Below are 56,253 nucleotides of genomic sequence, written 5' to 3' on the forward strand. Positions count from 1 at the left end.
TATGGATAATCTTACCAATGATCATAGGGAGCTTTTTTACTCTCTATAGTATGGTCAAGATATGGAGTGGGGTTTTCTGGGGTGAAGAACAAGAGTCAATTGATACTCTTTCAAGATCATCAATTATACGATCTTATATTTCTTGTTTTTTACTTTGTTTATTCACTTTAGTCTTAAGTTTTAATCCTCTTCTAATTTTTCGCTTAGCAAGAGATGTCGCAAGACTAGGACTAGGCTATTAACGGGGTATTTATGAAGTTATGGTATATATTACAATTCGTTGTACTCTATCTTTGGGACTTGTCTTTAGGAGCATTAAGAGTAGCTCAGGACGTCATTACGCCTAAAGACTTATCTTCACCTGGGATAATAAAGTTTCCTTTAGAGGTTAAGACTGATTTTGAAATAGCGTTGCTATCAAATCTTATTACATTCTCACCGGGAACAATGGTTATTGATTTGGCTCCAGATAATTCATATTTATATATTCACATGATGTTTTTAGAAAATGAAGAAGATGCCATTAAAGAGTTTAAAGAACAAATTGAAAGTCGAGTTCTAAGGATTTTACGATGAGTATACTAATGATGATCTCAACAGGTATTATCATTCTAACCTGCTTATTGCTTGTTTTTGAAGCTGTAAAAGAAAGGGATGTGCTTGTTAAAGTATTAGCTTTTGACTTGATTGGTGTAACCGGTGTTAGTCTTTTTCTTATGCTTTATACAACTAATAGAAATCCTTTCTTCTTAAATATTGCCCAGTTAATAGCAATTGTTGGATTTGTGACTGCACTTGTTTTTGCATTTTACTTATCTGAAATGAGTAAGGAGGATAAATGATACAGCTTATAGGAGAAATTTTAATATTTTTAGGCTCTATATTTGTATTCCTTGCAGTAGTGGGATTTATTAAGATGCCAGATTTTTATATGAAGTTACAAGCTGCTAGTAAAGCGTCTGCTTTTGGTGCTGCTCTTGTTCTGATTGGTTCAAGTTTAATTATTCCAGACTTAAATTTTGTAATTACAAATTTTACACTCTTTATTTTCTTATTAATTACAACGCCAATTGCTACACATGCCTTGGCGTATGCGAAGAAAAAAAGAATGAGTAATGGAGAAAGCGAGGCTTGGCCTCGCTCTTAGTATGACTCTTTAACGAATCTTTTGAATACTTCTTTGTGTTTTGCGAGATTAAAGTCTGCTGCTACAGATACTCGTACAATATAGTCTTTGTCACTTTCCTTAGTTGTTCCTTGAGTTGATGTGGCAGGAACAGTCCAGTAACAACCTTTTAGTTGTCCATAACTCACACAGTGCTTGCTTTCTTCCGGAATAGCGTCAATCATCATACGGATTAACTTGTGATTTAGTTCTCGTTTATGCTCTTCGCTCTGCGCTGGTAGATCGAGAGAGAAGACAGAGGGAGTAAAAGTTGCATCTGCTAATTCATGTGAAACAAAGTTGATCTTTGCTTTTGGTAGTATCTCTTGAATATAGTCTACAAAGCCACGAGTGTTGGCATATGCCTTTGCAATTCTTTCATTCATACTAGGCATTTCACGAGTTAAAATTTGAAGTTGCAAATCAGTTGCTTCGTTGTCACATAATCGTAGATGATTTTCAACGTAACTCATATACTCTGCAGCACTGTCACTTGCAACAGCATATCCTGCAGTACAAAGACCTCCACTTGGAAACTTTGATCCACTAACATATGAAATTACTTTTACATCATTTAGATAGCCGTGATCACCAAAGAATTTAACATTTGGACAAAATGTTTGGTCGAGATTAAAAACAGCGCCAACTGCAGTGGCCCCATCATTAGTGAACCTTGGCTTCTTTAAAGTTTCTCGAAGTTTTATTAAATCAGGTATTTCAACTCGAGGGTTTGTGGGAATTTCCCCAATAATAAAAGGGACAGCATCAGCGTGTGCTACATCTGTTAAAATTCTCTCAAGCTCAGTAACCATATCTTTTCCACTATCTACAGGAAGATCAATGATTTCAACATTGTCGATACAAGCAGCAACACGTCTTGCTTGATCATTGGTACCTCCGTAACAATTTGGAGGAACGATAAACTTGATGTCTTTTCCAGGGTGTTTATCATTAGCAAAGTGGACTTGTCCCATCATGATGGCATATTGAGCTGATAGGCCACAATTACTAAAGGCCACTTGTGTATTTGAACTTGTAATTTCTTGTATTGTTTTTGTAAGCTCTGACGTGTCTGTTTTTGTTATGCCGCGGCCAGCTTCACCTAAAATACCTTTAATTGCTGTTAGGCAATTTTGCGGAGTCATAGCAATTGATTCTCGACGTCTTACATGTTGAATCTCTTTAATATAATCAATATTATTATCATTTACTAAAATGACACTTCCGAGGTTATCAAAAAGCGTTACATTTATATCGGCCTTTTCACTACCATTGATCACTATAGTAGTACCATCAAAGTCTTTTTCAAGTTCTTGTGTTTGAATAAAGTCATATTGATAAACACTACTGAAAAGTTCTGAAATAGGCTTTTCACTTACGATTTGGGTTTTCTTTCCTAAAAATTTATTTGCTCTCAGTACTGCAAGGATTGGCATGCTTTGAGAAGAGAATGAAATAACACTTTCTGGATTTAAATTCGATGCCTTGGCGATGGCCCATTCGAGAATACATGAAAGAGGATGGCCTAAGCGAATATAGTCGTAAGCTGTTGGTAATTTCTCTAACTCTTGATTTTCAAAGTTTGTAATCTCTTCAAGCTTTTGAAGAAACTCAACCTTTGCTAGTGACTCATTGTAAATATCGAGTCTATGTGTTGTTAAGCGTAGCCAATCTGAAGGCATATTTTCGATAATTTGCGCTAATTTATCCTTGATTGTCTTATCCATGAGTATGACTCCTTAATTTATATCAACTTTGATGGACCAGTTTACGTTAAAAATATCGATATGTCGGCCTTGTGAAGAAGATTTTATGTATCTTAAAGGGTTAGTGGGATTCGTTGCGTTAGCTAAGATTATTATAGTTCATAATTATAATGGACTTAGTTAATTTTCTTACTTATTTGTTCTGTGATTTCAACGTTTTAGGTGACTTTTATGATACTTGAGTCATGTTATAATGAATTTAAATAGGGATTATTATGAGTTTAAGAAATAGAGGATTTACTTTAGTTGAAATAATGGTTGCGGCAGGCTTAATCGGCATCCTCGCTTTAGCATTAATGCGAATGACCAGTACAAGCATGAAAACCATGAAGACAGCAAGTTCAACTAGTGAAATTAATCAAATCGTAGGGGAGATGAGGTCAATGTTAGCTACTCCCACTGCTTGTGAGAATAGTTTTCAAGGTCTTAATGCTAATGATTCAGGTCCTATCTCACAATTAAGAAATGATACTAATGAAGACCGTTACATTTTAAATAAGAAGTATAATGGTGTGACGATAGAGTCAATTAGACTTAGTTCAGCAGCTAGTGAAGTTAGCGTAAACTCTGGCTCAACTGGTGAGACCCATCTTGTTATTCAATTTAATAAGGGAAAGAATACTTATAGCGAAGAGCTTGTGAAGAAGATTAAGCTATGGGTACAGGTAGACCCTTCAGATGCTATTATTGATTGTCGTACATTGAGTGATGGCGAGAGTACAATCTTTTCAAGAAGTGCCACAGATCCAAATGATATTTATTATAATGCTGGAAATGTTGGTATCGGGACAAATTCACCTGTTACAAAACTCGATGTTAACGGTGGTATTAAAATTGGAAATCAATCAACGTGCAATGCTTCTGTTGAAGGAACAATGAAGTATAATAGTAGCGATAAGGCCATGGAGTTCTGTGATGGGACGCAATGGAAAAAAGTTGGTGGAACTCCGACTTGTAAGGTTCTTGAAAAAAATCTACCACCAACTCATTCATGTGGTGGAGGTTATTGTGCTATTCAAACTGTAAACTGTGAAGAAGGATGGGTTCGAACAGGTGGTGGTTGTAGTAATAGCTGGTATGATGGCCATCGTATTGTAAAAGACTATCCAGTGGGAAGTGATGGTTGGAGGTGTGTTGCACAGCCCGATAGCCGTATGACCCAAGGGAAAGTTTTTGTGATTTGTTGTCAGTAAAAACTTAGAAGGGGACTTGCCCCTTCTAAAATATATATCTTCCTGTTATTCCAAAGCTTCGTGGCGCCTCTCTTTGAGTATAGAGTTCATCTTGCCAAGTCGGAGGCATATTCGCAAAATAGAATCCACGTAAAGAATAATTTTCGTCAAATACATTCTTGCTCCAAATAGAAATATCTAGACTTTCATTTCTGTATCCAATCTTTGCATCTACTAATTGATATGGACGTGATTTTAAATCGTGTGAGTTTGAAAAATAGAAGTCATCGGATGCAAAGAAGTTTCCTCCAATATAAGCTCCTGACTTAAATTTATACTCAAGATTTAGGTTTATTTGATAGTTTGGGGCATGTGGCATTTGTCGGCCATTTAGGTTTCTTGTTCCGATATTGTAATTACGATATCTCGTGTTTAAAAGTCCAATAGACCATAGTGCATTGAATCCAAGTTCTTGTTTATAACTTGCTTCAAGTTCTGCTCCGTAGTTAATTCCGCTTGTTGCATTATCTGTATAAAAAGTGAATGAGCTTGGGTCCATTGGATCATCTTGAAAAGAAGTCTTAACTTGTGCGTCTTCTCTATACATAAAAAAGAGTGTTGTACTTAGTGAGATGCGGGAGTCATCTAATTTGGCTTTTTGTCCAACTTCTAAAGAGTAGAGAGATTCTGGCTTAAACTCCTTACGATTCTGTGGCACTGCTGATTGAGTATTAATACCTCCTGGCTTATAACCTTTTGCTATCTTTAGATAAGCAAGCTCTCCCAATAGGTCTTTTTTAGAGATTGAAATATTAAAACCATACATGAGATCTTCAGTATGAATATTTGAATTTGATCCACTATTATTTTCTTTGTAATCGACCTTTCGGAATTCTCCTCTAAGGCCGTATTCAAGAGATAGCTTCTTATTTAAATCATGAATTCTTTGAGCATATACAGAAGCTAATTCAGTTCCAATATCTCCTTGAATATTCTTCCTTTCATTTCCATCTTCGTATCCAACTTCTTTAAAGTCTTCATCTGATGACTTTATATAGATGCCAAAAGTATTTTGATTACTTATATTAAAACGTTGATCAAGTGAGAAGTCTTCGCGACTTCTTGGGAACTTTATATTGTAATCGTAGTCAGCATTATAACCTGGGAGAGAATTCCAATATGGATTATTACCCCAGTCTTCATCATAGCTATAAAATGAGTCGTTCTTTATATGGGTAAATATTGTGGTACTCATTAAGTTTGTATTAAACTCTTTTTCAAATTTTAGGTATTGAGAGAAAGTTTCACTCTTATCTTTTCCTGGCTTATCAGATCTAGTGGTGTAGGAATTATCCTGTGTAAAAGCATCGTAGCCATTATTCTTATCGAAATAATGCAGCCCGAGGGTTAGAGTCGAGTCATAGAGATCATGTCTAAGGCTTGTTCTTAAAGCAAGTTCATCTTGTCCATTTGTATCTGTACGATTGAGATAATCATTTTTCATAAATCCATCACTATCTCTTTTATTAAAGGAGATGGACATCCCTGTATTTGTAGAAAGCATACCGGTGTAACTTAATGCTTCTTCAAAGGTATTAAACGACTCATATGATAGATAGGTTTTAGTCTTAGAGATTATTGTTGGGTCTTGAGATTTTAAATGAATCATCCCGGCCATTGCAGAAGGTCCAAAGTCTGTTGCCTGAGGCCCACGAAATACTTCAATTTGTGATAAACCATTAAGATTAGTAACACCAGATATTCCTGTGTAGTCGACTTCGTCTACCATTACTCCCACTGAATAATTGGAAATTGCTTCATACGCAGATCTTTCCCCAATTCCTCGAATTTGGAAAAAGCTTGAACGAGAACTTCCATTTGCTGTATTTAGATTTGGTATTATCTTGAAGGCTTCACTCATATCTGTACTTAAAGACTTCTGTATCTCCTTAGCTTGACGAACAGAAGTACTATTACTATCGCTATAATAGTCTTTTTCTATAAGTGTTCCATAAATGTAGATGGCATCATTGTTTGTTTGGGCCGTTGTGATTAGTGAAAATAGCACTACGAACAGTAGTCTCATCTGTGTCTCCTTACGCCAGCATTACCTGGATCAAGTTAGAAGGTTTTACGGCCATATCCCGTTATTCTCAGCCACATTTTGGTGTAGCTCCCTTGTGTAAATTTTCTAATGAATACAATATTGATTTTGAATATGCAAATCATTCATGGCCAAAGTTGTAAGCAAAGTGTTAGGTTTGGCCATGGATAAGACAATAGAGTTAGTAGCGTATGATGATTTTTGGTTAAAGGTTTTTGCAAAGGAAGAGGCTGCTCTTGCAAAACTTTTAAGAAATAACTTCATTGGTTGTGAGCATATAGGGTCAACTGCGATGCCTAATGTTTTGGCCCGTCCTACTTTAGATATTCTCTGTGTTGTTCATACCCTTGATGGGATTGAATTATTCCGTAATGAATTTATGGCCCATGGCTTCTCTTTAGTTTCAAATGAATCTCAGCAACTTGTATTTGAGCGAAAGGCGCCAGAAGGTGATCGCGTTCTAACAAATGTTAAGATTTTAAAGAAAGGTGATGAAAGGATTAATGATATTCTAGACTTTAGAGACTATCTTAATGCTGAGCCTATGATTGCCACTGAGTATAAGAATGCTAAGCTTAATCTCGTGGAAAATCACTCTAATGACCTCGCTCTTTATGAGGGTATGAAACAAAGATTTATTGAGGCCGTCCTTTCAAAGATTCGCTAATTTTCATTGTATTTGTAATCAAGAAATTTTGGTCTTTTCCGATAAGTTTGCTATGCTTAGAGGTAAGATGTCGAAATTATTTATTAGTTTAATTTTATTGAGTAGTCTCTATGGCTGTAACCAAACCCAACATGTAATTGGGCGTGTTGAGGCATCATCAGAAATGATGATTGCAAGTCCACTTCGCCATGCAAATATTGTTAAAAAAGGTGAGGTTAAAAGAGGACAGGGACTATATCAGGCCTTAAAAAGTATTGATATCGATAATAAGCAGGCCTTGAAATTAATCAATCAGCTAAGAGATGAAGTTGAGTTTTCAAAGCTTAAAGTGGGTGATCGTCTTGAAGCAACCTATGATGAATTTAATAATCTTATTAAATTTTCTTTTTCTCAAAATGAATATGAAACACATGTCGTAACTCTTAATGAAAATTCTGGAAAATGGGATTATTCTTTAGAGGAGTTGGAAACATATTGGCAGCCTCGAATGATCGAGGGACAGCTAAAAACAGGATCAACTCTACAAGATGATCTTCTTGCATTAGGTCTTGAAAGATCAGTTGTTAATGAAGTGGTAAATGTTCTTCTATGCAAAGTAAACTTTAGAATGCACGCTCGAGCAGGAGATCGTTATAAAGTTCTTTTAAGTGAAAGAAAACACGATAAAAAAACTGTTCAAACAAAAGTTCTCTTCACATCTTATAGTGGAATCAAGGCCGGCAGCCATGATGCTTATTTCTATGAAGATAAAGAGAAAAGTTCCACTTATACAGCTCATTATACTCCAGATGGACAGGCCCTAATAAATGCTGGCCTAAGATATCCTTTACCGAGACTACATATTCGTTCAAGTTATGGATGGAGAATGCATCCTGTAACAGGAAGAAGAGCAATGCACCGAGGTATTGACCTAAGGGGACGCACTGGTGAAAGAGTTCATGCAGTGGCCGCAGGAAAGGTCATTATGTCGACTTATAATAAGTATGCAGGAAATAAAATCGCAATTCGCCATCGTGACGGTTCAACTTCTTATTACTATCACCTTAACCGACGAAGTGTTGGAGTTGGTGCCTGGGTTAGGTCTCATCAAGTAATTGGTACTGTTGGAGCAACTGGTCGAGTAACGGGACCTCATCTTCATTTTGGATTTAAAGATCGTCGTGGTCGATGGATGAATCCTTTAAATAAACGAATGATTGCAACACCTAAGCTAAAAGGTGAGCGTTTGGCAAATCTTCGTACACAAGTCCAAAAGATAAAAGGAACAATTGCTGATCTAGAAATTAGTAAAGATTCAAAGTATCTTGTTGCTAACTTAGATAAGATTAAGCGTTTTCCTAGTGCAATTGATCGCTTTGACTTTCTTCAAGAAGAAAACTAATCAATCCATTTAGGGTATAGACCAAGTTTGTTATGTAAGTAGTAATCATGAGTAGGGATAATGATATAGCCTCTGTCTTGCATCTTCTTTATCTCATCGATCTTTTTTCGAGTTAAGTCTTTATCTGTATCAACGAGAATTGATGATATTGCGGCTTTATTTTGTATTGGCTCCAGCTGCCTCGTCGTCCAAATTGCATCACCAACAAAGAAATACTTCTTATTTTTAGAGTTTAGTATAAGTCCAAGTGAGCCATGTGTATGACCAAATAGAGGAACAAGGATTAGTGTTCCATCACCAAAATAGTCATAATGCTTTTTAAAGTTTAAATAGGACTCTTTTTTCCATTGAAAACTTTGTGTTTTGACATCTTTAAATTGAGTGGGAAAGGTTCTATTTGCAACGGGGTGTTTTACTTCATGCTCTTCTTCTTTACTAATAATTACTTTTGCATTTGGAAAATCTTGAAGTCCACTCGCATGATCCCAATGAGCATGGGAGAGAATAATACTTTCAATAGTGTATTTATTATTAAGTTGTTTTTTTATTGACTGCTCTTTCTTATAAGCAAAAAGAGGCTTGGCCCACCAAGACATATCATTTTTGAATTGATAATCGACTTCTTCTCCAAGCCCAGTTTCAAATAGAATTGTCTTTCCTTGATGTTGAATAAGAAATCCTGCATGATTTACCATCATTGTTTTAAATAGGCTTCCTTCTTCATAGATAAGTCCTTCAAGGGACTTTGCGGTTCCTGTCTTTATTATTGAAAAGCGTGGATATTCTTCGTTTGCATAGAGATTAATCATGAGGAAAATTGTAATTAATAGTTTCACTTGTATTCCTTTTGTAAGATGATTTACACTAGTATAAACCTTAAACTATACTTTAAGGTCAAGATGAAAGGTTAGCTTATGAAAATTGGTGAATTATCAAAAAAAACAGGTGTCGCAGCCTCTGCCATTCGTTATTATGAAAAGATGGAGCTACTTGTTCCTAGACGTGGTGATAATGGTTATCGGGATTACCCAATTGAGGCAGTGGAATTATTGAATTTAATCTCACAGGCCAAGGATTTAGGCTTATCTCTTAATGAGATAAAGACTGTTGCAAAAGTATTGGCCACCAATAACCCTAATGGAAAGTTGAGAAAGCAACTTGAGGATAAGATGCTTGAACTCGATAATCAAATCAAGGTCATTAGGAAGTTTCAAAAGAATATTAGAAATCTTCTGGACTCAAACTGCCCACTTTAAAAAAGAGGAAATACTTATGCCTTATATAATCTCTCCATCGATTAAGCTTAATTCAAAAGGTGAGTGGCTTGAGGGAGTCGCTTATGAAAAAGAAAATTTATATAAAATTGAAGAGGGTAAACTTCCTCCAGTGCATTATGATACACATATATTAAGGCCCCATAGTTTAACTCATATTGAAACACCAAAACATACACAGAAAGAAGGAAAGTCTACGGACTTCTTTTTTAAAAATAACCCTAATCACTTCTTTGGCCCTTGTATTGTTATAAAGTTTAAAAATGAAGGTTGGAAGGAATTAGGTGATGGGCTTAAGCAAAAGGTCATTCAAGAAGAAGAGATTAGAGAAAAATTAAAAGGCCATAAAAGAATTAGTAAGGTTTTAATTTCGGTTGAAAATGTACAGGAGAATGAATTTGGTTTTCATGAGCCAAAACATGTATTAACTCTTTCACACGAGGCCGCAAGATATTTAACAAGCTTTGAGAGCTTTAATCTCTTTGGTACCTCATGGAAATCATCCGATTTTATGCCAGGCTCAAGTGAGAGGCCAATTCATAATGAAATCTTTAAGAATGCGTTAATTCTCGAAAATATTAACTTAAATGAGGTTCCAGAAGGAGAGTATTTCATTAACTGTTTTCCACTTAATATGGAAGACTCTTCTGAATCTCCTGTTACAGCAGTACTTTTTGATAAAAATGATCTGTCGTCTTTTATCAATTAATGAGTTCCTCGTACTGCGTCGTGTTTAGCCGCGCTTTGTTGAAGTAGAAATCGGTGTACTGACTCTATTATTTATTGTATCCATAGATATTATTTTGTCAGATATAACTAAATTAGGGGCGGTATGAAATCAATAATATTATTAATATCATTTATTGCTAGTTCTTATACTTTTGCAAATGATAGTCGTTTATTCGAGGATATATTAATTCATCTAGAAGAAAATACCGAAATCATTGAAGATGGAAAAAGCTTTGGCTCTAGAAAGAAAACTTTAGAGAAATTAGAAGATAGAAATCAATATGCTCTTAAGCTACTTGAAGAACTTGAATTACAAGTTAAAAATACGAATGTGGATTTAAGCCTAGAGATCGAATCCTTAAAACACAAACTTAAGAGAAAAGATCAAGTCATTAGAAATACAAAAATTAATCTTACTCAAGAGATAAAAAAGTTAGAGGAAGAACTAATGACAAAAGATCATATTATTAAAAATATGAATCAAGATAAAACATGTACTTTAAATATTTTTCGCCAAAGCTTCACTGGTGTTGCAAAAGATAAAGAATCAGCTAAAGCAAAAGCATTAATTATGTGCTCAAAAAAATATGATCTGCAACTACAATGCCTAAGAGGAAAGTTCGAAGGCTGCTAGTTAATTTAAAGCACTTAGCTTCTTATTCTAATACTTCTTAATACTTTCACGTAATTAACTACATATCCCTACTTCACATTTACTCTGTGGAGATAGGGAGTATTCTACACAGAGTGCAGAGTATACTTTTGAACAATAAAATTTGTATTGTAAGTTTTATATGATCTTTAGTTTATGATTTTTGGCCAAAAACAGTTGTGATACGAAGAGTAAACAAATGGAGATTTATATGAAGCAAATATTAATAATAGTATCAGTTATCTTTCTTTCACAATTTACGACATATGCAGAAACTACGATCTTCTCAAATAGTGAGGGATGTGTAGTTGAAAAAGAACAAAGAAGAAATGGAGTTATTTTATATCTATCTAATGGTGATCAACAACAAGTTGTTGGTTTTACTAATGATTATCAATTTGCTGACTTTGTTTATTGTGCAGATGATAAGACTGAAATTAATTATCTTGATGGATCTCTTGGGACAGGCATTATGATTTCTTGTAATGGTCATAGAAATGGTCATGCTGTGACAAGAGGACGTGTTGATATTTCTTTAGATACTGATGGAAACCCAACAGAGGTTAAAATAGATGGTCAAAAGAAGGGCCTATTTACTTGGAAACAAAAAACTTTAATAGAATGTAATAATTTAGTTCAAGAATAATAAATATTTTTCTAAGGCCTTACTTAATCCAATGTAAGGCCTTATCTGGTTTAGCGTAGCTTAACCTACCTATATGCTTCGGCTTTGAGTATGAATCTAGGCCCGATACACAAACTGTCTGAGCTTGATGAATATCAATATGGCCATCATCACATATACAAGATTCTGGTAAGTAGACGTTCTTTATCTCGCCAATAATAAAATGTGTTCCATTCTCTTCGATTTTTATTTCTCTAACAAATTTAACTGAGAACTTAATTTTTGATTCTGCTACAAATGGAGCTTTAAAATTGTCTTTAATTTCTTCAGTCAGTTTACAAGCATTAAACTCACTTACATCTTGTGGATAGCGAGCACTTGTTTGGTGGGCCTTTTCGACTATTTCTTCATTGATATGATTAATTGTGAACTCACCATTTTCACGAATATTATTAAGAGTATCCCTTCTGGATACATCTGGTCTAATGACCATTCCAATAAGAGCAGGGGAAGCGCCTAAGTGAACGACAGAACTTACTATCGATAGGTTTGTTTGGCCTTGATTATTTATTGTTCCAATTAGATTTGCTGATTTAAAGCCAGATAAAGAATTAATAACCTTAACTCTTTTTCGATCATCAAATGCTTTAAAATCCTCTTCACTGATTCTTTTTATGTTGTCTTTTACCATGGAAGCTCCTGTGCATCCCAAGATAGAAACTTACCTGTGTCATGACTATCTCGGTTCTCAATTACATTTAGTATATTCGATGCTGTTTCATGTGTCTCGTGAATCTTATAAGTAGTTCTTTTAATAAATGGCTGCGAAAGCTCTGTCTTAGTCGTTCCAGGGTGAACAGCTAAGACAACACATTTTTTTCGCTTTCTTGTAAACTCAATTGCAATAGTTTTAATCAACATATTTAAGGCCGCTTTTGAAGCACGATAACTATACCAACCTCCGATGCGATTATCTTCAATACTTCCCACTTTAGCAGAAATAGTTGCAAAGACACTTGTTACATCGTTATTGAGTTGTTTTTCAAAATGTTTGGCCAGTAATGGTGTAACAATTGAATTAACTCTCATAACCTCAATAAATGCTTCACAGTTAAAGTCCTTAAGAGATTTTTCAGGTAAGATATCATCATTATGAAGCATACCTATACAGTTGATGATGAGATCTAATCCAATATTCTTTTCTTTAATTGAATTTGAAAGGTTACAAATTTCACTCTCTTTAGTTGCATCTATTTGTATGACCTCTAAACGATCTTTGTACTCACTTTGTAAAGATAGGAGCTTTTCAGCATTTTCTCTTTTTCGATAAGTGGCCATAATTCTAGTTTTTGAATTTTTTACTAGTAGGGCATGAACAAGTCCAAAACCAATTCCATGGCCAGCACCTACTATCAATGCGTAATTACAACTGTTAAGCCTGAATGACATAATATGCCCTCGAAAAAATAGAGTTATCTTATATTGTTAGTGTTAGAATAAATGGACAGATGAAAAAAATAAATAAAATTAAAAATAAATTTATCTCTAGACAAATGGGAGTTGCCAAATTGGCCTTGAAAATGGGCAAGGATGTTTGGTCTAAACGTAATGAAGATCTTAAAAATAAGCTAAGTGGTGGGATTGGCCCCCATGTTGAATTAATAGCAAATGAACTTGGTGTAATGAAAGGTTCATTGATGAAAGCTGGGCAACTTCTTTCTACATATGCTGGTGCCTTCTTACCTCCTGAGGCCCAAAAAGTTTTAAAGCAATTAGAGAACCAATCTTATTATTTAGATTGGGAGCAAGTCAAAACTCAAGTTCCTATAGACTTTCTAGATCGTCTGGAAATAGAAGAGGAGCCTATTGCTGCCGCTAGTTTAGGGCAAGTCCATCTGGCTACATATGAAAATGCACGCTATGCCATGAAGATCCAATACAAAGGTGTACGAAAGGCCATTAAGAATGATGTGAAGGCACTTAAGATGTTAATGAAGATCCTTAATGTCATTCCTAAGGAAGTGGATCTTCGTGAAATATATGAAGAAATTGAAGATATGCTCTTTTTAGAAACAAATTATATAGAAGAAGCAAAATCAATTAATAAATTTAGAGAATTATTAAAGGACTATCCTCAATTTAAAGTTCCCGATATTTTAGAAGAATTTTCAAATGAAAAAGTTCTTACCATGGAGTATCTTGATGGCCATAGTTTAAGAGAGTTAGAAAATCTAAATCTCTCTCAAGATGACCGTAATGAATTAGGTCGTGAATTTATGCGTCTTATGTTTCTTGAACTTTTCCATTTTAAAAAAGTACAAACTGACGTTCATATGGGAAATTATATTTTACTTCCTAATAATCAATGGGGACTCATTGACTTTGGAGCATCTAAAACACCCCCTGATAGTTTCTTAAAAGGTTATCAAACTTTAATTATTGCTTGTGCAAATCTAGATCGAAAATTATTCTTTCAAAACTTATATGATATGGATTATCTATCAAAGAATAAGGAAACAAATGAGGACTTTTTTTGGGAGTATGCGAGAATTATAGCTGCCCCTTTTCAGGATGGAGTTTATGACTGGGGGCGCTCAAATGTCGCCGATAAGGTTATGGAGATGGCACCAAGATTAATGAAAGAAGTTGCTGTTGGAAACCCTTCTCGTCACACGATATTCTTAGATCGAAAAATAGGCGGAGTATTCTTTGTTCTTCAAAAGCTAGAAGCATGCTTTGATGTACGGTCTTTGCTAAAAGAAGTTTTAGAAATATCTGGTGAATCTGATCTTATCAAATAAATAATCTATTTACGATAGAGCTGATAGTAATATTCTTTTATCGTTTCATTAATTGGACGATAATTAACAAGCTCTAACTTTAAAGATTTTGAATTATCAAAGTATATTTGATGACCAACGTTCTTTTTTACGTACTCTCTTGTGAAATCAACAAATGGGGCAATTAACCACAGTAGAAAATTTGGAAGATGAAAGCGTGGAAATAGTAAACCTCCCACTTCATTTCTTAAAATTCTTCCAATCTCAAGTAAGTTACAATTTGCTGCGGAAATAATATTTCTTCCGTCAATATGGAAGTTCGTTGCTGCGTTGATATGAGCTTTTGCAACATCTCTTACATCTACGACTGCTAAGTTTATATCTGGACATCCTAAGGCCATTGTTCCATCACAGAATTGCTTGAATATCTTTTTTGACTCATAACTTGCTTCTGGGTTTACTGCTGGCCCAATAATCCAAGATGGGTTAATTACGACTAAACGCCAACGATTTTGTTTTTCTTCGATATCCCAAGCTTCTTTCTCTGCCATAACTTTAGAATATGAATATGGAGCATGATCTAGCGAAGAGGTGTCATTCCAGTCGGCTTCTGTAAATGTTGGATCTTTTCTGGTACTGGCCTCAATAGTATCTCCGAAAATACTTGCGATACTACTTGTTAAGACAACTCTCTTTACGCTTTCAATTTTATTTACTGTATTGAGAATATTTCTCGTACCCTTCAGTGCTGGTTCAACCAATGTTTTTTGAGGATCTTTTTTTAAGTCATAAAAGAATGGAGAGGCGGTATGAATAACTACTTCACATCCTTTCATGGCCTCTTCATATGAGTTTTCAATCATAAGATCTGATTTAAAGAATTTGATTTTACTGGAGTCTTTAGTAAGACTTCTTAGGTGAGAAGTCTTTAATTCATTTTGTGGGTCTCTAACTGCACAGTGTACAGTAAAGCCATCTTCTAAGAGGTATTTTACAATCCAGCTTGCTAAGTAACCTGTAGCACCAGTTACTAGTATAGGTTTGTCTTTATCAATATGCATAAAATCCCCTTATTGTACTTTCTTTATAGGGTATTTATCTGTTTGCTCCCAGTCAAGTTCTTGTTATTAATTGTTATAGGAGTGTTTAAGCTAGATTGATTCTTTCTAGTAAGTTAAAATTGATATCAACACTCAGTATATGAAGGTAGTAAAATGAAGCGATTGTCCCTGATTATTTCTCTTTTTTTATTAATGAATAATTCTAATGCTTTTGAGTTTTTAAAGAGTTCTTCATTGTTGAATAAGCACAATGTAAAGGTATTTACGGGGAAATTAGTTGAAAAAGAAAAATCTTTAATTCTTGAAAGTAAATTCTCTAAACTAGATTCTGAAAAAGTTTATCAAGCAACTCGCAAAGGCAAGAAAAAGATAAATGCACAGGTGAGTGAGTATTCTTATAAAAACTGTGGTGAAAAGACGAAAGGCGCTCTCTTAAAGATTAATCCTTTAGATAGTCGTATGGTTTTTTACAATGTTCCAAAGGGGATGGAAATTAAGTGGAGACGTATTCAGGAAGTTCAACTATTTATGCCTCCACAATGCTTATCTACGATTGTAAAATCCCCTCAAGATCAAATACGTTATTTTACGACTGTTGGTGATAAGGATCATTTCTATATGGCACTGATTTTAAAAAATAAGGAGAAACACCTTGAATATGGTCAATACTTCAAAAAGGAAGCCAACTCTTGTGATAAGAATACAGTCTATTCTAAAGTTTATAATATTGATGGAGATATTGGAGCAGCAAATAATGTAACGAATTTCTTTGGGCTTTTAGAGATAAAATTAAACAACTCTAAGGAAGAGTGGATTATTCTCGATGCTCATGGATATGAAGGTGATGGGATTTTAGCAATTCCATATAAAGACTTTTTAAAAGGTGACTTTAAAAATCAAGATTGGCTAATCTATAACGGCTGTTAATAAGCCTAGCTTGTCATAATGTTATTTTCTTAACTCTAAATTAACTTAACTATACTCTTTTCAAGTTTTCATCGTGATAAGATTGTCTTTGTATGAAAAATGCTGCGACCTATGTTTTATCATTAAGCTTATTTGTTTTGGCAGGGGCCATTATAAACTTCACTATTGAGTTTCATAGGGCGTTTAAGCTTGTACCTGAAATCTCTGCCACAATTGATAAAGTCCCTCAAAGTATATTGCAAACCTCAAATGAAATTCAAAAATCACTTCCAATGGTTAATAAATTTGTCTCTCAATTGCCTAAGATTTTAAAAGAGGTCAAAATGACTCGTGAGTTAGTACCAAGTTTTTTAGACCGTGCAGAAGAACTTGTTAATAGAGCTGGTGATATTGTTGGTGATGCTAAGAATATAGGGGAAGAGTCAAGCTCCGGAGCTGTCGTTGGTTTCTTTAAAGGGGTTGTAAAAGCTCCATTTGCTCTTATCGGAAGTGTCTTCACCTTTAATGGTATTGAATTAACAAAATCAGATTCTCGTATATTACAAAAGACTGGTCGTGAATTACTTGAGTCGGGAAAACTTAAGAAAAAAGAGTATTGGAAGAATACAACAACTGGTAACTCAGGAAGTCTAGAAATTATCGCTCAAGATAAGAAGAATAATTGTTACACTCTAAATATTGAACTCACTATTGATAAAGAGGGACAACCTTCACAAATAGTTGAGGTATGTCGAGATGTAAACGGTACTTGGAAGATAAAGTGATTATTACTTACGACGACGATGCTTTCCTTTTGCATTCTGCTTTCGTTTCTCTTCGCGCTTAGTTGTTTTTCCACTTAAATTAAATTCTTTATCAAGTTCTTTAAAGAGCTTGTCGTATTTACTCTTTTTCTTTCTACGCTGTTGCTGTTGTTGTGGCTTTTTCTTAACTTGGGCCTTAGGGGCAGACCTTTTTTGAATGCGGTGATCTTCTGAAGAAGAGCCTTCAATTAATTTATAAAGAGATGCAATTTCTTGATCGTTGAGCTCTCGCCAATCACCAACTCCAAGTCCATCAAGGCCTATATTCATAATACGAATACGGTCTAGCTTTGTTACATTATAGCCAAAGTATTCACACATTCTACGAATCTGACGATTTAGTCCTTGAACGAGAGTGATTTTAAATACCATCATGCTCATTTGTTCGACTTTACATTTTTTCGTCATTGTTCCAAGAATTGGAACTCCACCGGCCATGCCATTAATAAATTTATCATTGATGGGCCTATCAACGGTAACGACATATTCCTTCTCGTGGTTATTTCCTGCACGAAGAATTTTGTTAACGATATCACCGTTATTAGTTAGAAAAATTAAGCCTTGTGAGTCTTTATCAAGTCGGCCAATTGGGAATACTCTCTCAACATGGTTGACGTAATCGACAATATTATCTTTTTCGCTACTCTCTGTTGTGGAAACAATTCCACGAGGCTTATTTAAAGCAATAATAATTTCTTTTTCTGCAACTTTTGGTTTTACAACCTGGCCTCTTACTTCTACGACATCGCCTTCAAATACACGATCTCCAATTTCAGCAAGCTTGCCATTTATCTTTACGATTTGTTGTTCAATTAGGTCATCAACTTCACGACGTGAGCAGATTCCACTTTGACTAATATATTTATTAATTCTCATTGAATTATTATTTTCCATGCCAGTTATTTAACATATTTTTAACTCATAAATATAGTTTAAGACGATTTATTGCTATTTTTTGAGTAAAAGTTACATTTCACTAAGTTAAAGGTGAATTATTTAATCATTCTGATACATTAGCCTCCAAATTCTGGGGGGAATTATGAAAATCTTAATTACTTTTGCTATGTTAGTAGCAGCGTCACAAATTTATGCGCAAATTCATTGTAATGATCTTAAATCTGTAAAATTACGTCGTTTTGACTTTAAAACCAAGCCTTATCAGGCAAGTGATGTCTATGCCGAAGTCTCTGGTGGGCGAATTGAATATACATATCGCTATCAAGATAGAAGGGGAATGGGACCAGGGCAGCTTTGGGCCAATGAACGAATCACTGGTACAAATATTTTCTATGATAAAGATAGGGGGCGTTGTAATGCTGCTCCAGGCTTTCGCTTTCTTTGCAAGTTTGATCCTATTATCGCTTATGATACTGCAAAGGTTACATATAATGAGAAGTCTCGTGAGCTTAAAATTGTAGAAAAGCGTATTAGTACTTCTCGTTTAAGTGAATGGGAGTTAGAAGAGGCCTTCTATGATTCACCAGCAGATGGAATTATTGTTTTCAAAAATTGTAGAGAATACTAACTACTAGTAGCTTCTATTTTATTGTGCTATCTAAGCCCATGAGCAAAAAGAAGAAGTCCGGTATGGCATTACAAGGTGTAGGAATTGCACCAAATATATTACTTCAACACGTTGAAAACACGGCCCCTTTCTTATTTAAAGGTGAGCTAGATACATCAGGTGAGAAAAGGGCCTTTCTAGAAAAGCTCAAATTCTACAAGAAGAATTTAAAACAGCTAAATAATATTAATCTTGCTGAATACTTCCACATTTGTATCAGTGCTCATTGGGCAACAGCTGGTACTTTTGTTCCAACCGATGTGGATAACCAAATCCGTGAGACTCTTTGGAAGCATGGGCATATCTCAAAGCATATAGAGAAGATGGCCCGTTTAACGATTGAATCTTGGACTTGGGATTACTCTCAAGTAACTAGTCGCAAAGCCTACAATAACGATAATAATACAGTCATGAGTACTCATGAGGGAACATGGCTAAGTGTTGCTATTGGTGCTTACTGCGCTCTTGTTAAAAATCGTAAGACTGAACTTGCCTGCGATATGGCCGATGTCATTTTAGAAGAGATTAAAAAAGAAGAGCTTATTATGCTAAAGCTTCGTGAGGAAAGAGATCATATCAATTTCCTTAGAGCGGCTCCTCTTATGGCCCACAATTTTGGTGATCTTGACCGAGTTATGGTTCAGTGGAATATGGACCCTGAAGATGCCTTCTATAAGCGAATCTTTAAGCTTGGGCACCAGTTAAATGAAAATTATGATCCAATTCTAGTTTACACTGGAAAGGTAAATAAAGAATTCTCTTCAAAAGAAAATCACCGCCATATGGCCATGAGACAGCCGAAGTGTCTTAGAAAATCATCTCAGTTCTTAATTCCAGTTGGACCATTTATGGATGACTGGGGAAAGGTTCTAGGTGAAAGTGATCTTCTTTCTATGGAAGAGAAAGCTGAAATTGTAACGGCATTCTACGACGGCTATAAGAGACAAGATGAGGCTTTCGGCTATATTAGGGGCTACAAGAACCTTATTGAATCTATTGATGGTGGCCTTGCTGCCCTTGAGATGTATTTACCATTTGACCTTGTTGCTGAAATGAAGAAGTCTGAGTTTAGTACTCTTGCCAAAGTTTCACGTGAAGAATTTGAAGATAGCTACAAGAAGCGTCTTGAAGAATATATTTGTCCTGTTACAAATATGAAGTTCTAATTATAACTTTTTCGAGCATTTGTGTAATTATTTAAAACCGTAAGCTTCTTGTCGTACTTACTTTCCATAAGAGGAGAGTTAATAAAGAAGTCTGCACTAGTTTGATTACAGGCCATCGGAATATTGTAGAGAGTTGCAATTCTAAGAAGCGCTTTAATATCAGGATCGTGGGCCATGGACTCAAGAGGATCCCAAAAGAAAATAAGCATATCAATTTTGCCTTCAACAATGGCCGTTCCTATTTGAAAGTCACCACCAATAGGTCCACTTAGAAACTTTTCAATAGTAACACCTAACTTTTCTTCTAAAAGCTTACCTGTTGTACCTGTTGCACAAAGTTTATGTTTTTGAAGCTTTTCTTTATGTTCTAAGCTCCATTGAATAAGGTCATTTTTTCTATGGTCATGGGCCACTAAGGCTATTGTTTTCTTTGTCATAGCCTTAGTTTATGCCCACTATTTAATGAAGTAAAGCTTAGGCGACCCTTGGTCCTGATAAATTTTGTGCTAATGAATTACTAAACCTCTCTCTTTTCCACTTCAAAAGTTGATCATCAATTTCATCTTCTAGAAGTTTGAAAGTTAGATAAGGTGTATGGGCAACTTTCTTTGCATAAAACTTCTTACCATAGGACTGGATTGTCAGTTGTCCGATATAATTCGTCTGGTGTTTCTTGAAATCAAGTTTATAAGAACTACTTACTGGGCATCGATCCATGAGCCTATCAAGTTTTTGTTTAATCTTTTGATACTGGTTTTGATTGAGTTCAATACCAAAGTAAGAAACCATTGGTTGCATCGAAAAACCCGAGTTACTTTCTTTAAACATAAAGCCTCCTTGATACTGTTGTAATGTAAAAAAGATTCTTTAGAGGTGTAAATTCAGTAGGTTACCTCTCGATAATACTATGGTAGCAAAAAAATAGGAGTCAAGACAAGATGAATTTTTTTTCGTCATTTTAAATATTTAAGCCTTATTTATCATAAGGGGATTTCTGAACTCATATACTGAATTATACGATGATAAAGTTCACGCTTTGATAGATAAACTCTTTTTCCTAGGAAATATACAGAGGGAAGCTCTATGGATTCTTTATGAATAAGCTCAAAGAGCGCTGATTTTAATTCTTCTTTTTTATAAAGCTGAGAGTTAAATTTAATTTCACTTTCAAAAAGATCGCTATCTTTATCTTCTTGTAAACTCCATTTAAATACTTTCGTAGGATTAGTACTGATATGATGATTTGTTTTGGAAAAAGTTGATGACTCAATGTAAGAGAAACCTTTTATATCGGCCCTGTATAGATAGAATAATCTTTGAAAACCTTCCTGAGTTTTAATTGCATTTTGAAAAAGCGCCCTTTGATCCATTTTCTTATATAAAAGAAAAGGAAATGAACTACCTATCTCAAGAGGGATCGCAAAGTATTTATTAAAATACTGATGACGAAAATCATCTTCTTGTCGATAGCTAAACCTTTTTGAATGATAAACATCACTATCGTTATTCTTACAGTATTTTAAATTTAATTTATCTTTTATTTCATTTATATTCTTTTTATCGACTCTTATTGTTGTGTAGAGACTTTTTTCAGAACATGAGTCTTTAATTAAATTTTCAAAGCTAGACGTTGAATATCCCTCGTTAATACTCTTTGTTTCAAACTCAATTTCGATGAAGTCACCAGTATTCTGATTTGATTTGATAATTATTCGTTTTGAAAGTCGACATTGTGTTAATTTAAAATTGATGTCTTCACCAATGATTGGAAAGATACCATTTGCTTCCAGCTTCTTAATATTTATCGATTCACCGACAATAACTTCCGATATCTTATCTGTTAAGCCGTCACAGTGATTATTGATAACCTCATTATTTCCATATGAATGAAATGAAAAAATAATTAGTAGCAAGATAATTTCAAGTCGCTTCATGGATAAAGTCCTCATTTTTATTTTATGGCGACTTATTCTTAATTGCTTCTTGTAGAATTACTAGTGAATAAAAAGTTAAGGCTAATAGGTTGATGTTTTAAGAATTTCTATGATTTTTTTACTAACTTTATTTCGATGTTTTTCAGGACGGTAGATAAGACAAATTTCATCTTTAAAGATTGGCGCAGTCTTTAGTTTATTTAAAGTAGGGTACTGAGCAGCAACTCTTGATGGAAGAAGGCCATAACCAAGTCCCAAGGATGTGAGATTGGCAACAACTTCTAAGTTTGCTGAATTAATATGGCCATCAAAATCAATTTCCTTGGCAATTTTTTTTAAGATATATTGTGACTGACTAAGACTGGCATCAAGTATCAGTTTGTTTTTTGCATTCTTTAAATGAAAGATCGATACTTCATCAAGACATAGTTTTTTTATGACAAGATCTGGGTGTTTTATTGGATTGACTACAATACCAAAATCAGCTTCCCAGCTAATGACCTTTTCTGTCATTTCTCTTGAAAGACCGTGAATAAAATTAAATCCTATATTAGGGTATTCTTTTTGAAGCTCTGGCATAAAGCACTTAAGGGAGTAAAGTGCTACAGATGGATGAATTGCAAAAGTATAACTTCCTTGAGCAATATCTCCTTCTGAAGATACTAAGTTCTGGGCCTCTTCCCATTCAAAGATTAGCTTTCTTGAACGTTTTAAAAACTCTTCACCAAGTTTGGTTAACTGGATACCATTCTTAAGTCTTATAAGTAGATCGCCTCCAAGCTCTCTTTCTAATCGCTTAATGGCATAGCTTAGGGCCGGTTGTGATATTCCGATTTTCTCTGAGGCCCTTGTCACATTCAAGGTCTCACTAACGGTAATAAAGTATTTGATATCATCCAATATTAACGACATTATTGATTCCTTTAAAATCGAAACTCACTTTCGAGTCTATATGTGGTTCCGTGTGATTCTGTTTTTCCGATCTTTAGTCCCAAGCTAAATCGATTGTCTCTACTATTTGCTTTTAACTTAAAGTAAGTTTCTTTTTCGTGGCCTGTGGTCCAGTAACCAGTTTGACCAGAGATAGGGCGACTTGTTCCTAACTGAAAAGAGAAAAGATCATCACCGGATCTCACTTCAGCATTGAAGTCCATCGTTGAACCATTTTGTTTTAGGTAGAGTGTGTTTTCTAAAGTAAGGGTATACTCATCAGAAATCGGTGTATTTAATTGATTTTTTATTGTTGTACCAAGATAGTGAAGTGAATGGTGACTTTCATTTCTGATATCATCTTTCATAATAGAGGCATGTGCAGTAACAATTCCTCTCCATGTCATATTTGCAAAATTACTTTCGGCATATAGAGAACTGGCAAGCATATGATGCTCACTTCTAAAGTAGTCACCATCTAGTGCATCGATCTCATTATTTTCATCGAGTTTTTCATTTGAGTAATCTCCTTTTCCCATCGAACCACTAACGAGTACTCTTGTATCAGCATATATATTCTTTAAGAAACCAAAGTCAGTCTTTCCCGTTCTAAGTTGTGCTTCTATGCCACCAAAGATACCTATACTTTGACTGTGAAATTCACGATGCTTCAAGCTTTTTCTGGAATGATATCCTGTTGCTCCTGCATTTAGTGTTAAATGTTCAGTGTCTCTTCTAAGAGATACACCTGCTCCAAGAGTATTTAATCCCGAAGCATTATCTGAATAGAATGCAGTTGCAGTAAAAATACCTTTAGTATAATCAACAGAGCTAAAGTTGATACCATCAAATTTAGAGCCAGGTGAAGATAAGTTATTATCGAAGCCTAGTACCTTATTTAAAACATAACCTAATTCAGTTGATAGACGATCGTGAGGTGTTCCGTCAGCATTAAATATGCGATAACTAATTCCAAAGTCAGCAAGACTTGAATCTTGAGATAGTCCTTGAGCACTTTGCGATTCATTAATTCTAACTTCTCCATAATTTAAGCTAACGATTCGATCCTTATTATCAGGATCTTGCGCAATAACCATGGCATGGCCATCTCCAGCCGTTGCATAGGCGAGTATATATGTTTCACTAATACCTAGGTCTTTAAGGACTGTTGCTTGTGCTACCGCGATATCACGGCAAACACCAGCATCATACCCATTTCGTTGTGCTCTATAGATTTCGTCTTGTGAAACAATTCCATCTGGGTCGCGGTCGTGATCATAGTGATTGTTCATCATATGGCCCAGTATATGTCCGATATAAATTTTTTGATTGAAATTCATATATTCTTTCGCTTCTGAAAGAATATTTTGTCTTTCTAGTGAGTCATCTGCAGAGATAACGAGACCGGCAACGACATTTGAGAAATATACTTGTGCGTCTTTTTCTCCAAATTGATTCTGTGATTCATTATAGATTTCATCGAGATCACGCTGATGGTATGTCGTGCAATTATTTTCAAGGCAATTAACAATATTGCCAATAATAAATTCACGATACTTAGTTTTAAACCAATATGAGCTTTCATTATATTCACTATTATAAGTTAATTCCTTGGCGTCATATTTAATTTGATGATCTTGATAGAATGATTTCTCGATTGTGAAATCAATGTCTGCAAATACATTCAGACTGCATAAAAATGTTATAAATAGGATCTCTCTCATTCCTGTAATTAAATGCAAAGAAGATGCCAGAAGTTGAACGTCATTTATAATAGATATGGCATCTTGGCCGTGGAATTTTGTACGGCCGCTTAAAGTTTAAGCATTTGCTTATCTGAAGAAAATATTGCTTATCGAATTAAAGTTTTACATGGCAAACTTTAGTGTTGTGATTTCAGTAAGATATACAGTTAAACTTAATTAAAACATAAACTAATAAAAAGTTCTTAAGTATCTGAAAATATTAGACGAGAAGTCAGTTATTAAGGGAGCTCGATGAATTTACTTGTTTTTTTTATTCTATTTACGTTTGCAAACTTATTTCTATTTCTAGCACTCTATCAGGCTTTACGTTGGTATAAGTCGATTAATAAGAAGCTAGCTGTCTTAGAAGAGATAACTATGGAAATGGCCGAGCTGCAAAAGAAGTTTTCCAACTTTAAAGTTGAGGACAATTATTTAAAACATAATTAAGATTGCTGTTTGTTTCTTCATGCAGCAGTAAACCCCAAAATTGCCTTTTCGGTTTCTCGGCCGAAAAGGCCTTTTAAAGGATACAATAGTTTGAGAGGACTTTTTCATATTTCTATTTTTCTGATTCTTTTAACAAGCTGTGCATCTAAAAATATGAACTTAGATGAAGTGGCAATTGTCGATGATGTTAATAATAATTGTTCGGCAGTAGCAAATTTCTCTGCAACGGGCTTTAGTATCATGCCGTTTGTCGCTACGTCTTTGGCCGAGGATATATTGCTTAGTAAAGCTGAAGACTTTCACGTTAATCGTGTGGTGATAGACTCGAAAGAAGGAGTTTTTAGAGTCAACCTCGAGGCAACAGGCTACTTCTGTCGAATCTAATTTACTTCATCACTGTTAGAACGTAAGATATAGTCATCAATAATAAATAGGCTCATGCATAGCAACCATGATCGTATTAGCATCAAGGTAAAAGCTAAATGAATCTTTCAAAAGAAACTTTTCTAGGACTACTAGAAGGCAAGAACCCTAGTACTCTAGAATTAGGGCCTATTCAACTTGCACACCTCTACATTAATTCGGCATTTCTTGTCACTGTCACAGGTTTTCTTAAGGATCAATTATGGCTAAAGCGTCAAGATGAACGAGATATTTCGTACTGTGATTTTATGACTCCACTTTTTTCAAACGACTTATTAAGAATATCTTTTTTAAAAGATTTTTTAATTGCTAGTGGTGAAACGAATTTAAAAAAGGTGGCCAAGGACTCAAAAGTAATTGAAGAAAATGTTTTAAAACAAATTCTTAGCGCATGTGAGGTCTCTCAAAAAGAATTTGTTATTGAGTCTTTAAAGGAGATGAGTCTTTATTTCTTGGCCGAAGAAAAGGCCCAAGAAGGACGACTGCAAAGTCTTGGTCATAAGGGACCTGATCTTTATCGTACATTTGATAATCTCGATGATCTCTTTAACCTCAATTACCAATTAGATCGAGATATGGTTTTTGATTCTACTATTAAAGAGAGGCTGTATGCAGGAGCTGGTGTAGGTGTTCAATCTGGCTATTCTACAATCTTATTGGCCATGGAGAATATGCAGTTAAAGCAAGGTGGGAAGGTTATTGATCTTGGATCTGGTTATGGGAGAGTTGGATTAGTGTGTTCTCTTTTGCGTCCGGATGTCGATTTCATTGGTTATGAATTTGTCCCTCATCGGGTTGAAATATCAAATATAGCTACAAAGGCTTTTGGCCTTGAAGAGAATTTAAGCTTTCAAGTACAGGATCTGTCACTGGCCTCTTTTAAGATTCCAGAAGCCGATGTTTATTATCTCTATGATCCTTTTACTAAAGAGACATATCACTATGTGCTAGGGCAAATTGTGGAATATAGTAAAGATAAGGAGATAACTATCATTACAAAAGGTAATGCTAGGGGCTGGCTTATGGATATTGCAGAAGAAAACTCTTGGCCTAGACCTGTAATTATCGATGAAGGTAATCTATGTGTATTTAAAACAAGCGAATAAGTATAATTGTAAGTTGTTGAAATTGTATTGTTTAGGTGAATGGATATAAAATTTTAGTGTAAAGATAACCCGTAAGTCGCGTTAAATACTTTAATTTGTTGCCCTGTGTGCAGAAAGTCGGTATAAGGAATTAATTGTATTTGATTTTTATAGTTAGTTCCTTGTTTATCTTAAAGTTCCTTCCTATTTTAATTCGATGTGCAAAATTATTAACTCGGCAGAGAATTAAAAGTATTTGTCTATTAAACATTTAGAGTAAGTTCATTATTAAGACGCAAACTAAGACCGAGCTGTTATGTGAAAAGGTGAGAAATCCTAGAACATATATGCTTGATGAGAATATTCACCCTCGCATTCACGCCAAAAATCTTGATCGTGAGCTAGGTTATAAAATCACAAAGATTGAAGAAAAGCTTTCTCAAAAGTACCGCGCTTATTATAAAGATGCAGATGATTCAAGTCGTAAGCAACATTACGATGGAACACAGACTTGGATTGGGTTACACCCTCAAGCATTACAAACTCCATATAATCATTTATTTGATGCCCTTTATTTATTAAAGGATTACAACATCCACAAGATTGTTGATATAGGTGCTGGCTATGGCCGCATCGGGCTTGTTATGAGCTCAATTTTTCCAGAAGCTCGCTTTATTGGATATGAAATTCTAAAACAAAGACAAAGAGAAGGTAATCGCGTCTTTGAGAGAATGGAATTACTTAATTGCGAAATACTCTTGGAGAATGTTTTAGAAGAGGACTTTGTTCTACCTAAGGCACAGGTTTACTTTATTTATGACTTCAGTGAGATGCAAGATATTTCCGACATCTTAGATGAACTTGTAACTCGTATTGATGACTACAACTTCTTTCTTATTACAAAGGGGGAGAGAGTGGATTATTTAATCGAGAAAAAATATAAGCAATTTTGGATGGCAAATGGTTTTTTAAGTTCAGGTGAACTTAAGATATATAGTTCGATCACAGATCTAACAAAATTTTAATAGCTAGGAGAAAATTATGGCTACAGGTACAGTAAAGTTTTTTAATGATGAGAAAGGTTTTGGATTTATTAAGCCAGACGATGGTGGACAAGATCTTTTCGTACATATCTCAGGTGTTGAAGGTAACACTCTTAGAGATGACGAAAAAGTTGAATTTGAAGTAGGTGAAGGACAAAAAGGTCCATGTGCTGTTCAAGTTAAATCTCTTTCTTAATTTAAGAAGAATTTAAAAAGAGGGGCCTATTCTTGGCTTCTCTTTTTTTTCCTATTATTTCAATATTTTACATTCTTTTTTAGCGTTCCTTTGTGGCAACACTAGGTTGCATATTTGTAGTCTTTTGCAACATGTGATTTTTGGTAATAATTAAGATTATCACCGGCCAGGAGACTGCTATGATGAAACTTGGAAGACGCCAAGCTATTACAGGAATTCTTTTTGGCCTAGCATCAGCAGTGCTTGGGAGAAAGTTTATGACAACTAAAAAAGAAAGAATGCCAGCAATATTTTTAGGTCATGGATCACCTATGAATGCCATTGAAAGTAACGACTTTACAAAAAAATTAGAAAAATTAGGACAGGGACTACGTCGTGATTATTCAAGACCAAAGGCCGTGCTTATGATCTCGGCCCATTGGGAAACTGAAGGAACTTGGGTTACCGGAATGGATCATCCAAAGACAATTCATGACTTCTATGGTTTTCCAAAAGCATTATATGATGTTCGATATCCTGCAGATGGAAATGCCAGCTTAGCTGATGAGATTGCTAAGGCCATAAAAAAGCCTCGAGTTAATATTGATAAGAAGCAGTGGGGTCTTGATCATGGAACATGGTCAGTTTTAAAACATATTTTTCCTGAAGCGGATATACCAGTTGTTCAATTGAGTCTCGATCGCAATCAGTCGTATGAATATCACTACGAACTTGGAAAAAAGATAAGGTTCTTAAGAGATGAAGGTGTCATGATTATGGGAAGTGGGAATATTGTACATAATTTAAGAATGATGAGTCGTAAGCATCGATACTTAGGCCTTGACTGGGCCATCGAGTTTGATGAATGGGTAAAAGATAAACTTCTTAAAAGAGAAGATGCTCCGCTAGTGAGTGATGCCCTTAAGACTCAAGCTGGTAAATTTAGCATTCCAACAGATGAGCACTACCTACCTCTTTTATACGTTTTAGGTTCTAGCTTAGAAGAAGATAAAATTACATTTGATTATGAAGGCTTTGAACTTGGTTCATTATCAATGAGATCAGTTCGTTATTATTAATAATTATTGGAGGAAAATATGATCGCTTTAACAGGAGCTTCAGGCCAACTCGGTCAATTAGTTATAAAGAATTTATTAGATAAAGGTGTAAAACCAAAGTCGATTGTTGCCATTGCACGCTCAACAGATAAACTCGATGAGTTTGCCAAAAAGGGCGTACAGGTTAGGTATGGAGACTATGAGAAGCCTGATAGTCTTAGATCTGCTTTAGAAGGAGTTGAAAAATTACTACTTATCTCATCAAGTGAAGTAGGAAAAAGACTTTCACAACATCAAAATGTCATTGATATTGTAAGAGATTCTTCAGTGAAATATTTAGCCTATACAAGTATTCTCGAAGCAGACAATTCACCATTAGGACTTGCTGAAGAACATCTTGCTACTGAAAAACTAATAAATGATCTTGATATTAAGACAACAATTTTAAGAAATGGTTGGTATTCAGAGAATTACACAATGGGAATTCCGACTATATTGGAGCATTCTGTTGTTCTCGGCTGTGCTGGAGAGGGGAGAATATCATCAGCTCCAAGAAATGATTATGCATTGGCCGCGGCAAACGTTTTAACAGATGATGGCCATGCTGGTAAGGTATACGAATTAGCAGGTGATACTTCTTATAATTTAAGTGAATTTGCAACTCTAATTGGCGAGCAATATGGAAGAGATATCTCTTATAAGAATATGACTCAAAGTGAGTACAGAGACGTTTTACTTCAGGCAGGTCTTCCTGAAGTGATTGCGGATATGTTGGCCGACTCAGAAATTGGCGCCTCAAAAGGAGGACTTTATTCTGAAAGTAAGGATTTATCGAGATTAATCGGTCGTCCTACAGAGTCAATGAAAGAGACCATCAAAAGGATTGCTTAATTCATATATGAAGGGGGTGCTAAGCATCTCCTTATTTTCTTAAATCTTTCTTGGAAATCTCTCTAAACAAGTTATAATTGTCTTATAAATGTCAATGAGAGAGTTTTTATGAAGTTGATTTTCATCTGTGCATTACTATGCATAATTTCTTGTCGTCCATCTGAGACAAAAGATCCATCAAAGTTCAAAATAAAATTACGTTTAAGTCATGTCTTTAGCCCTAAAGAAGACTTAACTCTTTCAATGGATAAAGTTGCTAAACGAATTGATGAAAAAACGAATGGAGCGGTGAAAATTTTAACTTTTCCCCAAGGCCAAATTGCAACTTATAAAGATGGAGTGGAGCTTGTTGCTAGAGGTGCCCATTTTATTTCTGTGGAAGACCCTTCTTATATTGGAGACTATGTTCCTGAGTTCACTGCCCTTGTTGGTCCAATGCTTTATAATAGCTATGATGAATACACTGAGCTGATAAAGACACAGATGGTTAAGGATTGGGCCAAGAAATTAGAAAAACAAGGAATTAAAATACTTTCACTTGAATATATTTTTGGATTTAGGAATCTTATTACGGATAAGGTTGTAAGAACCCCTGAGGACTTAGAAGGAGTAAAACTTAGAACTCCTGGAAGTAAGCTCTTTATTGAGACTTTAAATGCAATGGGGGCAACTGCAACACCTCTTCCTTGGGGGGAGACATTTAGTGCAGTTCAACAGGGGGTTGTCGATGGACTTGAAGGATCGGAATTTACAAATATTAGTACAAAAGTCTATGAGACAGGAAAAAAGAATGTAGCACTTACAAAGCACTTTTTAGGTGTCTGTGGTGTTTATATTTCAACGGAAGTCTGGGCAAAGATTCCTGTGAAGTATCAAAAAATCATACAAGATGAATTTGACTTTGAGGCACGTGAAATGATTAATCTTTTAAAGTCTAAACACTCAAGTGTTGTTAAAAAACTCGAGTCTCATGGGGTTAAATTTAATGAAATAGATCGTGCTTCATTTGAGAAAAGAACGAAGAATGTATTTGAAAGCTTACCTGGAGTAAATCTTCAAATGTATAATAAAATCCAAAATGAGCTTAAAAGTATAAGAGAGCGCATATGAAATTATTTCTAAAAAACTTTGAAGAGATTATTAGCGGAAGCTTTCTTATTATAATGGTTTGCTTAGTTATTTTGAATGTCATCTTACGATATCTTTTTAATTACAGTATATACTGGGCGGAAGAGGTCTCAACGATATGCTTTGTTTGGTCTGTCTTTGTTGGTGCTAGTGCCGTCTATAAAAATAAAATGGATATAGGAATTGATGCTTTAATTGTAAGACTCTCACCAGAAAAAGAAAAGATTGCTAGAACTGTTGCTCACTTACTTACCATATTGATTAACGGCTATATCTTCTATCTAAGTATTGTCTTTACATTTATTGCATACAAGAAACCAACTGCTGTTCTAGGCATAAGTTCAGCTGTTTATAATAGTGCTCTTATCTTTGGCTTTGGCCTTATCACTTTTCACTCCATTAAGTTTTTAATTGAAGATGTAAAGGGGAGGAGAGCATAATGGAATACTTACCTGTAGCAATTGTTTTCATTCTTTATTTTTCTAGCTTACCAATTGCCTTTGCTCTATTTGGCGCATCGATTTTCTATTTCACATTCATGGATGCGGGAATGCCAACAGACTTAGTCTTACAAAAGTTTATTACTGCAACAGCATCATTTCCACTCTTAGCAATCCCATTCTTTGTCATGGCAGGGTCTGTTATGAACTACTCCGGAATTAGTGCAAAGCTTATGCAAATGGCCGATGTGCTTACCGGTCATCTAACTGGTGGCATGGCCCAAGTTAATGTTGTTCTTTCTACATTTATGGGTGGCGTTTCTGGTTCTGCCAATGCTGATGCGGCCATGCAAAGTAAGATCCTTGTTCCACAAATGCAAGAACGTGGCTATAGTAAGGCATTCTCTGCTGCTATTACTGCTGCTTCATCGGCTATCTCACCAGTCATCCCTCCTGGGATTGTTCTTATTATATATGCACTTATTGCTCAGGTTTCAGTAGCTAAAATGTTTGCTGCTGGTTATGCTCCTGGCCTAATTATGGCCGCCGCACTTATGATCACAGTGGCAATTATTTCAAAAAAACGTGGCTATAAGCCAACTCGTGAAATAAAGGCAAATAGTAAAGAAATTGCCATGCAGTTTATTGATTCAATGTGGTCTCTTGCGCTACCATTTGGAGTTATTCTAGGACTACGATTTGGTCTATTCACTCCAACGGAAGCCGGAGCAATCGCCGTCTTAGCATCTGTCCTAATTGGTATTTTCATCTATAAGGAACTTAAGAAAGAACACTTTATCCCTATTATGAAAGATACAATCTATGGAACGGGAACTGTTGTTCTTATTATTGTATCGGCTTCTGTATTTGGTTATTACTTAAATTGGGAACAGATTCCTCAACGACTTACTGAGGTCCTACTAAGCTTAACTCAAAATAAATACGTTATGCTTGCTATTATGAATGTCCTTTTATTAGCAATGGGGATGTTTCTTGAGGGTGGTGCTGCTCTCATTATCATTGCGCCACTTGTTGTTCCTGTGGCGACTCAGCTTGGTATTGATCCAATTCACTTTGGCGCGGTACTCATCGTTAATATTATGATTGGTGGGGTAACGCCTCCTTTTGGCTCCATGATGTTTACGACTTGTTCCATTACAGGTGTCACAATAGGTGAGTTTGTTAAAGAGATTTGGCCATTCATTATTGCTTTACTGCTAACATTGCTTTTAGTGACGTATTGGCCAGCCGTTGTTTTATTCTTACCAAACTTATTATAGGAAAATTATGAAAAAGGTTATTTTAAATATTATTCTTTTCTTTGTCGGTGTTCTTGTTGGAAAGTTCTTTTTTTCAGAAAAGAATATTGAACAGAAAGAAGTTATAAAGGTTGTGACAAAGGAAGTTAAAGTTCCCTCTTTAAAAATTAAAATCGATGATAAACCAAGGGCCAAAGTAGAAGTAGATAAGAATAGTTATACCAATCGAATTGATAAAAAAGATATTGAAGTTAATAGGCTTTTTGATAAAATTGCTAGCTTTGATTCTTACGCAGACCGTGAAATAAACATGGATGTTATTACTCTTTATGAAGAGATTCTTCGAATCAATCCTACAAGTAAGAAAGCTCTCTCAGAATTTTCTAATTACTTAATTGCTAAAGGTCATATGAATGAAGCGAAGCGAGTTTTAGAAGATTGTTTAAAGTCTCATCCAAATGATGAATTATGTCTTGGAAACTATACATCGTATGGCATTCACGATGGTGATAATATGGCAATTGATGAAAGTATCAAGACATGTTTAGTAAGGACCCCTCATAATGCAAAATGCATTCACAATAAAGGAAACTCATTGTTGAGACAAGGGCAGTATAAGTCTGCAGTAGAAACTTTTAAGTTACTTTTGAATCAAGATGGACCTAAAAGTAAAATTATTTTTCATAAAGAAATTGTTTATTATAGCATTGCAAATGCATACAGGGCCGCGAACGATCTAGTAAATGCAAAAGAATACTTTAGAATGGCCTGTGATGAGGGAGAAGAATACTCTTGTAAAATTCTTGAGGATTTAAATAAAAAGTAATTATTCTTTGACTTTAATCCTTTAAGAGGATAATACTTTTGCATTAATCAATTATCCAGGAGGTAACCATGGAAAATACATTTATTTTCACAGTTAGAGCTTCTTGGAGTCTTAAGAAATAATTCTTCCAAAGCTCTTTTATTAATTTTATTTTAAAAGAGGATATTAATGACTATTAATAAATTAGATACAAAGGCTTTCGCTTTGGCCTTACTGGATACCTATAATTTTAATGGGTACGGTATCGACAAAGAAGTTGCAATTAAGGAGCTTCAAAGAGAAATTGAAGAAGATTTTATCGATTTAAATACTGAAGAAACGAAACTTGCGCGCTGGCAGCGTTTTAAACGTGAGGGCGTATCGCTCCAAGACTTTAGTGAGAAAGTTTTAAACTTAGGTGAGAGTCGAAAAGTAATTTATGGCATTAGGCATATGAATGGGAATATCAATATTCCATTTATTAATTTAATTGCTAACTTTTCTATTTCATCAAAAGAAGATGCATTAGAAATTTACAAGAATATTTGTGATGAGTTCAAGAACTTCTCACCAAAGTTCTTAAGCTTCTTTAGTGCTCAAAAGATTGAAGCTGATTTTTACGGTGATACTTATATGTGTGCTACGGCCTCTACAATGAAGGCAAGGGATCCATGGAATTCTGAAGCCGAGATCGATCTAATAAGAGTTGAGGATGAGTCTTATTATGCATGGTATGAAAAGGGTTATGCTCAATTTAATAAAGATGTTCCTGAATTAGCATACAAAGTGCGAGCTAATAGTCGAGAGGTTATGAATGAATCTTTAGACGAAGAGTTACTTTATTATGCTTTCTATCAAGGAAGGCGTATCGGTCTTATTGCAGCGGTAAGAAGTAAACTCTTAGGACATGATGGATTTTATTTTAATGAGATCTATCTAGAAAAAGAGTTTAAAGGCAAAGGATTGGCAAAGGCACTACAGAGAATCTTTGTCGCAAAATTTGCATCAGATAATCCAATCGTTTGGGGAACTATTGATGCAAGTAATTTGCCTTCATATAAGACTGCGTTTTCAAATGGAAGAAGACCAATTCGATTTGAATGTTTTGTTAAGCTATAAATCAAATAAGAGGTGTCATGATATGGCACCTCCTTCCTTTACTATTTCACAAGCTAGGGTTCTAATACTTATAACTTTTATTTTTGCTAGCTGCCCAGACTTAGTTGGAGCATGGCAAGGACCATGTGATCGAGAGGGGAATTACTTTCACAACTCGAGAATCTGTAAATTTCAGAGAACCTTTTTCTAAAATGCCGAGAGCTGTTGCCCTCGACATTGTCGTAATATATATCGCTAAAATAAGATATCTAAACATCGTGCTGACTATCTACTGTCGTTATTTAGAATCGTAGTAAAAGTCTTCAAATAGGATTGTTAGTTCAGTGTTCGTACCCTCTCTGTCTTCTGAATCAATATCGCATGTTATCTCGATTTTTTCATCTTTATAAACAGATAGAACACTTAACGTTCCTACAAAACGATAATCCATGTAAGATGGATTGTAGATATGAGCATCTAGATTTGATGCAATAACTGTAAGCTTTGAATAGTTGTCATGCGCTTTGTGCTCGAGCTTTAGTGTATAGCCTTTTCTTTCAAGACCTGTGAATGGATCGATGAATGTTTTATATTCTAGGTTGTAGTAGATATTCTCAAGTGCTCTTCCATCAAATGAAATCTCACTATAGAAGCTTTCTTTTGTATAATTAGAAGAAATCTCAGTTACGATTAATCTTTTTTTACCATTGCGGTCAGAACATACTGTTCTTTTTTCAACGACAGTGTATACTTCGTCTTCGTAGTAATCGCCACCATCATATGATGCGAAAGTTGAATTAGTTGTGAATAGAAGTGAAATAAGTAGAAGTAGGGAATTCTTCATTTTGTTCTCCAAGGAAAAAGTTTTACTTGGAGAATTATTTAGTACGGATAAAAAGGTGCTATGTCAAACTTAAAGTGAGTAATACTTTTAATTATTACTTGTATCTCTCATAATTACATAGGTTTATATGAGGGGGACTAATTTGAAAAAAGTTGTGTTTAATATTTTCATTTTTATTGTCGCAGTCTTTGTTGGAAAAATTCTTTTTTCAGAAAAGTTTTTTAAAACAAAGGGTGCATGGCACCCTATAACTCAGATAAGTACTTAAGAGATCGAATTCGTTTTTCAACATCATAGATTGATGTGACGACCATCAGTTCATCAGGTCGATAGCGAGTGATAAAAGTTTCCAGTTTTTTCTTAACGGTCTCTTTCGATCCAACAAAAGAGAAGTGAAGCATATGCTTTGCCATCATCGCTTCTTCAGGAGACCAATAAGTATTGATATCTTCAATTGGAGGAGAGAATTTCTTTTTAACTCCACGTCTAAGGTTAGCAAAAGATTGCTGTTGGCTTGTTGCTAAATACTGTGCTTCTTCGTCTGTGTCAGCGATAATAATATTTACCCCTAACATAAAATATGGCCTTTCTTGATGAGGTGAAGGCTCAAAGCCAGCATGATAAAGATCTAGTGCATCTTGAAGAGCATCAGGTGCAAAGTGTGAAGCAAAAGCATAAGGAAGACCTAAATGAGCTGCTAGCTGCGCACCAAATGTACTTGAACCTAAAATCCACAATGGAACTTCGCTTGCGTGTCCTGGAGTGGCCACAATTGGATCATTACCACTTTCTTTTGAAAGGAGTCTTTGTAGCTCGACGACATCTTTAGGAAAGTTGTTTGAGCTTTGGGCCGTAGTTCTTAAGGCCTGAACAGTCATTTGATCAGTACCGGGAGCACGCCCAAGGCCTAGATCAATTCGTCCAGGATATAATGCTTCAAGAGTTCCAAATTGTTCCGCAATAACTAGGGGAGAGTGGTTCGGAAGCATAATCCCACCAGCTCCAACTCTAATTTTTTTCGTTTGGGCAGCAAGTAATCCAATAACAACAGAAGTTGCAGCACTGGCAATGGCCGGCATATTGTGATGTTCAGCAACCCAAATACGATTAAATCCAAATTCCTCAACGGCCTGTGCTGTCTTAACAGAATCATTGTATGCATCGCTTAGTTCTTGGCCTTCATTTACAAAGACCAAGTCTAATAATGATAGCTTTGTCTGCATTATAATTCCTCTAGTGTTGGGTAATCTGTGTAGCCAACTTTATCTGGCCCATAGAATGTTTCAAAGACTGGCTCATTAAGAGGAGCATCTTTTTTAAATCGCTCTACTAAATCAGGATTTGCAATGAATGGAACACCAAATGAAATAGCATCGGCAATTCCATCATTAAGGGCCTTTTGTGCCGTTTCTTTTGTAAACTTTTGATTGGCAATAAAGACACCATCAAAGTGTTTCTTTAATTCTGGAAAAAGACTTCCATCATCAAGTGGATCACGTGTGAAGACAAAAGCAATGTCTCTCTTATTGAGTTCTTCTACAACATAGCTAAATAGTGATAAGGGATCAGAGTCACCCATGTCGTGACTATCGCAACGAGGAGCAAGGTGAACGCCAACGCGATCAGCGCCCCATACTTCAATGAGTTCATCTGTGATTTCCAGCAAAAAACGCACTCTGTTTTCAATTGAGCCTCCATATATATCATCTCTCTTATTTGTTGAGTCTTGTAAGAATTGATCGATTAGGTAACCATTGGCAGCGTGAATTTCTACTCCGTCAAATCCAGCTTCCTTAGCATTTATGGCCGCTTGTTTATAGTCTTGGACGATGGCCTTAACTTCTTTTGTCTCTAATGCTCTTGGTGTTTCAAAATTTGTGATAGGTCTAACCTGTGAGACGTGACCCTCTGGCCTAATAGCACTTGGAGCAACAGGTAATTCACCGTCTAAGAACATTGGATGGGAAATTCTACCAACATGCCAAAGTTGCATAAAGATTTTTGAACCTTTCTCTTGAACAGCTTGAGTAATTTTCTTCCAGCCGGCAATTTGCTCTTTTGACCAAATTCCTGGTGTGTTGGCATACCCAACAGCTTTTTTTGTTATAGCAGTGGCCTCCGTTAAGATCATCCCAGCTCCTGCTCTTTGTGTATAGTATTCAAGCATAAGTTCATTTGGGACTCTTTCAACTCCAGCTCTTGCACGAGTAAGAGGGGCCATGATGATACGATTCTTTAATTCAAGGTGACCTAATTTTATTGGGGAAAATAAATCTGGCATATGTACTCCTAAAATTATAGTTAGATATTTATCAAACAATAGACCCGCTCTTGAAAAAAATCAAGCAATTTGTTAGAATTTTATCTAACAATGAAAAAACAAGAAATAACACTCGATAAGATATTCAAATCACTAGGTGACCCTATAAGAATGGGGGTCATAAAGCAGCTTATTATTTATGAAGAAGGTTGTGGTGATAAAGAAATGACATGCGGCTCGTTCGATTACTGTGTTAATAAGGCCACTTTTTCACATCATGTTAAAAAGCTTATTGAAGCTGGGATTATTTGTGAGCGCACTGAAGGGGTAAAGAAGTACCTCTTTTTAAACCCAGATATTAAAAAGAAATATCCGGGCCTAATTGAGACTGTGAAAAATAGCTGTTTGCCTTGTGACTAAAACCTATGTTCAATACTAAGCATCCAGATTGGATTATCGTCAGTATATTCAAAGAATTCTTCATTATCTTCTCCATATCCTTGAGAAAATCCAGTCTTAATCCTAAAGCCTTTATATTCGTAGAAAACTCCTCCGTAAGCGTCACCTCCAAAGTTTCCGTCGCCATGTGCATTACCTTCTAAAGATAACTCCATTCCAAAACGATGACTTCCTCGTTCTATTAGAACTTTATTAGCTTCTAGTAAGAAGTAGACACGAGATCCTTTTCTGATACTGACAAGTTCAACACCTGTTTCTAATGTAATTCGATCTAGTTCACACTTACAATCATATTGGTTTGTATCGAGTTTAACGACCTTTCCAATTGCTGCTTTGGCCGTGACAAAGACATCATTTGTGTCACCTAATTGATTATCGTACATGGAAGTTGTTTCTGGCGTTAAGTTGTTGTGCTTATAAACATGCCATCTTCTTTGCTGACCGATAGCACCCCAACCACCATCGTCACTATTATTGAATTTCCCAATCCCAGCACCAACTAGGATATAGCTCTTATTGTCATACATCTGTGCATCGAGAATATCATCCCAAGTAATGTCAAGCTTTGTTACTTCATTGAATACTTGTGGATCATTTGGAAAGAGGTCTTGACCTTCTGGTGTGACATCTTTTGTGTATATTTTAGATGAAAGAGCGATCTTCCATGTTTCATTTTCTTTAATGATTGCATTGTCAGCACTTGGTGATATTTCAACTTCAGCTCCAAGCCCATGTGTGTAGCCATGGTCATCATCAACGTAGAAGAGTGAAGGCATTAGGTTTAAAAAAGGATTATCGTTATCCATTTGAATTTTTGTTTTCACATGGGAGCGATCTGCATATAGCTCTTTTTCAATATCGGTCATTTCTGCAAAGGCCTGTGTACTGATTGCACATAGTGAAAAAGCTAAGGCAAGCTTAGTAAACTTCATGGTTGTCTCTCTCGTTATTGTTTTCTTAAATATAAGGGAAAAAGGCCTGGACCATGGCCAGATTGTATTATTTTTATTTAGTGTATAGTTCATAAACGAAACAATTGCGCGAGGCGCATGTAAGTTATTGGAATTAAAGACTGTTTAATAGAGGGCCATAAGGCCATTCTAATACTATTAATTAGATTTTTTTCATATTTTGCATTGTTTTAACGTTTTAAGACCGATACCATTTTCCCATGAAAAAAACACACATCGCGGCTTTAATGATTTTGATTTCAGGAATGACTTTTGCAACTTGTGATCAAAGTAAATTCTACTCAGGACTTCCAACCCATCTTTCAGGTTATGAGTTCAAATCAAAACTATCTAATCTTCTAACGAAGACACATCGTAGTCTTTCTTATGATGATCTTCACCAGGCTTATACGAGATCTGATCGTGATAAGACATATGATGGTGATAATACAATTTTAGATATGTATTCTGAAAATCCAAATGGAAGAGATCCATATAAGTTTAGGGCCGGTCAAAAGAAGTGTGGCCAATACAGAAACGAAGGTGATTGTTACAATCGTGAACATTTATTTCCACAAGGTCTCTTTGGTAAGAGAAGACCAATGAAAACAGATATATTCCATGTTTATCCATCAGATGGAAAAGTGAATGGAATGAGAAGCTCGTACCCATTTGGTGAAGTCGGTGAAGCAAGATGGATTTCAGAAAATGGATCAAAACTTGGAAGAAGTAAAGATCCAGCATATCGCCGTACAGTGTTTGAGCCAATTGATGAGTTCAAGGGTGATATCGCTAGAGCAATGCTTTACTTTGCTGTTCGCTATGAAAGTCGAATTCCAAGCTTTCGTTATAATGACATGACAGATGGTTCTAGAGATCAGACTTATAGCACATGGTTTTTGAAAACACTTTTAAAGTGGCATAAGCAAGATCCAGTAAGTGAGCATGAAAGATATCGAAATGATCAAGCATGTCGATATCAGAAAAACAGAAACCCATTCATCGATCATCCTGAGTGGGCCTTAGCAATTTGGGAAGTTCAATAGACCAATGCTAAAAATCATCTTAACTCTTATTATAACATTTATATTTCTTGTACCTTTCTTCTCCACACCAATTGGAGAAGAATTGTATTTGAATTATCAAGACACAAAACTGCATGAAACGATTTACTGCCAATATGTAGAATGGTTTGGTGCTGAAGGTTTTGAAAAGATTAAATACTCAGTAAAATGTAAACTCTTACGATAATAAAGTTTAGTTTTACAAATTTCACACCATTGACATTCATCAAACTGCTATCATCTTAATAGTGAGGAAGAGGATACCTTTTGGAGGTCTCGGTCATGAAAAAGTTGAATGTTTTCGTATTTATGTTCAGTTTGCTTTTTGCTTCCTTCTCCCTTGCCCAAGCTGATAACGTTAGGGCATTAATGATGGCACTCGATGACGAGTATAAGGCACGTGCAATTTATTCTAGAGTTTTGGATGACTTCGGTAGAGTTCGCCCATTTTCAAAAATTATTTATTCAGAACAAAGACATATTGATGCACTAATTCCTTTCTTTGCAAAATATGGAGTCGATGTGCCAGACGATTCATATTACGGGAGAGTTCCTGGGTATGATTCAATTCAACAAGCCTGTGAAGTCGCAATTATAGGAGAGATGGCCAATGTTGAATTATATAATAAGATTTTTGAATTGGCCGATGACCCTGATCTGATTGCAGTATTTGAAAATTTACAGTGGGTTAGTCAAAATCGTCATTTACCAGCTTTTCAAAGGTGTGCTGAATGATTCAGCATATTGTGTTCGTTGACATCCTAGCTCCCTTGATTTCACCCTCTCACGAAATCAAGGGAGTCTAGATTCGAGTTCCCATAACCATAACTTCATTCTTATTTACATTTAGCTGTCTCAAAATACAGTCGTAATCAAGGCTATGTAATTTCTTTTTAAAGCTTTGGAGAATATCGTAGCTGTCACTTCCTTTAAATTTAATGGTAAAGACAAAGTTTTTGCATTTTTGAGGTGTGGCCCAAGTTTCAATTAATTCAAGAATTCTTTCTGGAGTACAAATTATATCTGAAACCACCCAATCAAAACCATCCTCAGTCATAAACTTGAAAGCATCTTCTGCGCTAAAGTTCACTTTTGGCATAAGGTCTTCTCTTAGGGGAGAGCGATCAATTGATGTGACCTGTGCTCCTTGATTGAGGGCAACGTAACTCCATCCTCCTGGACATGCTCCAAGATCTACTAATGTTTCATCTTCTTTTATTTCATTTCCAAGTACGAGTTGCGCTTCCACAAGTTTTTTAAATGCTCTTGATGGTGCCTGCTTATCATCGGTAATCGTTGTGTAGCCACCAGGGAATGGACTAAGAAGATGATCATATTCTTGCCTTTTTACTTTATCGAGAACTGAAATCTTGATGCTTCGATCAGGATAAATACAGGCCTTAATAAGTGGGCAGTCTTTGAAATGAAACTTTCCTCTCTTTATTCCTTCTTTTCTTAAATTCTTAGCAAGCTTTTGAGATAATAATTCACTGCGGCCACTGGTTACGACTCCGTACTTATTAGAAATACTAAAGACTTGATAGGCTGTTTGTGAAATATTACTCTTCTTTAAAAGATTAACTATCAAAGAGCTCTGTTCTCCAATGCTTCCAGCTGGAATAGTTTGGGTTTCTGGTAAAATGTCCAGAGCAAGACCAAGATAGCTCTTTCTTAATGGTGTTTTTTCATCAATTTCTAAAATCGGTAGCCCATCAGGACTTGTGATTTGAGACTTCTTGATGGAAAATTCATCCATGACCTCATCTTTGAGGAACTTTTTCCAGGTATTATCTTTTGGCATTAGTAGGTGCATAAATGAGAACCTAGCGAGAAAATTAAGTTCCGTAGAGGGAAAATGTAAAATTTTCTAGATTAATAGAAGGATAAATATGTATTCAAGCTCAAGAAGATATCGCAAGAATGATTGGTGGGACTTTATGACTGTAATTGACCAGGAGTTAGACAGAGATGAAGGCCCAATGACTTACTATTATATTCTTGATGAGCTTAAATGGCGTATGGTGGACTCTGTATCAGAGGGCGAGACTTTTAAAATTAAGAAAAAGGCCCAAGAATTAAAAGATCGTATGGAAAAGAGTAAAGAAAGTTGGAGTCTTGATTCTGATGCGACTCTTATTGAATTAAACTCTTTATTAGAATTTCTTATTTAAATTTATATTACTGATCTATATCATGAACAGATTAAGTAGATTTGATAAAATTAATTATGAAAAAGAATATAAAAATCACTCTATTTTCTCTTTTTACAATTATCTCATGTGCGGCCATTGGCTACTTTGCCTCTGATTCACAAGAAACCACCACAACTGAAAGATGGGTTTTCTTCGACCTTGGGGATACGATAGTTAACACAAAAGAAAGTGGGAATTATCACTATTATCCTGGTGCTTTGGAGTATATACGCTCCTTAAAAGAAATGGGTATTAAGGTTGCTATTATTTCTAATATTCCTGAGTCATTTGGTGAAACCTACGATCAGAAAATTGAGTCACTCAATCAATATGTAAAGGCCCATTGGAATGATCAAGACCAATTTGACCTTACTATCTTTCATAAGGTTTACATTCCAATGAGTAATGATGAGCTAAAGCCCGCGCCATACATATTTAATAAGGCGCTAGACGAAACTGGTCGCCATCCAAGCCTTTATATTTCTGAAGCTTTTGATGAAGTTGAAGCAGCAAAGCAACTTGGTTTTGCTGGATTCCACTTCGCCGCTGGTGTAGGGCAGGAGAAAGTTGAGTCAACTCTTTATATTGAACTCAGTAAAATCGTGGACTATATCGATCAAAATAGTCATCTCTAAAGTCTAAATATATTACGTATTTGTCGTTACCTAGAATAAGCCTCTTGAGTCGAGGCTTTTCTTATGGCATATTGTAGAGTAATCGTCTAGACAACTTGTCTATAGGAAGTGAAAGTGAAGCAGGATTCGAAAGAGGCCATTTATGAAGGCGTTCTTAATTTATTAGATGAAGTTCCCATTTTAGATTTAAGTGTTTCAAAGCTAAAGAAGCATACTGGTCTATCAACAGGAACTTTTTATTATCATTTTCCAAATGGTATTGAAGATATCTTTAAATCATTATTCGTTAAATTAACCTCAAGAATTAGAAATGAAGTTTATCAAGCTGCTATATCGGCCAAAACAATTGATGAGACACTAGACGCGTTGGTTACAACATATTTCAATTGGCATAAGAATAATTTAAGAGAGAGTAGTTTTTTTTGGAGAGTGTCTGAATCTGGCTTCTCTGAGATTCGCCACCTTATTCAAAAAGAGTATCGCTCCCTATCTACTAAGATCTATGAAGTCTTATGTGAGCAAGGAGAGTCTGAAGGTGTAAAAGTCATTTCTCCAAATATTTTAGATGCCTTTCTTTACGGAGCTGCAAGAGAGCTTATCCATTCTTGGATAGGGCGAGGGCGAAGAGAAGAAGAATTTGAAAAAATGCGAGTTGAATTTATCGATGCACTTTACCGTGCATGTATTGATAAGAATTAAGGGATATACGAGGAAAATATGGATAAGATTTGGCTAGATAGCTACTCTAAAAATGCATCATTTGAGATTAACCCAGATAGCTACAATAGTATTGTCGAAGTAATAGATGAAACTTGTAGTAAGTATCAGGACCGCTCAGCATTTATAAATATGGATGTTGAGATGACTTATGGTGAAGTGGCTCAAAAATCGGATGCCTTTGCTAATTACTTAATCGAAGAGCTAAAACTGAAAAAAGGTGATGTCATCATGATACAGATGCCAAACCTTCTACAATATCCTGTTGCCCTTTACGGAGCCTTTAAGGCCGGTCTAATTGTTGTTAATACGAATCCTCTATACACTGAAAGAGAGGTTAAAAAAGTTTTAAAAGACTCTGGAGCAAAGGCAATTGTTATTTGTAGTAACTTTGTCTCAAAACTTGAAGCGGCAATGGCCGATAGTAAGATTGAGCATGTAATTACAACTGATATTGGAGACTTTTTTCCTTTCTTAAAAAGAAACCTCGTTAATTTTGCCATCAAATATATTAAGAAGATGGTTCCATCTTATAAAGGAACATACACGACTTTAAATACTGCTATAGATAGAGGAAGTAAGCTAAAAGCATCATATCCAAAGCTTTTAAATACTGACATTGCACTTCTTCAATATACTGGTGGAACGACTGGGAAAACAAAGGCCGCAGTACTTACTCACCGAAATATTATTGCTAATATGCTGCAAATGGCCGTTTGGATTAAATCTGGTCTAGGAGAGGGAGAGTATAAAGTTCTGGCCCCTCTACCAATTTATCATGTCTTTACATTCTCTGTTAATATTCTTGGTTTCTTCTATATGGGAACAACAAATCTTTTAATTACTAATCCACGTGATCTCGATTCTGTTATTAAAGATATAAAAAAACATAGGCCAGAAGTCGCAACAATTGTGAATACTTTATTGCAGGCATTGCTTAATCATCAAGAATTTCAAAAGCTGGATCTAAGTTATATGAAATTGAGTGTTGCTGGTGGTATGGCACTGAAAGTAGCAGTTAAGAAAAAATGGGAAGAGATAACTAAGTCAAGTGTCGTCGAAGGTTATGGCCTAACTGAAGCTTCTCCTGTCGTAACATGTAACCCAGTCGATGGAAGAGATATCGCTGGATCGATTGGTATTCCACTTCCTTCGACAGATATCAAGATCGTTGATGAGCAAGAAAATGAGCTGGGCCTTAACGAAGAAGGGGAGTTGTGTGTGAAAGGTCCCCAAGTTATGCAAGGTTATTGGAAACAAGAAGAAGAGACAGCAAAGACATTTACTAAAGATGGATGGCTTAAAACAGGTGACTTTGCTTGTATTGATGAAAAAGGCTTTGTTAAAATTCTTGATCGTAAAAAAGATATGATAGTCGTATCAGGCTTTAATGTTTATCCAAATGAAGTGGAAGAAGTTCTTCTTGAACTTGACGGTGTTCAGGATGTTGCGGCAATTGGAGTTGATAATGAAAAGTCAGGAGAGGTTGTAAAAGTCTTTATCGTAAAGAATAAAGAAATTACAAAAGATGATATTAAGAAATTTTCTAAGAAGAATCTTGCTGGTTATAAAGTACCAAAAGAGATTGAGTTTAGAGATGAGTTACCAAAGAATAATGTTGGAAAAGTTCTAAGAAGGGAACTTCGCTAGAAACTCTTTCATTTCATCTTTCCAAATAAGACTGCGGGCCTTTGGATTACATCTTGTTGGCGTTGGCCAATACCAGATATGATCAATAAGGTCTGCACTAAGTCCATTTTGTTCGAAGAAGCCTTCAAGTAAGTTTTCAATTCCTTTTTTTCTACGACAAGTAAAGAACATAGGCTTTGTTTTCAATAACTTTTTAAACTTTGGTGAGGCATGTTTAAAGTCCACGTTATTTTTCTTATGGGCCGCAAATAAAACAGTATCAGAAGGATCGTCTTTATCTTTATTTGGAACCTTGGCAATATTTACTATATTGCTCATAGCAATGCCCCACTTTTCTAAGAATGCATACTTTTCTTCAATAGTAAGTTTTCGAGCTTCTTTTTCTGGTTCAAACAAGAATTGTAAAACTTTCCAAAAGTGATTGCGATTATTATTGTAATAAAAGAATTCACCATCGGGTTTTTCACCATTTACAGTACGAGCATTAATAGAGCCCATAGTTCCTAGAATAATTAAATTGGTTTCTCCCTTTGGGATAAATATAGGAATTTCATCTTGATGTGTAGCCATATACCTAGGGTATCATAAATAGAAGAAATTATGCTAAAATTAGAAGGTGAAAAATAAATGTAAGCTAAGAGCTCTTCTCTTTCTCCTTTTGAATATAAATGTACTCGCTATAAGTGTGAATATTAGCACTTATAAATCACGAAATGAGATCGTAAAGAGGGAATCTGAGAGCTTTGGTCGATATATTGTTGTAAAATTTGGTGTCTTTGATTTAAAGACTAAAAAGCTAAAGGTTAGTGGTGCAAGTGTAATTAATAAATATCAAGAAGAAGATCTTAATTGCCTAGAGCCTATAATTAAAAGCGCAACAATGAGTGAGACTCAACTAGAGGACTTTTCAAAGTTTGTTGAATTTAATGATCGTTTTTTTCAAACGCAGTATGGTGTTTTAGTTGAAAAGTCATGCCTTGAAAAATCCAATCGTAAATATATCGAGTCAAATATTTTAAAGTCATATAAAGATGGCCTTAGTTGTTTACAAGAACTTGATGGTGAAGGCTCGAAAGAATTACTTCTTAAAATGAACAATCTCTTTAGTGACTCTGATAATAAACCAAAGATCTTTTGTTCAGAAACAAATGCAGATATTAAGTCGAAAGGAATTAATTGGACTGATGCTAAAGCCTATGCCAGCGCTTCAGATGAATTTAGTAGTGATGAAATGAAGCATCCGTTTATCTCTTTAGGACAACAGTGGCGTTGGCAAGATAATGCTTATAGTTTCCGTGGTACACTTTTTCATGAGTTCATTCACAATACAGGATGTATTCATACTAAGACTATAGAGAAGTCTTATACTTGCCAGACATGTTGCTTTAGTGAAATCGATAATCCTAATGCAATGATGAGCCCTGCTCAAAGTGCAGTCGAACAAAAAGAAGTTGCTTGTAAAATATGTCGTTCTACTTATGAAGGGATTACAGATAAGAACTACTTAAGAGATTATGCTAAATTTAGTATTCTCGGCGGACAGACCTCATTTCTTCTACCAGTTTTAAAAAGCTATATGAAAGAGCGTCCTGGCGATGACTTTGCTGTGGAGATCTTTGTTGAAGCAGATAATAACGGGCCGTTAGCGAAAGCACTTTTATCAAATAAAGGGCCCGTTACAAAGTATGAATTACTAGCTGAAATCGTTAAGGAGTATGCAAAAGGTAATTATGTCCAATCAGCTAAGTTTATTAGAAAATTAAAGCAAGAGCGTAAGTACTTTACAAACAATCAATACTCTTCGATTTATGAAGAAATAGAAAAAGATCTGCTATTTATGTCCTTTGGAAACCCTGAAATAAAGCTCCAAGCAGATAACCCATTCAATAGTCTTTTTAAGCAATCCAAAGACTTTCTCTCTTCTCCTGTTAGCTTAAAATAGCAATTTGAAGCTTTTCAAAAATGTAATCTTTAAAAACCTTAACATGCTTTGGGATATGTTTAGAAGGTGGAGAGAGAACGAATAGAGAACGTTTGAAATAGGTAAATTCTGGCAAAACTTTTGTAAATATATTTGTCGCAATTTCTTTCTTGCAATAAAAAGTTGGAAGGGTTGCAATGCCTTGTGAGTTACTCACATATTGCTTTAATAGTGGAAAAGAGTTTGTTGAAAAATGACTTTGTAGGTCACTTAATTTCTTCTTTGTTAATGGCGTCCCATAAACATCTTTTAATAATCCAATAGAGTGATGTTTTAAATCATCTTCTTTAAAGATTCGTTCATTAGTATTTAGATATTGACTTGAGGCAAAAAGGGCAACTTCAATATCGCATACTTTCTTTTGAATTAAGTTCGAGTCTTTTAGTTTCCCAATTCTTAATGCAAGGTTGAGTTGGTGCTCCTTAAAATCAAGAATATCATTCGTTGAATAAATCTCTATCCTTATGGAAGGGTATATTCCCATGAACTCATTTATTAGTTCCATTAAAATCTCTTGTGAGAGGTCTTCTGGAGCTGTTAGTTTAATGACTCCTCTCATCTCATCATTATTTGTTTGGAGTTCTTTGACAGAACTTTCTAAGGCTTCTATTGGCTGTCTAATTGATTGGAGTAGGTGCACTCCCTGTTGCGTAAGTGATATTCCCCTTGGCCCACGTATGAGCAAGTTTGATTCAATTAAGTTTTCGAGCTTAACTAAGTCGCGACTAATCTTAGACTTTGGATGACCTAGTGCCTTTGCTGCTTTTGTTAAACTTCCTAGTTCTGCAACTTTTTCAAAAATCTTAAGTAAATTAAAGTCCATTATATTGCCCCGTAGAGTGTTCTCTTATAAGAACATTCTACGGGTATTTTTATGGATTATGCAACATTACTCATATTTAGTGACTCATTCATCTGTAGTGTTTGTGAAATTAACTTCTTCCCGGCATCATTAATTTCTCTTAATGTTTGCTTTAAACTGTCTTTGAAATTACCCAGGTCGCGTAGGAGTCCATGAAGCTCACCAGAAGATGTTGATAATTTTGCAGCTTCAATTTTTCCACTTATGCTTACCATCTCTAAACCAATTGATAACTTCTTTACATCATTACAAACACGCTCAAAAGTTCGAAACTCTTTTTGAATTTCTTGAAGGCTATCTTTTGCACGTTTTATTTGTTCAGTTCGCAATGTATTTAAAATTTCCATTTCATTGGATTTTTGAATTGGTGTTGGCTTTGTTTCATTCTCAAAGAAATTATGTATCTCTTGCTGAAGAATGGAATTACAAACATAGAATTGGCATTCTTTTACCTTTTGCTGCACTATCTTTCCTGATTCCACAAATTTATTTATTTCAGTGTGTATTTCTTTGGCAAGATTATCGTACTGTGAAGAGATCGTTGCAAGGGAAGCGGCTTCTTCACCAATTCGTGCAGACTGTACTTCTAGATTCATTGGTACAAGTGAAGTTTTTTGATATTCCTCAAAAATTAATTCTGACTTATTCTCAAGAGTTGCCCCTGAGTTCAATGCTTCTTCAAGTAACTGTAATGCGTTTATAGGTCTTTCTCCAAGCTCTATTTGTCTTGAATTTAGTTCTGCCATTAGTGCTTCAATCATAAATTGTTTGTAGTCCTGAAAACCAAGATCTTTTACAACTGAAATTAGAATATCTTGAGACTCTTTTGGTGAGAGCCTCTTCTTCTTTTCAAGATGATATAACTCTTCATATTTCTCTTGAATGATTGCAAAATACTTACTGCTTGGTTTAAGTCTTACTGATAAGTATCCATCATCAATTGGTGAGACTAGCGCAAATACCCAATAATTACTTCCGTCTTTTGCTTGATTGTTAACGTATGCACCGATCATCTCATTGCGGCCAATAGTATCCCAAAGAAGTGAAAAAACGCCTCGTGGCATTGTTGGATGCCTGACAACCTTATGCGGTTTACCCAGCATTTCATCCCATTCATATTGGCTTACACGTTGAAAAACAGAATTACCTGATTCGATAATTCCCTTTTTGTTGGTTCTTGAAAAAAATAATTCATCATAGCCGAAGCTACTTTCTCCTTCAGTCACTCTCTCTCTCCCTAATTGTAATTAAATTCATTTATCCTCTCGTAATTTATATTATTGATATTACGTCGGTAAAAAAAGATGATTGTTCTCACTGAATTAATTTCCTTGAGAGGGGTTTAAGGAATCTTTACGCTGTGTTAACAATGTATTAATAATTTAAATAAAAAAACTTGCTATGATTTGAATCAGTTTAGAATAGCTTATGAGGTAAATAATGTACGAAGAATTAAGTTTATATGAAGTTGTCATTATCGGAGCTGGCCCTGCTGGGATTAGTTTAGCAACAGAAGCATGTGAAAAAGGAATCTCTCCAAGTAATATTCTCGTTCTTGAAAAGGCCAAGGAGCATTCTTGGGCCATTAGAAAGTTCTATCCAGAAGAGAAGATGGTTACGGCCAATTATAAGGGTAATGATGTTTCATGTACTGGACATTTATGTTTAATGGATTCGACAAAAAAAGAAACATTGAGTTATCTCGATAAGGCAATCGCAGATTATAAGCTCAATGTCGTTTATGAGAAGAGCGTTGATGAAATAAAAAAATTAGCAAATGGCCAATATGTTGTTTGCTCTGGTGAAGAATGTTTTGTAACAAAAACAGTTGCAATTGCAATCGGTGTTATGGGACGTCCAAATCGTCCTAGTTATAAAATTCCAAATGAAATAACAAGTAAGATCCATTTTGATGTAACTAGTAATCTCGTTAAAAATGAGAAAGTCTTAGTTGTTGGTGGTGGGGACTCAGCAAGTGAGTACGCCCAATATCTTGTTCAAAATAAAAATGATGTCACTTTCAGTTATCGTAGAGAATCAATTAGTCGTATGAATGACATTAATCACAAGACACTTCTTGAACTAGGAAAAGAAGGATTATGTGATGTTAGGCTAGGAACTGATATTGATTCAGTTGAAGAATCTGATGGAAGAATTCAAGTCAACTTTAAAGATGGAAAGCAAGAAAAGTTTGATCATATTTTTTATGCACTAGGTGGTTCAACACCAAAGAACTTTCTAGAGACTATCGGTATAAAAATGTCTAAAGAAGGTCCAGAAGTTAATGACTTCTTTGAGTCTAAGCAAGAAGGAATCTTTCTATTAGGAGATCTTTCTGCCGGCCGTGGAGGAGGAAGCATTAACCTTGCATTCAATAACTCTCACAAGGCCATGCAAGAGATTTGTGATATGTATCTCGATTGTCCTAAATAATTAATACTTGTTTCAAGTCATGGGCAACTGTAGAATGTTGTGATGAAGGAAACTAATAAATTTCAGGAGAAATATCTCGATTTGCTTGTTTATTTATCTTCGAAAAGAAGAGGAATAAAGGCGCGTCTTAAGAAGTCTTTATTGAGACTCAAAAGAGGGCTTGAGCAAGAAGGAGTTGAGACGCGAGAGATGTTTTCCATCTATGGCCGCTATACAAAAGGCTTGGCAACTAAGGAAGAGATGGTATTGGCCAATAAGCAATTTGTAGAAATCTTAAAGGGGCTTGGAGTAGGTGTTCTTTTAGTTCTGCCGTTTGCACCTCTGACTCTTCCTTTTGTCGTAAAACTAGGACAACGTTTAGGTATTGATATTATTCCTTCATCTTTCAGTGATAGAGAAGATTAATTCTGTTACTAATCCTTCTGTTATTTCAAGGAGTTATGCTTTGCTTTTGGTGAGTGAGGCCCAATATAAATAATTGCTGTATATATTTCAGCGTATATTCCTATTTGTCCTGTCTTATTGTACTAAGATTGAATGAATAAAACACTCCTCGCTATTTTATTGGCACAGCTAATCTGTGGAAATACTTTCGCTATAAATATTGCGGGAACAAGTGCTTATTTCGACCAAAAAGATCTTGAAGAAGTAACTTCAAGATTAACCTCACAGCAGCTTTTTGAATTAGATAATATGTCATTAAGCGACTCTCAATGTGAGTACGAGATCTTAGAAGATGTTTATCAACTAGATAAGGATTTAAGCCTAAAAGACTCACTCATTTATTTAAGGTCTAATAAGACTATTGATGATACTGAATACCGTCTTTTAAATCGAACAATCAAATCATTTTTAAAATCAAAGAAAGATAAATACCTTTCACCATTTAAATCTAAGGTAGAAGATTTTAATAAAAATGCATTTCATGATTTTTCAAAGCAGATCGAAGGTGGCCTTTGTTTGAATATCGCTTTTAAGAACCTAATAGGTGCATTAAAAGTTGAAAAACCAATAAAGAGTTTTAAGGTTGCTTACCACAAAGGTCTAATTTCAAAGAGAATGTATTGGCAGCTTAAAAGACTGGTACAAGAAGATTATCATAAAGAAGCAAATACATTATCTGAATATCGTAAAAATCAAAACTTTTTAACAAATCAATTTCCTGAACGTCTTGAGATTGAGGGCGTAGACTATATTTCAAAAAGAAGTGAAAAGCGAAAAGCATCTCGTCGTGAAGTTCTACTTTCAAAATATAATCCATTTCAGATTATTTATCTTAGAAGCATGATGGAAAGGCTCTTAAATCGCATTAATGCAGACTTCGTATCGATTAATGTTGTTTTAGACGATGAAGTTGTGGAAGAAATAATTCTCGACCCATTAGAGCAGTATCGTTTTGCTGCAAAGATGATTCGTAAGGAATTAGGGGATTTACAAAATACAAATTTATTCTCATCAACGAATGTATCGTTTGAGGATATCTTGGCCGCTTCTTTTGAAACAGGTTTAGTAAATGGGGAGGATCTAAGTACTCTTGAAACAGTTGAGTACGTTTGGAACCCTAAACTTACAAAAGGTGAAAAGCGAAAGCGTTTTATAAAAAGATATGGAACGATTTTTGTTGCTGCAATTCCTGCTTCTGTTTATTTTGTGAAGGTTTTTGCTCTCGTTGGAATCGAAATGTTAACTGATATTAAAAAGGAGCCAGCTCGTGATCATTCAATGTTCTAAGCTCTTGGTGCTTCTTCTTATTACACAGTTTAGCTTTGCTGCTTTTAAAACAACAGTTTTAACTCGTAATAAAGAAATGGATCTTGTAAAGAAAGAGGTCGTATTCAAAGACATCGACAACCTTGGAAAGTTAGAAGATAAGAGTTTTAAAATAGTTAAAGCCAAGTCTGAAAAACCGATTGTTTTATCTGAACTAAATGATGACTTAGAAAAGATGAGAGCAGCAAGTGTTTACTTTCATCTAAAAAAAGCGAAGAAGTATTTTCTTGATGTTGTTAAGTCTAAGTATGTAAGTGAGTTAGGGCAAATCACAATTAGACTTGGAATTACTAATCAATTTAATTCTATTGGTCACTTTGCTCATGATAACTTAGCTCCTGAGTATAATAATGCTCTTTCAATCCCTCCTGGAGAAGGAAGAGCAAGATTTGGTATTGATCCTTGGCAACATGAGATCTGGTTTAGGCCAGCAAAAGAAGTTGATTTACCTAGTGAAGGATTAAAGAACGACTTCGAACAAACTGCGGCACTATTTAGTGAGTTTCGTACTCAATCTCGATTTGCTAATTTTCAACGATTTGTTGCTGATCTATTTTTATTAAGCGGTGATGAGCTTGTGGATTCTGGACTTAGTATCTTAGGTTCCACGGCAATTATTGAAGCTTCGTTTATAGCGATGAAGCATATATATGGACTCCTTCAGGGAAAGAGTTATTTATTAGATACATCGTTTATTCCTGAAATTGTTTATCATGAGTTCGCTCATATCGCTCTTAGTGACAAGTTAACATTAAGTCATTCTTCACCTGTTAATGAAGGCATGGCCGATTTCTTTGCCGCTTCAATTGCCAATAGTTCAACACTTGCTGATAAGGTAAAGGACTATGCAAAAAGAGTACGTGAAAAAGATGCATTTAGAGAGCAGACTTATCAATCAGGCTTTGAGTCTAATGCATATGCAAATATTGACTTTGTCTTAGGAGTACTTTGGCAGGTTAGGGAGCTAGATGAGCAGAAGAGTCACTCGTATATATATAATATTAGAAATAATTTAACGAGTAGCTCAAATATTAGAGGTGATTTAGTGAAGTCCATTCTTAAGGAATGTCGACGCTCTTGTAAATCTCCGCTTAGTGGCAGAATAAAGCTTCTAAACGCCTATCATGAGATGGGTTTATAAATACATAGATTTGATAAAGAATTGACGTAATATATTTTGTTGGGTATTAACCCATATATTTTAACTAATTATTTAGGGAGATGTTCATGTTTAAGAAATTAGCTGCTGTAGCACTTGTATGCTTCTCGTTTTCAACACTAGCTAATGTTGATGCGAAAATTGCTCCAATCTTTGAAGAGGTTGAGTTTAAATTATCTGTAGAGTGGGATCAAAAAGATCAAGAGTTCTACAATGAAACTGTTAGAAACTTTGAGACTCAATTAGGTGAGTTAAGAGCAGAAGGTGTAAAACCTGCTGACGTTTTAAACTACCTAAAGTCTAATATCAAAGATCAAAAAGTTGCCAATGAACTTTCTAGTCTTGTCGCTTCAATTGATCTTGAAACAATGACTCTTGAAGAATCAAAATCACTAATTCAAGATTATGTAGATGGTATGAAAAATACTGGAGCAAATTACCACGGTCGTTATGGTTATGACTATGGATTCTACTACCTATTCTTTGGTGGAGTAGTATTTTATTACTACTGGTATGCTTATAGCTACACATACTATGATTGTTACTATGATAGATGGGGTTATTACTACTGCTACTAGAATCAAACCGTAAAATTATGTTAAAAAGAGAGCCTCCTTTTTAGGAGGCTTTTTTTATTCTTTATTTGCACACTAAGGGATTCAAACATACAATATTTATATGCAAAATAAATATAATATAACGTATGTATTCTTTGGTTTTCTTTTTCTATTAATTGGATATTTGGTTTGGATGATGGCCAGGCAGATGATTGGACCAATTATTTTTGGTCTTGTTTTAGCTGGAGTCTTCAATCCACTTAAAAATAAAATTATTAGTAAGTGGAAAGTTACAAACTACACTAGCTCCATCCTTACTACTCTTATTATTACATTGCTAGTTCTTATTCCCCTTATTTTTTTAGCACTCGCAATCAGTAAAGAAGCCGTCTCTTTATATCAAAGAATTGTCAGCGCTTTAGCTCATCATGAAGTTGATAACTTTTTATTTGGTGAAGGTGCAATTGCAGACTTAATAAGAAGCTTTTCTCAAATGTCTGGTATGGATATCGATATGGATCAAGTTAAGACAGCTGTTTTAAACGCCCTTAAAGGAGCTTCAGGAACAGTGATTTCAAGTATCAATTCGATCATGGGTAATATCATTACTTTTATATTTGATTTGGCCATTATGATGATTGTCGTCTTTGGTATATTCATTGAAGGAAAGCATTTAAAAAACTATATATTTGACCTATCACCACTTCCTTCAGACCAAGAACAGAAGATTTTAGAAAAATTTAATCAAATGAATTATGTAACTTTGGTATGTAATGGTGTTGGAGGAGTTATTCAAGGTGTACTTGCGGGTATTGCTCTTTGGTTTACGGGGTTTGAATCCATCGTCTTATGGACAGTTGTCATGGTGTTTTTGGCCTTTGTTCCATTAGTGGGAATATCAATCGTAACGATTCCTGCCAGTTTATATCTTGTACTAACGGGTGATACAGGGGCAGGAGTAGGGCTCTTTATCTTTACTTCTCTGGTTGGACTTATTGTTGAAAATTGGTTTAAACCCAAGTTTATTGGCGACCGAATTAAGATCAATTCTACCTTTGTTCTTCTAACGATTATAGGCGGTATGGGAGTATTTGGTATGGGAGGAATCTTCTATGGTCCAATTATAGGAATTTTATTTCTCACAGTAGTTGAAATATATCATGATCAATATAATTTTGTTGTTGAATAGGAGTTAATATTGGCAACTTACACGACAGTTACTACAGGTAGAGCCGATAATATTGAATTAAATCTTACGGCCGAAAAGAAAGAATCTCTCACAGTTACTCCTCCTCCTCAGTTTCAAGGCGTTGAAGATAAGTGGAGTCCTGAAGATCTTTTTAGTGCGAGTATTTCAAGTTGCTATATACTTACTTTCAAGTCATTTGCACAATTTCAAAAGCTTGCGTGGACCAATATTGAAGTTAAGGCCGATGCACATCTTGAAAAAGTTGAAAAAGGTTTTGCTTTCACAAAAGTGGATATCTATGTAAACCTTGAAATTTGTTGCGAAGGAAATGTCGATCCATATTTAGAGCTACTCTATAAGGCCAAAGATAATTGTCTGGTTACTAAATCTATGAATTGTGAATTTAGCCTACACCCAAAGATTAAGAATACAGCAAAGAAATAAACTACATTCTGCCTTTCAACATTCCATGCCAATACACAAGTGGAAGAATATGGGCCTTTAGAAAGTACATACTCCAGCGAGGCTTAGACTGATCAAAAGGAAAAGTTTCGCAAGGCTTTCCATCGTAATCAAACTCTGCAAGAATCAACTGCCCATATCCTGTAACTATTGGACATGACGTGTAGCCATTATATTCTCTATTAAAGTCAGATCTCTTATTAATAAATTTGACTATATTCTCTGCTACCACAGGTGCTTGTTTTCTAATTGCTGCACCAGTTTTCGCTGTTGGTGCATTAGAAACATCACCCAAAGAGAATACATTCTCATATTTTTGATGTTGGAAAGTATGCTTGTCTACATCAATCCAACCAGTCTCGTCTAAGAGCTTACTATTTATCAAAAAATCTGGTGCTGACATTGGTGGAACAACATGAATAAACGAATATTCTTTTTCAATGAGTTGATTTGTTTGAAGATCTCTAAAGAAGGCTTTTTTATTAATTCCGTCAATTCGCTCTAGGTTTATTTGGAAATGAGTTTTAATATCTCTTTCTTTTATAATCTTCTCAAGTGACTTTTTATATTTCTCAACCCCAAAGATAGCTTGGCCAGGGCTTGTAAATTCTATCTCTACATTATTTCGCTTTCCATGCTTTCTTAAATAGTCTTCAACTAGATACATAATTTTTTGTGGGGCACCACCACACTTTAAAGGAGAGTTAGGAAAAGTAAATAATGCACTACCATGATCAAGCTCTTGTAGGAATTTCCAAGTATAATCAAC

General features: G+C 35.2%; 64 protein-coding genes (2 of these 64 cut by a window edge). 43 read left to right on the forward strand and 21 right to left on the reverse strand.

Annotated elements, in window-relative coordinates; translation table 11 throughout:
• The 4 genes in view from VCM44_RS12775 to mnhG are tightly spaced (at most 10 nt apart) and all read left to right on the forward strand, a layout consistent with a single transcriptional unit that may run on beyond the window.
• Positions 1 to 242, forward strand: partial view of a complex I subunit 5 family protein gene (locus VCM44_RS12775; RefSeq protein WP_334679020.1) — the end only. 1,231 nt of this gene lie to the left of the window's left edge; the window shows 242 of its 1,473 coding nt (coding positions 1,232-1,473); its start codon lies beyond the left edge, outside the window; the stop codon is at positions 240 to 242.
• A gap of 10 nt (positions 243 to 252) precedes the next feature.
• A complete protein-coding gene (locus tag VCM44_RS12780) occupies positions 253 to 576 on the forward strand; it encodes a Na+/H+ antiporter subunit E (protein ID WP_115361208.1) in 324 nt (107 codons plus the stop codon).
• Entirely contained in the window at positions 573 to 842 is a 270-nt protein-coding gene (locus tag VCM44_RS12785) for an MrpF/PhaF family protein (protein ID WP_334679021.1), read from the forward strand. The genes VCM44_RS12780 and VCM44_RS12785 overlap by 4 nt, the downstream gene beginning before the upstream one ends.
• Positions 839 to 1,147 carry a monovalent cation/H(+) antiporter subunit G gene (gene mnhG / locus VCM44_RS12790; protein ID WP_334679022.1) on the forward strand — a complete coding sequence of 103 codons (309 nt, stop codon included), beginning with the start codon at positions 839 to 841 and terminating at the stop codon, positions 1,145 to 1,147. Before VCM44_RS12785 ends, mnhG begins: the two co-directional genes overlap by 4 nt.
• Here the strand turns inward: mnhG and VCM44_RS12795 are convergent.
• The gene (locus tag VCM44_RS12795; RefSeq protein WP_334679023.1) at positions 1,144 to 2,892 is read right to left on the reverse strand and encodes a cystathionine beta-synthase; all 1,749 of its coding nucleotides are present in this window, start codon (positions 2,890 to 2,892) and stop codon (positions 1,144 to 1,146) included. The genes mnhG and VCM44_RS12795 overlap by 4 nt on opposite strands.
• 254 nt (positions 2,893 to 3,146) lie before the next feature.
• On the opposite strand from VCM44_RS12795, the gene VCM44_RS12800 reads away from it, so the two are divergent.
• Complete coding sequence (locus VCM44_RS12800) at positions 3,147 to 4,124, forward strand: type II secretion system protein (RefSeq protein ID WP_115361200.1); 978 nt, start codon at positions 3,147 to 3,149, stop codon at positions 4,122 to 4,124.
• Between the two features lie 25 nt (positions 4,125 to 4,149).
• Here VCM44_RS12800 and VCM44_RS12805 read toward each other — a convergent pair whose 3' ends face one another.
• Positions 4,150 to 6,189, reverse strand: a complete 2,040-nt coding sequence (locus VCM44_RS12805) for a TonB-dependent receptor (protein ID WP_334679024.1) — start codon at positions 6,187 to 6,189, stop codon at positions 4,150 to 4,152.
• Between the two features lie 181 nt (positions 6,190 to 6,370).
• Here VCM44_RS12805 and VCM44_RS12810 point away from each other — a divergent pair, with 181 nt between their 5' ends.
• Together VCM44_RS12810 and VCM44_RS12815 are read left to right on the forward strand one after the other, a co-directional pair.
• A complete protein-coding gene (locus VCM44_RS12810; RefSeq protein ID WP_334679025.1) occupies positions 6,371 to 6,874 on the forward strand; it encodes a GrpB family protein in 504 nt (167 codons plus the stop codon).
• Between the two features lie 67 nt (positions 6,875 to 6,941).
• Complete coding sequence (locus VCM44_RS12815) at positions 6,942 to 8,255, forward strand: M23 family metallopeptidase (protein WP_162929540.1); 1,314 nt, start codon at positions 6,942 to 6,944, stop codon at positions 8,253 to 8,255.
• On the opposite strand, the gene VCM44_RS12820 is transcribed toward VCM44_RS12815, so the two are convergent.
• Positions 8,252 to 9,091, reverse strand: coding sequence for an MBL fold metallo-hydrolase (locus tag VCM44_RS12820; protein WP_334679026.1), 840 nt, complete (start codon positions 9,089 to 9,091; stop codon positions 8,252 to 8,254). The genes VCM44_RS12815 and VCM44_RS12820 overlap by 4 nt on opposite strands.
• Before the next feature lie 78 nt (positions 9,092 to 9,169).
• On the opposite strand from VCM44_RS12820, the gene VCM44_RS12825 reads away from it, so the two are divergent.
• The 4 genes from VCM44_RS12825 (at position 9,170) to VCM44_RS12840 (ending at position 11,556) form a co-directional block, all read left to right on the forward strand.
• Positions 9,170 to 9,511 (forward strand): MerR family transcriptional regulator, encoded by a 342-nt coding sequence (locus VCM44_RS12825; RefSeq protein WP_334679027.1) that lies wholly within the window; start codon positions 9,170 to 9,172, stop codon positions 9,509 to 9,511.
• A gap of 16 nt (positions 9,512 to 9,527) precedes the next feature.
• A complete protein-coding gene (locus tag VCM44_RS12830; protein WP_334679028.1) occupies positions 9,528 to 10,238 on the forward strand; it encodes a cyclase family protein in 711 nt (236 codons plus the stop codon).
• Positions 10,239 to 10,361: 123 nt separating this feature from the next.
• The gene (locus VCM44_RS12835) at positions 10,362 to 10,892 is read left to right on the forward strand and encodes a hypothetical protein (protein WP_334679029.1); all 531 of its coding nucleotides are present in this window, start codon (positions 10,362 to 10,364) and stop codon (positions 10,890 to 10,892) included.
• Between the two features lie 229 nt (positions 10,893 to 11,121).
• Positions 11,122 to 11,556 (forward strand): hypothetical protein, encoded by a 435-nt coding sequence (locus VCM44_RS12840; RefSeq protein WP_334679030.1) that lies wholly within the window; start codon positions 11,122 to 11,124, stop codon positions 11,554 to 11,556.
• Positions 11,557 to 11,575: 19 nt separating this feature from the next.
• Here the strand turns inward: VCM44_RS12840 and VCM44_RS12845 are convergent, their stop codons facing one another.
• Together VCM44_RS12845 and VCM44_RS12850 are read right to left on the reverse strand one after the other, a co-directional pair.
• Entirely contained in the window at positions 11,576 to 12,226 is a 651-nt protein-coding gene (locus VCM44_RS12845; protein ID WP_334679031.1) for a flavin reductase family protein, read from the reverse strand.
• Positions 12,220 to 12,984 carry an SDR family NAD(P)-dependent oxidoreductase gene (locus tag VCM44_RS12850; protein ID WP_334679032.1) on the reverse strand — a complete coding sequence of 255 codons (765 nt, stop codon included), beginning with the start codon at positions 12,982 to 12,984 and terminating at the stop codon, positions 12,220 to 12,222. The genes VCM44_RS12845 and VCM44_RS12850 overlap by 7 nt, the downstream gene beginning before the upstream one ends.
• 59 nt (positions 12,985 to 13,043) lie before the next feature.
• Between VCM44_RS12850 and VCM44_RS12855 the strand changes: the two genes are divergently transcribed.
• Entirely contained in the window at positions 13,044 to 14,336 is a 1,293-nt protein-coding gene (locus VCM44_RS12855; protein ID WP_334679033.1) for an ABC1 kinase family protein, read from the forward strand.
• Positions 14,337 to 14,341: 5 nt separating this feature from the next.
• Here VCM44_RS12855 and VCM44_RS12860 read toward each other — a convergent pair whose 3' ends face one another.
• Entirely contained in the window at positions 14,342 to 15,376 is a 1,035-nt protein-coding gene (locus VCM44_RS12860; protein ID WP_334679034.1) for an NAD-dependent epimerase/dehydratase family protein, read from the reverse strand.
• 192 nt (positions 15,377 to 15,568) lie between these two features.
• Here VCM44_RS12860 and VCM44_RS12865 point away from each other — a divergent pair, with 192 nt between their 5' ends.
• Together VCM44_RS12865 and VCM44_RS12870 are read left to right on the forward strand one after the other, a co-directional pair.
• Positions 15,569 to 16,303 (forward strand): hypothetical protein, encoded by a 735-nt coding sequence (locus VCM44_RS12865; protein ID WP_334679035.1) that lies wholly within the window; start codon positions 15,569 to 15,571, stop codon positions 16,301 to 16,303.
• Positions 16,304 to 16,395: 92 nt separating this feature from the next.
• On the forward strand, positions 16,396 to 17,067 hold the full coding sequence (locus tag VCM44_RS12870; RefSeq protein ID WP_120404385.1) for a hypothetical protein: 672 nt from the start codon (positions 16,396 to 16,398) through the stop codon (positions 17,065 to 17,067).
• A gap of 3 nt (positions 17,068 to 17,070) precedes the next feature.
• On the opposite strand, the gene rluF is transcribed toward VCM44_RS12870, so the two are convergent.
• Positions 17,071 to 18,000 carry a 23S rRNA pseudouridine(2604) synthase RluF gene (gene rluF, locus VCM44_RS12875; protein ID WP_334679036.1) on the reverse strand — a complete coding sequence of 310 codons (930 nt, stop codon included), beginning with the start codon at positions 17,998 to 18,000 and terminating at the stop codon, positions 17,071 to 17,073.
• A gap of 145 nt (positions 18,001 to 18,145) precedes the next feature.
• Here rluF and VCM44_RS12880 point away from each other — a divergent pair, with 145 nt between their 5' ends.
• Entirely contained in the window at positions 18,146 to 18,631 is a 486-nt protein-coding gene (locus VCM44_RS12880; protein ID WP_334679037.1) for a hypothetical protein, read from the forward strand.
• A 38-nt stretch (positions 18,632 to 18,669) separates the two neighbouring features.
• Positions 18,670 to 19,836, forward strand: a complete 1,167-nt coding sequence (locus tag VCM44_RS12885; RefSeq protein ID WP_133296916.1) for a hypothetical protein — start codon at positions 18,670 to 18,672, stop codon at positions 19,834 to 19,836.
• Here VCM44_RS12885 and VCM44_RS12890 read toward each other — a convergent pair.
• The 5 genes from VCM44_RS12890 to VCM44_RS12910 all read right to left on the reverse strand — a co-directional run bounded on the left by VCM44_RS12890 (position 19,833) and on the right by VCM44_RS12910 (position 24,442).
• A complete protein-coding gene (locus tag VCM44_RS12890; protein ID WP_115361166.1) occupies positions 19,833 to 20,273 on the reverse strand; it encodes a methylglyoxal synthase in 441 nt (146 codons plus the stop codon). The genes VCM44_RS12885 and VCM44_RS12890 overlap by 4 nt on opposite strands.
• A gap of 37 nt (positions 20,274 to 20,310) precedes the next feature.
• Entirely contained in the window at positions 20,311 to 20,664 is a 354-nt protein-coding gene (locus VCM44_RS12895) for a hypothetical protein (RefSeq protein WP_334679038.1), read from the reverse strand.
• A gap of 152 nt (positions 20,665 to 20,816) precedes the next feature.
• Positions 20,817 to 21,770: a hypothetical protein gene (locus VCM44_RS12900; RefSeq protein ID WP_334679039.1), complete on the reverse strand. Its 954-nt coding sequence runs from the start codon at positions 21,768 to 21,770 to the stop codon at positions 20,817 to 20,819.
• A gap of 81 nt (positions 21,771 to 21,851) precedes the next feature.
• On the reverse strand, positions 21,852 to 22,682 hold the full coding sequence (locus tag VCM44_RS12905; RefSeq protein ID WP_334679040.1) for a LysR family transcriptional regulator: 831 nt from the start codon (positions 22,680 to 22,682) through the stop codon (positions 21,852 to 21,854).
• An 11-nt stretch (positions 22,683 to 22,693) separates the two neighbouring features.
• Positions 22,694 to 24,442: a hypothetical protein gene (locus tag VCM44_RS12910; RefSeq protein ID WP_115361159.1), complete on the reverse strand. Its 1,749-nt coding sequence runs from the start codon at positions 24,440 to 24,442 to the stop codon at positions 22,694 to 22,696.
• Positions 24,443 to 24,697: 255 nt separating this feature from the next.
• On the opposite strand from VCM44_RS12910, the gene VCM44_RS12915 reads away from it, so the two are divergent.
• The 12 genes from VCM44_RS12915 (at position 24,698) to VCM44_RS12970 (ending at position 34,321) form a co-directional block, all read left to right on the forward strand.
• Positions 24,698 to 24,895, forward strand: a complete 198-nt coding sequence (locus VCM44_RS12915; RefSeq protein ID WP_115361157.1) for a hypothetical protein — start codon at positions 24,698 to 24,700, stop codon at positions 24,893 to 24,895.
• 90 nt (positions 24,896 to 24,985) lie between these two features.
• On the forward strand, positions 24,986 to 25,279 hold the full coding sequence (locus VCM44_RS12920; RefSeq protein WP_115361155.1) for a hypothetical protein: 294 nt from the start codon (positions 24,986 to 24,988) through the stop codon (positions 25,277 to 25,279).
• Positions 25,280 to 25,377: 98 nt separating this feature from the next.
• Complete coding sequence (locus VCM44_RS12925) at positions 25,378 to 26,424, forward strand: methyltransferase domain-containing protein (RefSeq protein ID WP_334679041.1); 1,047 nt, start codon at positions 25,378 to 25,380, stop codon at positions 26,422 to 26,424.
• A 305-nt stretch (positions 26,425 to 26,729) separates the two neighbouring features.
• The gene (locus VCM44_RS12930; RefSeq protein ID WP_162929542.1) at positions 26,730 to 27,428 is read left to right on the forward strand and encodes a class I SAM-dependent methyltransferase; all 699 of its coding nucleotides are present in this window, start codon (positions 26,730 to 26,732) and stop codon (positions 27,426 to 27,428) included.
• Between the two features lie 16 nt (positions 27,429 to 27,444).
• Positions 27,445 to 27,642 carry a cold-shock protein gene (locus VCM44_RS12935; protein ID WP_115361149.1) on the forward strand — a complete coding sequence of 66 codons (198 nt, stop codon included), beginning with the start codon at positions 27,445 to 27,447 and terminating at the stop codon, positions 27,640 to 27,642.
• Between the two features lie 257 nt (positions 27,643 to 27,899).
• Positions 27,900 to 28,700 carry a 4,5-DOPA dioxygenase extradiol gene (gene ygiD / locus VCM44_RS12940; protein ID WP_442905011.1) on the forward strand — a complete coding sequence of 267 codons (801 nt, stop codon included), beginning with the start codon at positions 27,900 to 27,902 and terminating at the stop codon, positions 28,698 to 28,700.
• Between the two features lie 18 nt (positions 28,701 to 28,718).
• Positions 28,719 to 29,570 carry an SDR family oxidoreductase gene (locus VCM44_RS12945; RefSeq protein ID WP_334679043.1) on the forward strand — a complete coding sequence of 284 codons (852 nt, stop codon included), beginning with the start codon at positions 28,719 to 28,721 and terminating at the stop codon, positions 29,568 to 29,570.
• A gap of 108 nt (positions 29,571 to 29,678) precedes the next feature.
• Positions 29,679 to 30,680, forward strand: coding sequence for a C4-dicarboxylate TRAP transporter substrate-binding protein (locus VCM44_RS12950; RefSeq protein ID WP_115361145.1), 1,002 nt, complete (start codon positions 29,679 to 29,681; stop codon positions 30,678 to 30,680).
• Entirely contained in the window at positions 30,677 to 31,138 is a 462-nt protein-coding gene (locus tag VCM44_RS12955) for a TRAP transporter small permease (protein WP_334679044.1), read from the forward strand. Before VCM44_RS12950 ends, VCM44_RS12955 begins: the two co-directional genes overlap by 4 nt.
• On the forward strand, positions 31,138 to 32,418 hold the full coding sequence (locus VCM44_RS12960; RefSeq protein WP_120404395.1) for a TRAP transporter large permease: 1,281 nt from the start codon (positions 31,138 to 31,140) through the stop codon (positions 32,416 to 32,418). Before VCM44_RS12955 ends, VCM44_RS12960 begins: the two co-directional genes overlap by 1 nt.
• A gap of 7 nt (positions 32,419 to 32,425) precedes the next feature.
• A complete protein-coding gene (locus VCM44_RS12965; protein WP_334679045.1) occupies positions 32,426 to 33,223 on the forward strand; it encodes a tetratricopeptide repeat protein in 798 nt (265 codons plus the stop codon).
• Between the two features lie 168 nt (positions 33,224 to 33,391).
• Entirely contained in the window at positions 33,392 to 34,321 is a 930-nt protein-coding gene (locus VCM44_RS12970) for a hypothetical protein (RefSeq protein WP_334679046.1), read from the forward strand.
• A 277-nt stretch (positions 34,322 to 34,598) separates the two neighbouring features.
• Here the strand turns inward: VCM44_RS12970 and VCM44_RS12975 are convergent, their stop codons facing one another.
• The 3 genes from VCM44_RS12975 to VCM44_RS12985 all read right to left on the reverse strand — a co-directional run bounded on the left by VCM44_RS12975 (position 34,599) and on the right by VCM44_RS12985 (position 37,425).
• Positions 34,599 to 35,144 (reverse strand): hypothetical protein, encoded by a 546-nt coding sequence (locus VCM44_RS12975; protein ID WP_334679047.1) that lies wholly within the window; start codon positions 35,142 to 35,144, stop codon positions 34,599 to 34,601.
• A 245-nt stretch (positions 35,145 to 35,389) separates the two neighbouring features.
• On the reverse strand, positions 35,390 to 36,367 hold the full coding sequence (locus tag VCM44_RS12980) for an LLM class flavin-dependent oxidoreductase (protein WP_334679048.1): 978 nt from the start codon (positions 36,365 to 36,367) through the stop codon (positions 35,390 to 35,392).
• The gene (locus tag VCM44_RS12985; RefSeq protein ID WP_334679049.1) at positions 36,367 to 37,425 is read right to left on the reverse strand and encodes an alkene reductase; all 1,059 of its coding nucleotides are present in this window, start codon (positions 37,423 to 37,425) and stop codon (positions 36,367 to 36,369) included. Before VCM44_RS12985 ends, VCM44_RS12980 begins: the two co-directional genes overlap by 1 nt.
• Positions 37,426 to 37,515: 90 nt before the next feature.
• On the opposite strand from VCM44_RS12985, the gene VCM44_RS12990 reads away from it, so the two are divergent.
• Complete coding sequence (locus VCM44_RS12990; RefSeq protein ID WP_115361135.1) at positions 37,516 to 37,824, forward strand: ArsR/SmtB family transcription factor; 309 nt, start codon at positions 37,516 to 37,518, stop codon at positions 37,822 to 37,824.
• Here the strand turns inward: VCM44_RS12990 and VCM44_RS12995 are convergent.
• Complete coding sequence (locus tag VCM44_RS12995; RefSeq protein ID WP_115361133.1) at positions 37,821 to 38,795, reverse strand: hypothetical protein; 975 nt, start codon at positions 38,793 to 38,795, stop codon at positions 37,821 to 37,823. The genes VCM44_RS12990 and VCM44_RS12995 overlap by 4 nt on opposite strands.
• A gap of 239 nt (positions 38,796 to 39,034) precedes the next feature.
• Between VCM44_RS12995 and VCM44_RS13000 the strand changes: the two genes are divergently transcribed.
• Entirely contained in the window at positions 39,035 to 39,859 is an 825-nt protein-coding gene (locus tag VCM44_RS13000; protein WP_115361131.1) for an HNH endonuclease signature motif containing protein, read from the forward strand.
• Between the two features lie 300 nt (positions 39,860 to 40,159).
• Positions 40,160 to 40,612 carry a ferritin-like domain-containing protein gene (locus VCM44_RS13005; protein WP_334679050.1) on the forward strand — a complete coding sequence of 151 codons (453 nt, stop codon included), beginning with the start codon at positions 40,160 to 40,162 and terminating at the stop codon, positions 40,610 to 40,612.
• 67 nt (positions 40,613 to 40,679) lie between these two features.
• Here VCM44_RS13005 and VCM44_RS13010 read toward each other — a convergent pair whose 3' ends face one another.
• Positions 40,680 to 41,690 carry an SAM-dependent methyltransferase gene (locus VCM44_RS13010; RefSeq protein ID WP_334679051.1) on the reverse strand — a complete coding sequence of 337 codons (1,011 nt, stop codon included), beginning with the start codon at positions 41,688 to 41,690 and terminating at the stop codon, positions 40,680 to 40,682.
• Positions 41,691 to 41,766: 76 nt separating this feature from the next.
• Here VCM44_RS13010 and VCM44_RS13015 point away from each other — a divergent pair, with 76 nt between their 5' ends.
• From VCM44_RS13015 to VCM44_RS13030, 4 genes are all read left to right on the forward strand, one after another.
• Positions 41,767 to 42,048: a hypothetical protein gene (locus VCM44_RS13015; RefSeq protein ID WP_115361123.1), complete on the forward strand. Its 282-nt coding sequence runs from the start codon at positions 41,767 to 41,769 to the stop codon at positions 42,046 to 42,048.
• Between the two features lie 56 nt (positions 42,049 to 42,104).
• Positions 42,105 to 42,704 carry an HAD family hydrolase gene (locus VCM44_RS13020; protein WP_334679052.1) on the forward strand — a complete coding sequence of 200 codons (600 nt, stop codon included), beginning with the start codon at positions 42,105 to 42,107 and terminating at the stop codon, positions 42,702 to 42,704.
• A gap of 114 nt (positions 42,705 to 42,818) precedes the next feature.
• Positions 42,819 to 43,403, forward strand: coding sequence for a TetR/AcrR family transcriptional regulator (locus tag VCM44_RS13025; RefSeq protein WP_334679053.1), 585 nt, complete (start codon positions 42,819 to 42,821; stop codon positions 43,401 to 43,403).
• 18 nt (positions 43,404 to 43,421) lie between these two features.
• A complete protein-coding gene (locus tag VCM44_RS13030; protein WP_334679054.1) occupies positions 43,422 to 45,071 on the forward strand; it encodes an AMP-binding protein in 1,650 nt (549 codons plus the stop codon).
• On the opposite strand, the gene VCM44_RS13035 is transcribed toward VCM44_RS13030, so the two are convergent.
• Complete coding sequence (locus tag VCM44_RS13035) at positions 45,051 to 45,641, reverse strand: hypothetical protein (protein ID WP_334679055.1); 591 nt, start codon at positions 45,639 to 45,641, stop codon at positions 45,051 to 45,053. The genes VCM44_RS13030 and VCM44_RS13035 overlap by 21 nt on opposite strands.
• 46 nt (positions 45,642 to 45,687) lie before the next feature.
• Here VCM44_RS13035 and VCM44_RS13040 point away from each other — a divergent pair, with 46 nt between their 5' ends.
• Positions 45,688 to 47,013: a hypothetical protein gene (locus tag VCM44_RS13040; protein WP_334679056.1), complete on the forward strand. Its 1,326-nt coding sequence runs from the start codon at positions 45,688 to 45,690 to the stop codon at positions 47,011 to 47,013.
• On the opposite strand, the gene VCM44_RS13045 is transcribed toward VCM44_RS13040, so the two are convergent.
• On the reverse strand, positions 47,000 to 47,875 hold the full coding sequence (locus tag VCM44_RS13045) for a LysR family transcriptional regulator (RefSeq protein WP_120404407.1): 876 nt from the start codon (positions 47,873 to 47,875) through the stop codon (positions 47,000 to 47,002). The genes VCM44_RS13040 and VCM44_RS13045 overlap by 14 nt on opposite strands.
• 56 nt (positions 47,876 to 47,931) lie before the next feature.
• Positions 47,932 to 49,140 carry a hypothetical protein gene (locus tag VCM44_RS13050; RefSeq protein WP_334679057.1) on the reverse strand — a complete coding sequence of 403 codons (1,209 nt, stop codon included), beginning with the start codon at positions 49,138 to 49,140 and terminating at the stop codon, positions 47,932 to 47,934.
• Positions 49,141 to 49,354: 214 nt separating this feature from the next.
• Here VCM44_RS13050 and VCM44_RS13055 point away from each other — a divergent pair, with 214 nt between their 5' ends.
• The 7 genes from VCM44_RS13055 (at position 49,355) to VCM44_RS13085 (ending at position 55,466) form a co-directional block, all read left to right on the forward strand.
• Entirely contained in the window at positions 49,355 to 50,347 is a 993-nt protein-coding gene (locus VCM44_RS13055; RefSeq protein WP_334679058.1) for an NAD(P)-binding domain-containing protein, read from the forward strand.
• Between the two features lie 42 nt (positions 50,348 to 50,389).
• On the forward strand, positions 50,390 to 50,752 hold the full coding sequence (locus tag VCM44_RS13060) for a hypothetical protein (RefSeq protein WP_334679059.1): 363 nt from the start codon (positions 50,390 to 50,392) through the stop codon (positions 50,750 to 50,752).
• 132 nt (positions 50,753 to 50,884) lie between these two features.
• Positions 50,885 to 52,078 (forward strand): hypothetical protein, encoded by a 1,194-nt coding sequence (locus VCM44_RS13065; RefSeq protein WP_334679060.1) that lies wholly within the window; start codon positions 50,885 to 50,887, stop codon positions 52,076 to 52,078.
• Positions 52,059 to 53,258: a hypothetical protein gene (locus VCM44_RS13070; RefSeq protein ID WP_334679061.1), complete on the forward strand. Its 1,200-nt coding sequence runs from the start codon at positions 52,059 to 52,061 to the stop codon at positions 53,256 to 53,258. Before VCM44_RS13065 ends, VCM44_RS13070 begins: the two co-directional genes overlap by 20 nt.
• An 86-nt stretch (positions 53,259 to 53,344) precedes the next feature.
• Positions 53,345 to 53,854, forward strand: coding sequence for a hypothetical protein (locus VCM44_RS13075; RefSeq protein WP_115361099.1), 510 nt, complete (start codon positions 53,345 to 53,347; stop codon positions 53,852 to 53,854).
• A 100-nt stretch (positions 53,855 to 53,954) separates the two neighbouring features.
• The gene (locus VCM44_RS13080; protein WP_334679062.1) at positions 53,955 to 55,022 is read left to right on the forward strand and encodes an AI-2E family transporter; all 1,068 of its coding nucleotides are present in this window, start codon (positions 53,955 to 53,957) and stop codon (positions 55,020 to 55,022) included.
• A gap of 9 nt (positions 55,023 to 55,031) precedes the next feature.
• Positions 55,032 to 55,466 (forward strand): OsmC family protein, encoded by a 435-nt coding sequence (locus VCM44_RS13085; protein WP_158536839.1) that lies wholly within the window; start codon positions 55,032 to 55,034, stop codon positions 55,464 to 55,466.
• A gap of 1 nt (position 55,467) precedes the next feature.
• On the opposite strand, the gene VCM44_RS13090 is transcribed toward VCM44_RS13085, so the two are convergent.
• Positions 55,468 to 56,253: the 3' portion of an NAD(P)/FAD-dependent oxidoreductase gene (locus VCM44_RS13090; protein WP_120404411.1), read on the reverse strand. Its footprint extends 396 nt past the window's final position; 786 of the gene's 1,182 nt are visible here — the last part of the coding sequence; the start codon falls outside the window, past its right edge — the gene reads right to left on this strand; its stop codon occupies positions 55,468 to 55,470.

The organism is Halobacteriovorax sp. DPLXC-1, assembly GCF_036903125.1.
GTDB classification, from domain to species: domain Bacteria; phylum Bdellovibrionota; class Bacteriovoracia; order Bacteriovoracales; family Bacteriovoracaceae; genus Halobacteriovorax_A; species Halobacteriovorax_A vibrionivorans.

Excerpts from the sequence above, each read along its gene's own strand:
- VCM44_RS12780 (WP_115361208.1), top strand. The coding sequence starts at position 253 with ATGAAGTTATGGTATATATTACAATTCGTTGTACTCTATCTTTGGGAC.
- VCM44_RS12785 (WP_334679021.1), top strand. The coding sequence starts at position 573 with ATGAGTATACTAATGATGATCTCAACAGGTATTATCATTCTAACCTGC.
- mnhG (WP_334679022.1), top strand. The coding sequence starts at position 839 with ATGATACAGCTTATAGGAGAAATTTTAATATTTTTAGGCTCTATATTT.
- VCM44_RS12795 (WP_334679023.1), bottom strand. The coding sequence starts at position 2,892 with ATGGATAAGACAATCAAGGATAAATTAGCGCAAATTATCGAAAATATG.
- VCM44_RS12800 (WP_115361200.1), top strand. The coding sequence starts at position 3,147 with ATGAGTTTAAGAAATAGAGGATTTACTTTAGTTGAAATAATGGTTGCG.
- VCM44_RS12805 (WP_334679024.1), bottom strand. The coding sequence starts at position 6,189 with ATGAGACTACTGTTCGTAGTGCTATTTTCACTAATCACAACGGCCCAA.
- VCM44_RS12810 (WP_334679025.1), top strand. The coding sequence starts at position 6,371 with ATGGATAAGACAATAGAGTTAGTAGCGTATGATGATTTTTGGTTAAAG.
- VCM44_RS12815 (WP_162929540.1), top strand. The coding sequence starts at position 6,942 with ATGTCGAAATTATTTATTAGTTTAATTTTATTGAGTAGTCTCTATGGC.
- VCM44_RS12825 (WP_334679027.1), top strand. The coding sequence starts at position 9,170 with ATGAAAATTGGTGAATTATCAAAAAAAACAGGTGTCGCAGCCTCTGCC.
- VCM44_RS12830 (WP_334679028.1), top strand. The coding sequence starts at position 9,528 with ATGCCTTATATAATCTCTCCATCGATTAAGCTTAATTCAAAAGGTGAG.
- VCM44_RS12835 (WP_334679029.1), top strand. The coding sequence starts at position 10,362 with ATGAAATCAATAATATTATTAATATCATTTATTGCTAGTTCTTATACT.
- VCM44_RS12840 (WP_334679030.1), top strand. The coding sequence starts at position 11,122 with ATGAAGCAAATATTAATAATAGTATCAGTTATCTTTCTTTCACAATTT.
- VCM44_RS12845 (WP_334679031.1), bottom strand. The coding sequence starts at position 12,226 with ATGGTAAAAGACAACATAAAAAGAATCAGTGAAGAGGATTTTAAAGCA.
- VCM44_RS12850 (WP_334679032.1), bottom strand. The coding sequence starts at position 12,984 with ATGTCATTCAGGCTTAACAGTTGTAATTACGCATTGATAGTAGGTGCT.
- VCM44_RS12855 (WP_334679033.1), top strand. The coding sequence starts at position 13,044 with ATGAAAAAAATAAATAAAATTAAAAATAAATTTATCTCTAGACAAATG.
- VCM44_RS12860 (WP_334679034.1), bottom strand. The coding sequence starts at position 15,376 with ATGCATATTGATAAAGACAAACCTATACTAGTAACTGGTGCTACAGGT.
- VCM44_RS12865 (WP_334679035.1), top strand. The coding sequence starts at position 15,569 with ATGAATAATTCTAATGCTTTTGAGTTTTTAAAGAGTTCTTCATTGTTG.
- VCM44_RS12870 (WP_120404385.1), top strand. The coding sequence starts at position 16,396 with ATGAAAAATGCTGCGACCTATGTTTTATCATTAAGCTTATTTGTTTTG.
- rluF (WP_334679036.1), bottom strand. The coding sequence starts at position 18,000 with ATGGAAAATAATAATTCAATGAGAATTAATAAATATATTAGTCAAAGT.
- VCM44_RS12880 (WP_334679037.1), top strand. The coding sequence starts at position 18,146 with ATGAAAATCTTAATTACTTTTGCTATGTTAGTAGCAGCGTCACAAATT.
- VCM44_RS12885 (WP_133296916.1), top strand. The coding sequence starts at position 18,670 with ATGAGCAAAAAGAAGAAGTCCGGTATGGCATTACAAGGTGTAGGAATT.
- VCM44_RS12890 (WP_115361166.1), bottom strand. The coding sequence starts at position 20,273 with ATGACAAAGAAAACAATAGCCTTAGTGGCCCATGACCATAGAAAAAAT.
- VCM44_RS12895 (WP_334679038.1), bottom strand. The coding sequence starts at position 20,664 with ATGTTTAAAGAAAGTAACTCGGGTTTTTCGATGCAACCAATGGTTTCT.
- VCM44_RS12900 (WP_334679039.1), bottom strand. The coding sequence starts at position 21,770 with ATGAAGCGACTTGAAATTATCTTGCTACTAATTATTTTTTCATTTCAT.
- VCM44_RS12905 (WP_334679040.1), bottom strand. The coding sequence starts at position 22,682 with ATGTCGTTAATATTGGATGATATCAAATACTTTATTACCGTTAGTGAG.
- VCM44_RS12915 (WP_115361157.1), top strand. The coding sequence starts at position 24,698 with ATGAATTTACTTGTTTTTTTTATTCTATTTACGTTTGCAAACTTATTT.
- VCM44_RS12925 (WP_334679041.1), top strand. The coding sequence starts at position 25,378 with ATGAATCTTTCAAAAGAAACTTTTCTAGGACTACTAGAAGGCAAGAAC.
- VCM44_RS12935 (WP_115361149.1), top strand. The coding sequence starts at position 27,445 with ATGGCTACAGGTACAGTAAAGTTTTTTAATGATGAGAAAGGTTTTGGA.
- ygiD (WP_442905011.1), top strand. The coding sequence starts at position 27,900 with ATGACAACTAAAAAAGAAAGAATGCCAGCAATATTTTTAGGTCATGGA.
- VCM44_RS12945 (WP_334679043.1), top strand. The coding sequence starts at position 28,719 with ATGATCGCTTTAACAGGAGCTTCAGGCCAACTCGGTCAATTAGTTATA.
- VCM44_RS12950 (WP_115361145.1), top strand. The coding sequence starts at position 29,679 with ATGAAGTTGATTTTCATCTGTGCATTACTATGCATAATTTCTTGTCGT.
- VCM44_RS12955 (WP_334679044.1), top strand. The coding sequence starts at position 30,677 with ATGAAATTATTTCTAAAAAACTTTGAAGAGATTATTAGCGGAAGCTTT.
- VCM44_RS12960 (WP_120404395.1), top strand. The coding sequence starts at position 31,138 with ATGGAATACTTACCTGTAGCAATTGTTTTCATTCTTTATTTTTCTAGC.
- VCM44_RS12965 (WP_334679045.1), top strand. The coding sequence starts at position 32,426 with ATGAAAAAGGTTATTTTAAATATTATTCTTTTCTTTGTCGGTGTTCTT.
- VCM44_RS12970 (WP_334679046.1), top strand. The coding sequence starts at position 33,392 with ATGACTATTAATAAATTAGATACAAAGGCTTTCGCTTTGGCCTTACTG.
- VCM44_RS12975 (WP_334679047.1), bottom strand. The coding sequence starts at position 35,144 with ATGAAGAATTCCCTACTTCTACTTATTTCACTTCTATTCACAACTAAT.
- VCM44_RS12980 (WP_334679048.1), bottom strand. The coding sequence starts at position 36,367 with ATGCAGACAAAGCTATCATTATTAGACTTGGTCTTTGTAAATGAAGGC.
- VCM44_RS12985 (WP_334679049.1), bottom strand. The coding sequence starts at position 37,425 with ATGCCAGATTTATTTTCCCCAATAAAATTAGGTCACCTTGAATTAAAG.
- VCM44_RS12990 (WP_115361135.1), top strand. The coding sequence starts at position 37,516 with ATGAAAAAACAAGAAATAACACTCGATAAGATATTCAAATCACTAGGT.
- VCM44_RS12995 (WP_115361133.1), bottom strand. The coding sequence starts at position 38,795 with ATGAAGTTTACTAAGCTTGCCTTAGCTTTTTCACTATGTGCAATCAGT.
- VCM44_RS13000 (WP_115361131.1), top strand. The coding sequence starts at position 39,035 with ATGAAAAAAACACACATCGCGGCTTTAATGATTTTGATTTCAGGAATG.
- VCM44_RS13005 (WP_334679050.1), top strand. The coding sequence starts at position 40,160 with ATGAAAAAGTTGAATGTTTTCGTATTTATGTTCAGTTTGCTTTTTGCT.
- VCM44_RS13010 (WP_334679051.1), bottom strand. The coding sequence starts at position 41,690 with ATGCACCTACTAATGCCAAAAGATAATACCTGGAAAAAGTTCCTCAAA.
- VCM44_RS13015 (WP_115361123.1), top strand. The coding sequence starts at position 41,767 with ATGTATTCAAGCTCAAGAAGATATCGCAAGAATGATTGGTGGGACTTT.
- VCM44_RS13020 (WP_334679052.1), top strand. The coding sequence starts at position 42,105 with ATGAAAAAGAATATAAAAATCACTCTATTTTCTCTTTTTACAATTATC.
- VCM44_RS13030 (WP_334679054.1), top strand. The coding sequence starts at position 43,422 with ATGGATAAGATTTGGCTAGATAGCTACTCTAAAAATGCATCATTTGAG.
- VCM44_RS13035 (WP_334679055.1), bottom strand. The coding sequence starts at position 45,641 with ATGGCTACACATCAAGATGAAATTCCTATATTTATCCCAAAGGGAGAA.
- VCM44_RS13045 (WP_120404407.1), bottom strand. The coding sequence starts at position 47,875 with ATGGACTTTAATTTACTTAAGATTTTTGAAAAAGTTGCAGAACTAGGA.
- VCM44_RS13055 (WP_334679058.1), top strand. The coding sequence starts at position 49,355 with ATGTACGAAGAATTAAGTTTATATGAAGTTGTCATTATCGGAGCTGGC.
- VCM44_RS13060 (WP_334679059.1), top strand. The coding sequence starts at position 50,390 with ATGAAGGAAACTAATAAATTTCAGGAGAAATATCTCGATTTGCTTGTT.
- VCM44_RS13065 (WP_334679060.1), top strand. The coding sequence starts at position 50,885 with ATGAATAAAACACTCCTCGCTATTTTATTGGCACAGCTAATCTGTGGA.
- VCM44_RS13075 (WP_115361099.1), top strand. The coding sequence starts at position 53,345 with ATGTTTAAGAAATTAGCTGCTGTAGCACTTGTATGCTTCTCGTTTTCA.
- VCM44_RS13080 (WP_334679062.1), top strand. The coding sequence starts at position 53,955 with ATGCAAAATAAATATAATATAACGTATGTATTCTTTGGTTTTCTTTTT.